Below are 55,914 nucleotides of genomic sequence, written 5' to 3' on the forward strand. Positions count from 1 at the left end.
TCATGAAAGATTCATGAGCTTTGATAAGCTCGTTATTGCTGACTTTTTATAGTTGTTTGCTCAACTATTTATTGTTTGAATTGTTGGTTCATCAACTCGAAGTTGATGCCCTACACAATTGGTTCGTCTTCTTTGTTCAGTTTTCAAAGGTCTATCTCGTCACCTTATCGAAGCGACTCAATTATTATATCATCTTTATCGAAAGCTTGTCAAGAACTTTTTAAAAAAAGTTTTTTATTTCTTTCGATTTGATGATCGCCCGCTTGTTCTTTGCCTCGAAGGCTTGAATCAAGCGACTTAATTAGTATATCGAAGTCATCGAAACTTGTCAACACTTTTTTAACTTATTTTTGTTGGCGATCGATTTCGAGGTGATCTCGATCAGCAACAAAAATTATTATACCTCCTTCTCTTCCCTTCGTCAACTCTTTTTCATAAAAAAAGCCAACTTTTTTATCAGTTGGCTTTAAACCCTTATCAAATCTCTAATTTATAGGCGTTCGTTCAATTCTTGAGCAAGTTCTTCGTAACCTTCTCGACCTAAAAGAGCGAACATATTTCTCTTATAAGCTTCCACACCTGGTTGGTCAAAAGGATTCACCCCGTTAAGATAGCCAGAAATAGCGACGGCGATTTCAAAGAAATAAATCAATTGGCCCAGCGTATGTGCGTTAATCGCTGGCGCATGGAGAACCAGGTTAGGAACGCCCCCATCCATGTGAGCGAGTAGGGTCCCTTGGAAAGCCTTGGTATTGACCTCATCAACGGATTGGCCTTCTAAATAAGCAAGCCCATCACTATCTTCAGCTAGGCTTGGGATTTTAATATCCTTTTCAGTCTCCTCAACTTTAACCACCGTTTCAAAGAGGATACGCCGACCGTCTTGGATATATTGGCCTAGGGAATGAAGATCTGTCGAGAAGTTAGCGCTACTTGGATAAATTCCTTTACCGTCCTTACCTTCTGATTCCCCAAACAGTTGCTTCCACCATTCAGCAAAATATTTTAATTTAGGCTCATAGTTAACGAGAATTTCCGTGTTATAGCCCTTGCGGTATAAAATATTTCGGATTGCGGCATAAAGATAGGCGTCGTTCTTGTTCAATTCAGGATCTTGATAAGCCTGGTGGGCCGCTTGGGCACCAGCCAAGAGCTCATCCGTATTAGCACCACTTGCTGCAATAGGTAGGAGACCCACTGCTGTCAGAACGGTAAAACGACCACCGACACCATCAGGAATAACAAAACTTTCATAGCCCATCTGGTCAGCTTCTGCCTTCAAGGCCCCTTTCGCTTGGTCAGTCGTTGCATAAATCCGGGACTTAGCTTCTTCTTCCCCATATTGGTCGATCAAACGCTTCTTGAAGATACGGAAGGCAATTGAGGTTTCAGTCGTGGTTCCAGACTTGGAGATCACATTAATCGAAAAATCCTTGCCCTCTAAAGCGTCCATAACCTCGCTGAGGTAAGTAGCACTCAGGCTATTACCCGCGAAGATGATTTCCAACTTGCTTTCTTGGACAAATTGGTGGGATAGGAAAGAAATGGCTGCCTTAGCCCCAAGATAAGAACCACCAATCCCTAATACCAGGAGAACATCGGACTCAGCTTGAATCTTTTTAGCCGCTTCCTTAATACGTTGGTATTCTTCCTTGTCATAGTCCAAGGGTAGGTCCAACCAATCCGTAAATTCATGGCCAGGCCCCTCGCCAGAACGTAGCAACTGGTGGGCTTGGCTGACTTCACTTTGCATATAGTCAATTTCATGCTGGGAAATAAAGGGATCGAGTTTTGAGATATCTAATTTTAAATCTGCCATAGTTAGACTCCTTACTTATTAAAATGGTTTTCGTGGTAATCCTTGACTAGTCCCGACTGGATATTGGCAAGACCTTCATCCACCCATTCAGGCAGGTTCTCAGCAATCAAGCCAAAACCGTAATCTTTGGGATGGTGGTGCTTGTGCCAGTTACCGCGGGCTGGTTTTTTATTTTTGAAGAGGGGTTGGAGCGCTCTTAGCGACAGGGAAATCTTTTGGCTGTATTCATCAATATCGATAATCTTGGCTGTGACTTCTTCACCAATCTCATACTGGTTATAAATATCCTTTACAAAGCCGTGGTTGATTTCAGAGATGTGGATGAGGCCCTGGTGGTTAGCGCCGAGACTTACGAAGATGCCATAGCTTTGAATACCTGTCACCTTCCCCTTAACAATATCTCCAATCGCGAATGTCTTGGTCATTAGGCATCACTTTCTGGATCAATAATCTGGATCCCTTCAATAACAACATCTTCTAGTGGTTTATCTTGGCCATCCCGGTCAACATTTTCAATCTGGCTGACCACCTCTTGACCTTCCCTTACTTGGCCAAAAACTGTGTGCCGGTGGTCTAACCAAGGGGTCCCCCCCTTCTCAGCATAGGCTTCAATGATTTCCTCAGGCCACCCGCCAGCCCGCAATTGGCTGACCATACTGGCATCAACTGGTCCAGCTGAGACAATAAAGAATTGTGAGCCATTGGTATTAGGTCCTGCATTGGCCATAGACAGGGCGCCCTTAATATTAAAGAGAGAGAGATTGAATTCATCCTCAAAGGCCTGGCCGTAAATGGACTCTCCGCCGCGGCCCGTTCCAGTTGGGTCCCCGCCCTGGATCATGAAGTTAGGGATGACCCGGTGGAAGATCACACCATCGTAGTAACCCTCTTTAGCATGTTGGATAAAGTTTTCGACAGCTTTTGGTGCTAATTCGGGAAAAAGAGCGACTTCAATTTGACCTTGCTTGGTTTTAATGATTGCTTTAATTTCTTTAGCTTGTTCTTCTAATTGTGGAAATGACATAACATTCCTCCTCTAAAACTATACATATTTTTTATTTCTATTCCTCTCTATTGTACCAATAGTTAAAGAAAATGTATAGTTATCGCTAGTTCTCTAATGGTGAGATTTATGTTATATTTATTAAGTAGCTGTCCAATCGACAGCATACTTTTACATGTAGCCAAAAAATTACCGGAGGCCCTATGGACGTACTAACTAACCTACCGCTTGTGGCAACCCTCAGTGCCATTGTTGTTGCCCAAGCCCTAAAATTTCCCATCGCGCTCTTAATGCGCAAGAGCAATGCCAAACTGGCCTTGCTCCATGCGACAGGGAGTATGCCCAGTTCTCATTCGGCTGCTGTGACAGCCTTGATTACTGCGCTTATCCTTAAATATGGCTACCAATCCGCCTACGTTGCGATTGGGGTGTGTTTTGGCGTGATTATTATGTTCGATGCCATGGGGGTCCGGCGGCAAAGCGGTGAGCAGGGCATGCTTCTTCGCCAATTGCTCTTGATTCTCGAAGAGCGAGCAGCTAAAGAAGACGATCCTATCCTCAATCGCCAATTGAAAGCCATTAAGGAGAGCAAGCTCGTTATCGATGATTATTTAGGCCACAAGCCTTCAGAGGTTATTGGTGGCATTCTGACAGGTATTGTCGTGACCCTACTCCTTAATAGCTTCTTTAATTTTTAAAGCATTTATATAGAAAGGACGTTCTATGGAAACTCTCTCAAGTGATCTGATCATTATTGGTGCTGGACCTAGTGCCCTTTTTGCGGCTTTCTATGCTGGTATGCGCCAGTTGAGCGTAAATATTATTGATAGCCTGCCTGAATTAGGTGGCCAACCCAAGGCTCTCTACCCCGACAAGATCATCTATGACATCCCTGCTTATCCCGAAATTTCGGGGGCGGAACTCATCGACCGCTTATCCCAACAGCTGGCCCGCTTCCATGCGACCACCCAATTCAGCCTCAACCAAGAAGTTTTAAATTTAGAAAACGATAATGAGGAATTTGTCGTCGAAACTAGCCGTGCGACCTATCGCGCTAAGGCAGTCATCATTGCAGCTGGTAATGGCTCTTTCAGCCCCCGCAAGGTTGACCTGGACCAATTAGACCATTATGAAAACCGCGGCGTCGCCTATTTCGTCAGCAATTATACGGCTTATGCGGGTAAGAATGTCGCCATCTGCGGAGGCGGCGACAGTGCCCTCGATACAGCCCTGGCCCTGAGCGATTACGCCAAGGAAATCTATCTGATCCACCGCCGCGACCGCTTCCGGGCCCATGAATACTCCGTTGAAGCCGCCCGGCAAAAGGACAACATTAACTTCATCACCCCCTATGTCCCAACTGGCCTCGAGGGAGACGGCATCAATCTCTCTGCCATCCACCTGCAAAAAGCACGGTCAGACGAAGGCCAACGCATCCCAGTGGACCAAGTCATCATGGCTTATGGCTTTACTTCTTCCCTAGGCGAAATTAAGAATTGGGGACTGGACATCGAAAAGAATAAAGTCCTAGTCGACGGTCACTGCCAAACAAACCGGCCTGGTATCTTTGCCATTGGCGACATTGCAGGCTATCCGGGTAAAAGCGACTTAATTGTTTCTGGCTTTGGCGAAGCCCCTACCGCCATCAACGCTGCCTACCACTACATCTATCCGGAAAAACGCATCAGCCCCTTGCACTCCTCTGACTTACTGAAAGAGGACAAAACAAAATAAAAATAAATAGCGCTTAGCTGAAAAATAAATTCAGCTAAGCGCTATTTTTATATTCTTTGCAATTTCTTTTTCAAACAAGCATAAAGTCCTTGAATCCCTAACTGAAAGAGAACAAAGAAGAGGATAAAGCAGAGCATAAAATAACTTTCTGGTAGGACTTCAATAATTGGATCTGTTGCGGGATCAAAGAGCCAGGCCTGGTTATCAAACAAAACTTGATGGAAGAGAACAAAGACGCGGTTGAAGTTCAACGTTAAGCCGATAATAGCTATAAGGGGCAGATAACGCAGGTAAGCAAAAATCCGATAAAGAAGGTAAAGGGTGCCTGCTTTTAAAGGCTTCCTAGTGAGGAGCCAGCTGAAGCCGAGGCCAGCTAGGAAAGTCGGATAGACCATCAAAAAGAGCTGCTTGACCTCGTAAAAATGGAAACGGGCTGAGGCGGAAGAAGGAAAATAAGCAAAGTCTAGTCCTGTCCGCCATGGAAAATTCAAATAAGTGAGCATCTGCCAGTAGTCATGGAGGACTTCTTGATTGGTCAAGCCCACTCGCTCAGCTAGATTGCCGGCATACAAGACCAAGAGATAGAGGGGCAAGCACCAAATCGTCAATAGCAAGCCGCCTGCTACTAGCCCAATTAAGAGGCTTAAGGTCACTAGGCCGGCTTTTAGATACTTGGCCATAAGTCCATCAACTCTTGATAGTCCTTCACCAGCCAGGTAGGTTCAATATTTAATTGCTCAATGTCGGCTCTCTGGTGAACTCCGGTCTCAATTAAGATCGTTGAAAGACCAGCCCGGTTAGCAGCCAAAATATCCGTGGTCAGGTTATCCCCTAGCATCACGACTTCATCCGCTTCGAGGCCCAAGAGCTCCAAGGCACCGAGGATAATATTGGGGCTAGGCTTGCCGCAGACAATCGGCTCGGTTCGGGACACATGGGCCACCAATTCACCCAAGGCCCCTGCCCCAGGAACAAAGCCATGGCTGGAAGGAAATTGGATATCCGGATTGCTTAAATAAAACTTGGCGCCTGACTGGGCAGCATAGGCGCACTGGGCGAGTTCTTGGTAGGTCACACTTTGGTCTAAGCCCATGACTAAGAGCTCAACTGGCTCGGCCAAGGTATCAGAAACGATCTTATAGCCTTCTTCTGCTACCGTAGCCTTCAAATAATCGCTCCCCATGACATAAGCCTTCTGTCCAGCTTGGCTGGCTTCCTGCCCCAATAAATGGGACAAGGCGTCCACGCTAGTATAAACTTGATCAGGCTCCGCCTCAATCTGGTGGTAGTCCGCCAAGAACTGGACAGCTTCCTGGTGGGACCGCATGGAATTATTAGTCACAAAGAGGAAAGGCTCCTGGGCAGCACGCATCTGCTCGATCCATTCCCGAGCACCAGGAATGGCGGACTTGCCCTTGTAGACCGTTCCATCCAAGTCTAAAAACATGGCACGTTTCTTTTTCATGCTTATTTTTTTCCTTTCGTTGAACGAATTTTAAAGCCCTCTTTTTTCTTATTGCCCTGGGTAATCGTCTTACGCTTAACGCCTTTATTTGAGGACTTGGTCGAGCTTTTATCCGTTTTAATACTGAAATTAGCCTTCTTATCCCGATGGCGCTTGTGTGACTTGTTCTTGCCCTTATCCTTGCGCTGGCTTTTCTTCTTATAGTTTTTATTGTTTCGGTTCTTTTTGGGCCGTTTTTTCAATTGACGGTTGCGCTCTTGGCGTTCTTCCTCGTCGCGCTGGTGTTCCAAGACAAAATATTCGCAGGCAAAATTACAGTACTCCAAGAGATAATCCGTTAGGTGTGAGATCTTACGCTCCAGGGGTACATGGGGTACATCATCTTTATAAAAGCCCTTTAGACGAACTTGTTCATAGGCCCAGTCGCCGACGATATAGTCATAAGTATCCAGAATCGGCATATAGCGGTCAGCTAAAGCTTCCAAATCGATAGCCTCTTCCTGGCTCCATTCCTTAATAATAAAAGGCTGGCCGTTGATCAATAGTTCCTGGTTATCCGTTCGTTGGATCTCAGCTTTGGGGAAGGCTTCTTGTTCAGGGCTCTTTTCCGGGCTGTTCTTCCTTGGCATGGGCATCCTCCTTTCATTTTTGGTCGCGCTTGTAATACTCTTCGGCCTGGAAGCCTAATTTCTTATGAATCAGTCGCAGGCGCTTCAATTCATCCGCATCAAGGACAGAGAAAAGCTGGTTGACATAGTCCTTATGTTCTTCATAGTCAGCAGCTATCTTACGCTGTCCTTTGGGGGTTAAAGCAATGATAATCCGGCGCATATCCTTTGACGACCGTTCCCGTTTAACTAGCCCCTTGCCTTCCAAACAATCGATCACGTAGGTCACCGAACTGTTGGGGATAAGCAGGTGTTCCTTGATGTCTTGGACGACATGGGGTCCCTTGTTCAAAAGATATTCGAGTATCATAAATTCATTTTCAGTCAATCCATAAGTCCTCATGTCTTGCTTGAGGGCCCGCATCATTAGTTGATGGGACCGTAACAAGACACGTAGGGTATGCAGTTTTTGCTCGGTCATATTATCCAAGTTGCTAGCTCCTTACTCCTGGTCTTTTTTGATAATTTTCTTCATAGGTGCTGGTGGCAAGTCTGAAAGCGAGTGTTGGTCCCTTTGCTTAACGTTCCTTTGCTTGGGATTGCGTCGCCAATTCATTAAAACCTTGTCAATATAGCGCAGGCTATAGGCCTGGGCCAGGACAGCTTCCTTAATGGCTTCAAAGATCATGTCAGTTGGAAACTTATCCTTATGCAGCCAGTCTACCACCTCTTGGTATTCAATAGGTGACAGGGGCCGGCCAAATTCAGTCTCCAAGACTTGGAAGATCTCGGCTTCTTGGTCTTCTGTTTGTTTACTCTCTTCTTCGGCTTGCCGCTGCTTGACTAAGGCGTCAATCCTATTATACAAGAATTCCAGGTTATAGTACTCCGTTTGTTGGTTATTTTCATTTTTCTTACTATCAATCCGCAAGTACTGGCGGTCCACTAAGGAATTAATCAAGCTTAAGATCTCATCCCGGGTCATCCCCATCCGCTTCATCAGCATAGAAAAGCTGGGGAATTCCACATTATCTTGCTGGAAACTAATCAAATGTATGAAAAAAAGCATCTCCTCATTGGTGATGCCTATTTCGTGATACATCTCAAGAAGGAGTGTCCGCAAAACCGTATATTTTTCGATTTTCAATCTTGATCATGCTCACTTTCTAAGTCTTTACGCTTGGACTTGGTGGTCTGTCATAAAGTTGTCAATCCGGTCCATGGCTTCAAGGAACTTGTCCTGGTCAGCTGCATAGGAGAAGCGCAAGAAGTCTGGCATACCAAAAGCACTCCCAACCACACTAGCTACCCCAGCCTCCTCCAAGAGAGCCATAGCAAAGTCATCGACCGTTGCATAGCCGGTTAAGGCTGCAGCTTCACTACAATTAGGGAAGAGATAGAAGGCGCCCCGCGGTTTAGCTGCTAGATTAAAACCAGGTATAGCTTTCATCCGGTCATAGGCAGCGTTTAAACGTTTTTCAAAGGTCTGGCGCATCTCCTCCAGGTCATCTTGGGGGCCTGTCAAAGCACCGATCGTCGCATATTGGGCAATACCGGAAGGGTTCCCGCTTACTTGACTAGCCAACTTATTCATCGCGCGAATAATATCTTCATCACCCATGCAATAACCTAGGCGCCAGCCCGTCATAGCATAGGCCTTGGAAGCGCCGTTCACGACGATGGTTTGTTTGCGGATAGAGGGTGAGATAGAGGCCATGGAAATCGCTTGGGTACCATTGTAGACCAATTGATAGTACATCTCATCGGAAATGATCAGAATGCCCTTGTCCACACAATAGTCACCGATGGCCCGCATTTCTTCTGGACTGAGCACAGCGCCAGAAGGATTGGAAGGGGTATTCAGAACAAGCAGCTTGGTCTTATCGGTACAAACTGCATCCAATTCTTCAACGGTTAAGATAAAATTATTGCTTTCTTTAGTTTCAACAATCACAGGTTTTCCCCCAGCTAGGCGGATCTGCTCATAGTAGCTGACCCAGTAAGGTTGGGGAATAAGAACTTCATCGCCAGGATTGACTAAGACTTGGAAGAGATAATAGAGGACAAGTTTACCCCCGTTCCCGGCAAAAATTTCACTTGGCTCATAGACAACACCGTCATGTTTTTCATGGTAGTGGGCAATAGCTTCGCGTAATTCTAAAGCCCCGCTGGCTGGCGTGTAATGGTGGCCCTTGCCGGCATACATGGCTTCCTTGGCATAGTCCAAGATATATTGGGGTGTGTCGAAGTCTGGTTCACCCACTGTCAGTGAAATAATATCCCGACCCTGGGCCTTGAGTTCTCGGGCCTTGTCATTAGCAGCTAGTGTTTTCGATTCTTGTAAATTCATGATGCGTTCAGAGATCATAGCGTCACCTCATTGTTTCTATAAATTATTGATCGTTTCATACCAAGTGCCGTTAGTTGCATTGATATAATGATACCCTAAATTACCGTCTTTATCGACAAAACTTACCTCCCAAACGAAAAATTTTTCATCAAAACCGAGCCGGGCTTCTTTAACCTCGACTTCAGGCAGTTCGTTTTGGGTCAAGGCGATGGCATTTTCTTCTGTTATCATCTCGTCAACAAAGCCTGTGTGTACCCTTTGACTGTCCGGTTGGTAAGTTAGATAGACCTCCCGCCCCTCTTCATTTTCTGCCCGAACACTGTACCAAGTCTCGTCCTTGGTAAAGAGATAAAAATCTTTGATGTCCGATAGCTTGTGGTCCTGGGCCAGCTGGCTGACCTCGTCTTCCGCATCGATGAGTGGTTTTTGGGAAGAAAAATAAACGTTATTGGTCAGCACAATATAGAGGGTGAGAACGGCAATTAGGATGTAGAGTAATCTTTTTTTCATGCTGTCATCCTTTGTTTTGGCTAAAATTCCTTGAAATGTTTTCTAAGTCCTGGAGGCGAACGGGTCTAAAGTCAGCGCTGCTGGCCAGACTGGCTTGCAAGTGGTCGGCATAAGCACTCTTGAGTATCCGTTGATCTAAAGAAAGGAAGTCCGCTCGGTCCCCCTGACCGTTAGCTGCCCGACCAATGGCTTGCTTGAGCCGGACCAGCATATCTGGAAGGGCTACGCTCTCAAAGTAATCCCTAGCCTCTTCTCGGGCCAGGGCCTGTTTAGCCAATTCATCCGCTGCTTCCGGTGCTGCAAAAGGCAAGCGCGGCTGCACGACAAGATCCAAAGCTTGCTTGAAGTGGACGCCTTCGCTGAAGTTCTGTAAACCGATGAGTAGGCCTTGGTCTTCCTGGTCAAAGAGTTGGAAGAGTTTATGGCTATGTTTGAAGTTGAGCTGGCAATAGAGCTTCTGATAGGCCTGGTAGTCGAGGCGGTCTTTTAAGGCAGCTTCGAGTAAGCGGGCCTGTTTTTTGGCATTGACTAAGACCAAGACCCGCTGGTAATACATGGGCCAGAGCTCAAGCAGGCAGTCCGCCGTCCAAGCTGCTGCCGCTTTGGCATTCATTTTATCAATGGACAAACCATCCATCAAGACCTGAACCTCCTGGCTACCCTTGGAGCTGGCATAAGAATAATGGATGGCTTGGCTATCAAAGCGTTGGTCAGCCAAGGGGCTAGCCGAAATAAAGACGGTCTGACAGGCCAAAGTATCGAGAAAGCCTTCCAGTAGGCGCTGGTCTTCAAAGGGTTTGCCCTGGAGCTGGCAGTGAAGATCCTCCCCGGCTTCAAGCAGGTCCAGAACATAATAGTCCAAGTCCTTTCCTTGAACTAACTGGGTCAATTGGTCATTCATGACTTTCTGGGAACAAACCATGTCCTGCAATTGGTCCAAGCGCTGGCTGCTAAAGCCTGGCTTAACTTGGACAGCCCGGCATAAATGTTGAAGAGAATTCGATAGATCTCTCACCTGGGCCTGGACAGCCTTGAGCTGATTGTAAAGGTCCGAAGCCTGAAAGGCAGCTTTTAGCATAAAGCTATCTTTGTGGTCGCTCTGTTGCTTATAATAGACAATTTTGCGGTAATGCTCTTCCAAATAAGCCATAATCTGGTCAAATGTCTGCCAGACATCCTGGATCAATTGACTAGACTGGTACAAGTCATCAAAAGATTGGCCGGAGAACTGATAGGCCTCAGGAAAATGTATCAGATTAGCCAGTAATTTTTGTAGGTGTTTGTGCTGGTTCTCGAAGGCCTGAGTTGACCAAGAAGCGGTCGCCTGGGCCTGGAGGGTATCCAGCAATTGGTGGCTCTCATCCACTAAGAGCAGGCCGGAAGAGCTGAGCAGACCCCAGTCTTCCAAGTCCGCCTGGTGCTGGCAGAGGAAGGCCTGGTTGGTTAAAACCAGGTCTGCTTCAGGAATGGCCTCCCACTCCCGGGCATAATAGGCGTGGTCGCCCCACTTGGACAGAGCCTGGTCGCAAGCCGCTTGTGTCGCCTGCTTGCAGCTGAAGTCCTTGGTCAAAAGTCCCGGGTTCAATTCCACCAACAGTCCCGTCTGACTTTGGGCCAACCAGATCATGAGGGCTGCCAAGAGCAAGGCATCCCGTTTCTTGACCTGCTTAGAAGTTAAGATCTCTTCATGGAAGGCCGCTAGAGCGGACAAGTCGATATAGTGACGAGAACTCTTGAGCTGGACATAGCGCAAGGGCCGGCCAAGAATATCGGCTGCCTGCTGGAGACTCTCTTGAGCCAGACGGTCCTGGAGCAAGCGGGTCGAGGTCGCTAGGACGAGATTGGGCTGGCCCGCTGGCGCTTGCAAGGCTGCCAGAAGATAGGCCAGGCTCTTGCCCGAACCTGCAGGGGCATCGAGGTAGGCCAGACCCGACTTATCCTGGTCAAAGAATTGAGACAAGTCCCGGCACATAGCCAACTGGAGTGGGCTCAACTGGCAGTCTCCCTGGCCTATGCAGAGGGTCCGGCCCTCTAATTCAACAAAGTCAGCCTGGTCTTGGCCAAATTGTTTAGGAAAGACCAAGCCCTGCCCCTTCTGTTCAGCAAGGTAGAAGGGGCCCTTCTTAACCAAGCCTTCCCTTGTCCGCGGCGCCCAGTCCTCGACCCAAGCATTGAAGTAGAGACCCGTTTGTCGGATCATCGTCGTGGTCAAAGGCTGAATCGTTTGGAGCAAGTCATAAGACAAGGCTTTAATTCTTTCTTGAATCAGTAACAAAAGTTGGGCCGTGGCCCGGGCATCATCGAGGGCAGTATGGGCATGAACCAAGTCAATACCATGTTTTTCCGCAAAGTCTCCTAACTTATAGCTCTGATCACAGGGATAGAGGAGACGGATCAATTCGACCGTGTCAATCCCCTCATTGCTAAGCGGCGGATAGCCCAGCTTTTCCAAGCTCCGACTCAAGAATTTGTAGTCAAAGTTGATATTGTGGGCCACTAAGATCCGGTCGCCCAACTTATCTAGGAAGTCATCGGCAATTTCTCTTAAAGTCGGGGCCTGGGCCAACTGCCTATCCGTAATTCCAGTTAAGTCGACAATGCGCGGAGGAATTTTTTGCCCAGGTTGGACATCCCAGCTGTATTCAGCTTCAATGCCTTGGTCACTTAACTGAACCAGACCGATTTGGATGATTTTGTCCCCTTCTTTAAAGGAAGGACCGGTTGTTTCAATATCTACCACGGCATATCTTCTTATCACAGATGTTCCTCCTCCGTTGCAATTTCTTCTTTTAGCCAGGCCAGCAGACTGGCCTTATCATTGGCGACTTGACCCGCCAAAACAGCAGCCTCTAAAGCCCCTAACCAGCGACCAATCTGTGCCCCTTCTTGGGGATGGAAGGCCTGGATCAAGTCCGAGCCATTCACAGCCAGGTCCTTTAAGGAATGAATGGGAAGGGCTTGCCAATTCGCCTGGCAAGCGGCGAGATTCGCTGGACTAAAGCTCTGGCTCAGCAAGCTTCCCTCAGTTTCTTCCTGGTCTAGGACCTTTTCTACCTGCCAAGCAAGGTCAAAACCGAGGGGATAGAGTGCCTCGGGGTCCCAAACACTTAGCCCCTGGCGGACAGCCAAGGCATAAGCCAGGCCGGCAATGTGCTGGTCTTCACGCTTGGACATCTTCCAGGCTCGGGCCAGCTGGTGACTGGCTTGATTGTAAGCTTGACGGTCTGCCGCAGGGCCTAGGTCTAAATAGAGGTAGAAGGCCCAGGCCATATCCGAATCCGCAAAAGGACTAGCTGCTAAGAGTTTTAGCATGGCCTCCAAGACTTGGCGGTCCAGATAAGGGCAATAGGCCCACAAGTCAGCTTCCAGCATCTGTGCAAGGCCTTTTTGCCAATTTTTACCTTGCCATAACTTGTTCATCTCCACTAAGATGCGCTCAATGGCAATCTTCTCGAGGAGAGGGGCATTGGTCTTGAGAGCTTGGGAGGTTTCTTCGGCAATATCGAAATCTAATTGGCTAGCAAACCGGACAGCCCGCATCATGCGCAGGGCATCTTCATGGAAACGTTCATTGGCCACGCCAACCGCTTCAATCCGCCCCTCTTTAATCGCCTCTTGCCCCTCAAAGTAGTCGATAATCCGACCATCTGAAGCCATTGCCAGGGCGTTCATGGTAAAGTCCCGGCGCAGGAGGTCCTCCTGTAAAGATTGAACAAATTCAACTTTGTCCGGCCGCCGATAGTCCTGGTAGCCAGACTCTGTTCGAAAGGTCGTAATCTCATAGGTCTCCCCTTCATACCAGGCCATTACAGTTCCATGTTCTAAGCCCACATCAAAGTGTTTGGGAAAGACTTCTTGGACCTCTTGGGGGTAGGCCGAAGTCGCAATGTCCACATCATGGATGGGCAGGCCTAGTAAGGCATCCCGAATCGCCCCACCGACAAAATAAGCCTCATAGCCTGCTGCTTCTAAGGCCTTGAGGACAGGCAGGGCCTGTTGAAAGACAGGATCTTGAATCATAGGATATTCTCAAGGCCATAGATCAGTTCTTGACTTGCCATCACATGGTCAACTGCCATAGCCACCCCTTTCATATAAGATTCCCGGGTAAAGGAATCTTGGCGGATGGTCAGCGCTTCACCAGTACCACCGAATTGCACGACTTGGTGGGAGTTGAGGCCAGGCAGGCGGACACTGTGAATGCGGATGCCATGGAAGTCAGCGCCCCGTGCGCCAGCCATTTGTTCTTTTTCATCAGGGTGACCGCTCGCATAATCGCCCCGCTCTTCATAAATGAGTTCAGCAGTTTTTTGGGCGGTCCCACTTGGTGCATCTAATTTTTGATTATGGTGCATTTCAATAATCTCAACATCAGGAAGATACTTGGCCGCTTGCTGGGCAAAGACCTGCATTAATACCGAGCTGATCGCAAAGTTAGGCGCAATCATGCCACCTAGTTTGGCTTCTTGGCTCAGTTCCTTCAGTTCTTCAATCTGGTCAGCGCTAAAGCCAGTGGTCCCAACAACGGGATGGACCCCATGTTCAATATAATAGCGGGTGTTGTAGTAAGCCGCATCAGGTTGGCAGAAATCAATGGCTACATCGATGGCTTCCTTGTCTAAAGCTTCTTCAATACTGCTGTAGACAGGGGCTAGGTCTTGCCAAGCGCTGAGGTCTTCGGCTTGATCAGCCCTGATATCAACCAGGGCAGCCAAGTCGAAACCCTCATGGTCAACCACCATATAAGCAGAAGTCTGCCCCATCCGTCCTAAAAATCCTGTTACTAAAACTTTCATCCTTACGCATCCTTTCGCTTTTCTTTTGTCTCAAAAGATTACCCTTCCATTATAGCATTTATTCCTAGAAATATTCACCCATATCTTGGTCCGATAAGAAGGGATAGAAGGACGGGTCGGACTTGAGTTCAGGCCGGTCAGCTAATAAGTGTGTGATCGCTTCTTGGTCGCCCTCTTCACGCATAAAGCGCAAGTAGTCATATACAAAGCTAGCATCTCCTTTTAAGTCAGGATAAGCTTTTTGATAGTAGTCGTGGGCCTTAGCGAAGTCTTCGTTTAAGTCATAGGTCCGGGCAACGAGCCAGGCCAATTCGCCCGACTGATAGGATTCGACCGGCATAGCTTGGACCTGGTCCAAGGCGGCTTGACCATCCTCCGCTGCTAGATAGCCGTGGAGGATGAGTTCATGCATGGTCGTATAGTCAGGGTCTAAGGCCAGGGCTTGCTGGGCGTCAGCTAGGGCTTGGTCACTTTGACCGAGCTTCTGGTAGAGTCTTGCCCGCTGGCCCCACAAGTCCGCATCAAAGGGTTGGCTGTTAAGGGCAGAGGTCAGCATCCTGAGCGCTTCATCGTCTTCGTGGAAGGCCTCTTTCACTTCCGCATAGAGGGCCAATTCCTTGGCAGTCAATCGGTCTTCGAGATAGAAGGATTCCAGGATCCCCTGGGCCTTCTCATAGTCTTCGTTCAGGGCATAAAGCAGGCCCAATTGCTTCTCTTCAGCCTCCGTCCGCTCTTCCGGGTTCTTGCTTTGGAGCCGGTCCAAGGCTTCATCAAAGTTACCCACAGCGGTCTGGGCAAAAAGATAGTTCTCTTCTACTTTCTCGCGAATTGGGTCCGGCAATTCTTCATCATCCAAGAGTTGACGGTAGTCCAATAAGACGGATTGGAAGTCTCCCTGGTCAAACTTCAATTGGGCAATCCCGTAACGAATGACTGCTTCATCTGGGGCCAGGGCCTGGGCTTCCTGGAGTTTGACCATGCTCACTTCTGGCAGTGACAGCATTTGATAAGCATCTGCCTGCATCAAGAGGGCCTCCACCTGGTAAGGGTGGCCGTCACCTAAGGCCAGCAGGTCATCGATAGCTTCCGCGTAAGCGCCTTGGTCAATCTTGGCCTCTGCCTTCAGGAGCTGCCATTCCAAATTACCTGGCTCTGCCTCCTGGGCCAAGTCATAAATCTTAAGCAAGCTGGTCAAGTCACCTAGGGTCCGGACCGCCTCAATCAGGTCTAAGAGCTGGTCTTGGCTGTAATCCTGGAAGTTAGCTTGCAAGTCTTCCAAGCATGTCTCGATACCCGCTTGGTCCTGCAAGCGAATCGCTTGAAGCAAGCGGCTAATATTTTTTTCAGTCTGCATGCGCATTCCTCCTCCGCTATATTTTAGCATACTGTTCGCCCAACCCAAGGATAAGTCCTTGAAGCGACTAGTAAAAATAAAAAGCCAGGTCCGAAGACCTGACTTTTACTACTCTTTGACGAGATTAATTTCCTTTAACAGCGTCTTTCAAGCCTTTACCTGGTTTGAAGGCAGGTACTTTACTTGCTGCGATTTGGATTTCTTCACCTGTTTGTGGATTACGTCCTTTACGTGCTGCACGTTCACGAACTTCGAAGTTACCGAAGCCGATGATTTGTACTTTTTCACCTTCTTCAAGGTAAGCTTGGATGGATTCAAAAACTGCATCAACTACTGGAGTCACATTTTTCTTTGAATCTCCAACTGCGTTAGCAACACTTTGTACTAAGTCTGCTTTATTTGCCAATTTAGTTCACCTCCTCCGATAAAGATTATCGGAATGTTTATTGAAAAACATTTTTAGGATTTCTCTATCTACTTAGATAATCCATTCTAAGGATACCACAGAAGCCTTGTCACTACAATGTTTTTCTAGGTAAATTAGATAAAGTTTATGTCTCTTTTACTTTCTTTCACGGGTAATTAATTTGATCGGTGTCCCCTCAAAATCGAAGGATTCTCGGATTTGATTCACGAGGAAGCGTTCATAGGAGAAGTGCATCAGATCAACATCATTAACGAAAGCAACAAAGCAAGGAGGAGCTGTAGCCACCTGGGTCAGGTAATAGACTCTCAATTTGCGCCCCTTGTCTGAAGGCGCTGGGTTAATGGTAATGGCCCGGTTTAAGACATCATTGAGAAGTGAGGATTGGATCCGGCGTTGGTGGTTCTCATGAACGTGCTTAATTAGTTCCGGTAATTGGTGGAGGCGTTGCTTGGTCTTAGCTGAAACAAAGACAATCGGTGCATAGTCGATGAATTGGAAGTGGGCACGGATTTCGGCTTCGAATTCTTTCATCGTGTGATTATCCTTCTTAAGAGCATCCCACTTGTTGACAACGATAATCAAGCCACGCCCCGCTTCATGGGCATAGCCCGCAATATTCTTATCCTGGTCGCGGATTCCCTCTTCAGCATTCAAAACGAGGAGGGCCACATCGGCTTCTTCAATGGCGCGCATCGAACGAAGGACCGAATATTTTTCCGTTTTTTCGTAGACCTTCCCCCGCTTGCGCAAGCCAGCTGTATCGATAATCCGATATTTCTGCTTGTCCACTGTGAACTGGGTATGGACGGCATCGCGGGTCGTTCCAGCAATATTAGAGACAATAACCCGCTCTTCCCCGAGCATGGCGTTCACAATCGAGGACTTGCCCACATTTGGCCGTCCAATCACTGCAAAGGAAATGGTATCATCCACAGGGCCCTGGTCTGGTTCCTGGGGGCTGAGCTTCAATGCCGTCTCTAAGAGCTCACCCAAGCCCAAACCGTGGGCACCTGAAATTGGCACAGGATCGCCTAAACCTAGGGAATAGAAGTCATAGATATTCGCCCGTTGTTCCGCATTGTCCACCTTATTGACTGCCAAGATAACGGGCTTATTGGTCCGGTAGAGCAATTGGGCAATCATTTCATCGGTGTCGGTCACGCCATCGCGGACATTGGTCAGCATGACAATCACGTCTGCTTCTTCCATAGCAATCTCTGCTTGGGCGCGAATCTTGTCCTGGAAGGATTCATTGGAAAAGTCAATCCCACCGGTATCAATAATATTCAAGCGTCGGCCTAGCCACTCCGCATGGGCATAGATCCGGTCGCGGGTGACGCCAGGCGTATCTTCCACAATGGAGATCCGGTCCCCCGCCAAGCGGTTAAAGATGGTCGACTTACCAACATTGGGCCGTCCCACAATCGCAATGGTTAAATTAGCCATTTAAAAACCTCCTTTAAACAACTTTCTTTCTGATAAAAAAATAAAGGCTGGCAAAATAAAGTATTTTGCTCAAGCCTCTATTTTCAACTCATTATCTTTAGATTAGTCTTCGTCGCTAAGGTCTAATCCTTTTAATTGGTCGCCTAATAAGTCGCCAAAAGTAAAGCCTGTATCTTCTTCAGCTGCTTGGTTTTGACGTGCAGCTTGGCCACGGTTATTCTTACGTGCTGGACGAGATTTCTTAGCACGTGGTTTGTGGTCACGGTCAGCGCCTTCTTCTTTAGCAGGTGCTTCTTCTAAGGCTTTGATACTTAATGATAAGCGGTTTTCTTCTGGGTCCACATCAAGCACTTTAACTTGTACTTCTTGACCTTCTGATAATTTATCAGCTGGTGTATTCACATGCTCATGCGCAATTTGTGAAATGTGAACTAAACCTTCAACGCCTGGGAATACTTCAACGAAGGCACCAAAGTCAACAAGACGGCGTACAACACCATCTAATACGGCACCCTTAGGCGCTTTTTCTTCGATATCTTCCCATGGTCCAGGAACCAATTCCTTAATTGAAAGTGAAATACGACCGCGGTCTTCATCAACAGATAAGATCTTCACGTCTACTTCTTCGCCAACAGTTAAAACATCTGAAGGATGCTTCACGTGATGGTGAGCAATTTGTGAAATGTGAACTAAACCGTCAATGCCGCCTAAATCGATAAAGGCACCGAAGTTAGCTAAACGAGCAACTGTACCAGTAACAGTTTGACCAGCTTCGAATTGCTCTAATTTTTCAGCACGTTCAGCAGCAGCCTTTTCAGCAGCAATTTCTTTGTGGGATAGGATCAAGCGGTTTTCAGCAGGATCGATTTCCACAATTTTAACTTCTAATTCTTTGTCTTTGTAAGGAGTGAAGTCCTTAACAAAGTGATCTTCTACCATTGAAGCAGGAATGAAACCACGAACGCCAGCGTCAACAACTAAACCACCCTTAACCACTTTCTTAACGGGAACAGTGATTGTTTCGTCGTTTTCAGCTTTTTCTTCAAGTTCTTTCCAGATCTTCTTAGCTTCAACGCGACGGCGTGAGAGTAAGAAAGAACCGTTTTCTTTTTCTTTGATTTGTTTAACAACAACCAATTCAATGACGTCGCCAATTTTAACTACGTCTTCAACATTGTCGATAGGTGTTGGTGAGATTTCGCGGAATGGCACAACGCCTTCAACGCCGGCGCCTTCGATCCCTACGATTAATTGGTTGTTTTCATCGATGGTTAAAACTTCACCATTAACAGTGTCGCCAATTTTAACGTCCAAGGTTTGATCAAGGACATCTTCCATTGATGGCATTGCCTCTGTTTCTTCTACTTCATGATTTTGTGCTTCAAATTCGTTTGACATATATTGTATCCTCTCCTAAAGTACTAGCCACCAGTCAAGAGACCAGTGTTACAACGTTGATTTTACCATGTTTGCCTTAATAAAACAAGCGATCCACTAAATATTTTCAGCTTTCTCACGCTTTTTTTCGTCGATAATGGTAATTAAACGCTCTTGGACCTCTTCGATGGTCAATTCTGAGCTGTCGACATGGACCGCATCAAGGGCTGGGCGCAAAGGGCTTTCCTCCCGGTTCATGTCATAATGGTCCCGCTGGCGGATTTCTTCTTCAATTTCTTCCAGGCTTTGGTCTGAATAGTGGCAGTCCTGGTTCTCGAGATAGCGACGCTTGGCTCGCTCATGAACGGAAGCGATCAAGTAAATCTTGACTTGGGCCTGGGGCAGGACCACTGTCCCAATGTCCCGGCCATCCATGACGATCCCTGCCGCACAGCTAGCAATCTCTTGCTGGCGCTTAACTAATTCCTGGCGAACCAAGGGAATGGCTGCATAATAAGAGACCAGGTTAGATACCTGGTCCTCACGAATCGCCCGAGTCACCTCTTCGCCGTTCAGATAGACCAACTGGCCCTGGTCTGAAGCTTGAAAGGAAATCTCAATTTCCTCCAAGAGTTTTTTTAAGGTCTTTTCCTCTTCTGGTGCAATCCCAGCCCGGCTAGCGGCTAAACTTAGACAGCGGTACATGGCCCCAGTATCCAAGTAAATATAACCATAGTGTTGGGCCAGGCGTTTAGCCAAGGTCGACTTGCCCGAAGAAGCTGGTCCGTCAATCGCAATTTGGAAATTTTGAGTCAATTCAGGCGCTCCTTTCCGCATTACTGTACCCTAAGGACGGTACCTGGGGCAATATTCGAATTTGCACTCAGGCCATTAGCTTGGAGTAATTGGTCCAAGGTCATGCCATGGTTAACAGCAATCCGGTAGAGGTTGTCCCCTGCTTGAACGGTATAGGTGCCAGAAGTCCCAGCAGTATTTTGCCCTTGTTGGTTCTGTTGGGCATTAGCCGAAGACTGGGCCAAGGAAGCACGTTCGGAAGCTTGGGCAGCTTGTTGTTGCTGAGCTGCGATGCTAGCTGAAGCTGCTGCTGACTGACTAGCTTGGTTAGCGCTCTCCGCTTGTTCTGAGGAAGCGATAGAGGCTGACTTCTTATCGGCTTCTTCTTTAGCCTTGGACTCCGAAGCCTTCTTCCGGCTCTCTTCCTCAGCCTTGCTAGCGGAAACATTCTGGGTCTTGGACACCATCACTTGGTCGGTTGATTGGGGTTCAACCGTCTTCTTCTGGTTAGCGGTGTAGACCGTAATGATCAAAGGCACAATCACCATCACTAAGAGGATGAAGGTCAAGACTTTAGCAAAGGGTGAGATCTTCTCATCATGGCCCTTGGGATTGCGGGCTGAACGGGAATATTGGCGTTTCTTCAGGTTCTCGTATTCACCAAAATTCTGGTCGGCCTCATCAGTAAATTCACTCGTTTCAGGGTCATCTCCTAGGTCTTCGTAGTCATAGTCATCGACTTCATCATAAGCGTCGTAGTCGAAGTCCTCCTGGTCCAAATCATCTGAAGGGCGCTTTCTAAACTGATTAAACTTATCGCGTAAGCTCATAACGGGTCAATCCTTTCCAATTCATTTAAAAAAATTGTATCACTTTATAGCTGAAAAGTCATTTAAATTCCTCGCTCACTTGCGGTTAAATAGTTGGTCCAAACGTTCTTGCCAGTTCGGACGCCCCGCCTTTTTGGCCGCCTGTCCAGATGCCAAGTAAGCCTGCCAGGGGGCCAAAGATTCAAAGTTAGGCTGGCAGCGGCTGCAACAAAAAGCAGGTTTTTCTCCCTCTTCCCCACTTTGGAAATAGGCCAGAAGCCCTTGTCTCAAACAGGTCTCCCCTTCAACTAGAGCCAGTAGATGGTCTAGGGCTAGCTGGTTCTTCTTGATATAAGCCTGATAGTGAGCCTTAGCCTGGTCAAAATCATTAAAATGAAAACGGTAAAAGTCAAGCCGGGCGCTGACTCCCTGGTCAAGCCCGTGGGAAAGTTGGGAAAGTTGGCGGTCAGTCATCTTAAAACTATGAGCTAACAAAGCTAAGAAGTTGTCGGCCTCTTCTTCTGGATGTTGCCTAAAGTAAAGCATGCGCCGCTTCTCTTCCTGGTCCACTAAGATCAAGTGGTAAGCCTGCTTGCGGTCGCGACCGGCGCGGCCGCTCTCCTGACTCAATTCATTCAAAGAAAAAGGCAGGTGGTAGTGGATAACAAAGCGCAAGTCTGCCTGGTTAATCCCCATTCCGAAGGCTGACGTGGCAAAAATCACATCCAAGCTATGGTTCAGAAATTGTTCCTGGATAGCAAAACGTTGGCTATCCGGAAGGTCAGCATGGTAGGCTGCCACATTCAGACCCTGGGACCGAAAAGTCTGACTCAGTGCTTCGAGTTCGGCTTTTTGGTGGACGTAGACGATACCAGGTTTAGGTAAGTGGCTCAATTTTTGACCGAGAAATTCAAACTTGTCCGCCGCATCCAAGAGCTCACAATCGTAGAAGATATTGGGGCGGTCCAGAGGGAGTTTCACCGTCTTGACTTTCTCTTCAGGGTCAAAGAGGTAGGTCTGAATGGTCCCAAGTTCAGCCGGGCTGGCCGTTGCGGTCAGAGCTAGGGTTAGGGGACGGCCCAAGTCTTGGCGGAGGGCTTTGAGCTGGGAATATTCGGGCCGAAAGTCTACCCCCCATTGGAGGATACAATGGGCCTCATCCACCACAAAGAGGTCAATCGCTAGTTGCCGGAGCCGGTCTTTGACTCGTCCTTGTTGGATCATCTCTGGCGATAAGAAAAGAAAACGATAGTCCCCTAGCTGGGTCAAGGCCTGGTTGAAGGCTTGGGGCCTAAGCGCACTATTTAAGGCCATGGCTCCTTTAAAACCGCCGAGCTGAAGCTGGGCCAATTGGTCTTGCATCAAGGCAATCAAAGGAGATACAATGACCGTTAGTCCAGACTTGCCCTGGGCAAAGAGTTGGTAGATCAAGGATTTTCCGCCCCCAGTTGGCATCAAGGCCATGACCTGCTTGCCGGCTTCCAAAGCCTCCAAGGCTTCTAGTTGACCGGGTCTAAAGGTGTCCAAGCCAAAATAAGTCCGTAATTCCTGCTTAAAATCACGCACGAGCGAAGTCCCCCCCTTCTGCTTCAAGATTAGCAATCTGCCAGACCCGGTAGAGCCAAAATGCCTGGTCCCCATATTGATCCTGGAAAGAGGCAAAGTCTTCTGGAGCTTTTTCCTCATAGAAGCTTTCAGGGGCTTTCCCCAGAGCTCGGCTCAGGTCGGGCAAGAAACGGTCACAGTCAAAGATAGCCACTTCAATCAAATGATCGGCCAGTGTCGAGGCTTTGAGTCCCCTCCTGGCCTGGACTTCCGCTAGGCTAGCTCCCTGGTCCAAGCCTTTCAAGGTCAGATCAGCAGAAGACTTCCAGGCAGGGAAGCGCCGGTTGAGTCCTTTTTTGAAATAAATAAGATAAGGACAAGCCTCTGCTGTTTCAAGGGCCTGGTCCAAGCGCCCTAAAACAAAATGTCGGGCCAAGGTAAATTCCTGGCCCTGCAATACATCTAACCAATCCTCAGCCGCCAAAGCGGGGAGGTCGTGTCCTGAAAATTGACTGAGCAAGAAATCAGCCTTGTCCTGAGGCCAGTCTTCTAAAAGCCGTGCCCATTCCTGGTAAAATGAAGCAGTAAAGGCCTCCCGTCCCTGAATCCTTAGCTGGCTAAAATAGGCTTTCACAAATTGCTGGACTTCCCAGTCTTGGGTCACCGTCACATAGCGCTTCTGGCCATAAGCCAGCTGGGAGGCAGCTTGGACGAGAAGCAAGTAGGCCTCATAGCGTTTCTGCCGGTTTTGGGGGAAGACCATGCCCTGGCGGTAATCAAGCAGGTCTGCCAAGAAAGAAGGCTTTGTGTTAGAATAATCCTGACGACTCGCTTGCTGGGCTAAAACCTGGCCCCAGTCAGACTTCTTGAGCTGGGGGAAAAGACCAAAATAAGCCTCCAATTGATGCTTTTTCGCAAAGTAGAGGGTTGATGGCGTCCGCTTGCCAACCAACACTTGGTAGGTCGAATTCGGCGCCAGGCCCTGACAGCTAGTGATAACTTTGACAAGAATTTCGTTCACGCGACTCCCTCCAGAAAGGTGATTGATGATGCAAGGGCAAATTATTCCCGAAGCCTGCATTGCCTGCGGGATTTGCCAGCTCAAAGCCGAGCAAATCTTCGACTATGACGATGAAGGCATCGCTTACTTCAAAAACGCAGACCAGGCTTACCGAGCCCAGATTCCAGACGATCAAGTCGAGGCCTTCCGCCAGGCCCTCACCCACTGTCCGACAGGCGCTATCCAGCGGGTCAAAAATTAAAAAAGCTTTCCGTTATGGGACCTTTCAGTTCCATTATAACGGAAAGCTTTTTCTTTGTCTGCCCTCTTCCTCTACAAGCTCTACAACCAACGATCCAAGATCGGTAGGAGGCGTCTGAGGAAGAAGTGAGCGACGATAGATACCAAGATCCCCTTGACGAGGTTAAAGGGCACAATGCCCATGAGTAGGTATTGGACCATGTCATTAATTGGAAAATTCATCACTGCCGAATAGAAAGGCGCTAGCACAAAATAGTTCAAAGCGACCATCACTAGGGTCAACGATAGGGTCGCCGAGCCATAAGTTAAGAGGAGTCTCGACCAAGCTAGTTGGCGATCTTTAGCCTTGATGGTTCCTAAGTGACCCCGCAGGAAATAGTAAATCGGTAAGATATAGGCCAGGCTAGCTAAGAAGCTGGCCAAGTCGCCAATTGGGTAACCCGCATCCCCACCAGTTTGGATATAGTGGAGCAGGGTCCGGATCAAGGCTGCTAGAGCACCGGACAGGGGACCATAGAGGAAGGTCGTTAATAAGAGCGGGATATCTGAGAAGTCAATCTTTAAGAACGGCAAGGCGAAAAGAATGGGAAAGGCAAAGAACATTAAGAGATAAGCCAGTGCTCCCATAATCGCTATAAACATTAATCTTTTAGCCTTCACAACTACTTCTCCTTTCCATCTTCTGCCAAGTCTTTGAGCTGTTGGACCTCAAAGGGCAGGAGGACACGGGATTGACCGGGCCGCAGATCATCCAGGTAGATATTCCCATAGAATTCACGGCGCAATTTTTGTACGGAATGACCGATGGCGTCGAACATTTTACGGACTTGGCGGTTGCGGCCTTCGTGGATGACTAATTCAACCACAGCATAGTCCTTGGCTTCTTCCGTCTTAATCATCCGTGCCTTGGCTGGGGCCGTCTTCTTGCGGTCAATAATGACCCCCTTCTCCAAGCGGCGGAGGTCGTCGCGGGTTGGAATGCCGTTGACCTTGGCGATATAACCCTTAGCCACCTCGTGACTGGGGTGCATGAGGAGGTTAGCAAATTCCCCATCATTGGTTAAGAGCAAGAGGCCACTCGTGTTATAGTCCAAGCGGCCAATCGGATAAATCCGCTCTTCCACATCTGGGAAATAGTCGGTCACACAAGGGCGCCCACGGTCATCTTCCACTGCTGAAATGACGCCCGTCGGCTTGTTGAGGACAAAGTACTTGGGTTCTTCCTTGTAGATTGGAACCTCATCCACTTCCACCCGGTCGTGGCGACTCACCTTGGTCCCCAATTCCACCACCGTCTCGCCATTGACCTTCACCCGGCCAGCTGTAATTAACTTTTCCGCTTGTCGGCGTGAAGCCACGCCTGCATGTGCAATGACTTTCTGTAATCTTTCCATAGCTCAATCTCCTTTAAGCAAATTATATCTCCACACTGTTGTCAGCGAGCTCTCCTGCATCAAATAAAGCCGTCTGTTCAGCCTCCTCTGTCTCATCCGTCTTGAGCCTAGTGAGGTCCGGTAGTTCATCTAAGGAAGACAGACCAAAATATTGGTAGAAGTAATCGCTCACTCCATAGATGATGGGCCGGCCAGGACCTTCTTTACGGCCTTGTTCTTCAATCAGGTCATGCTGGAGGAGTTTCTGAATCATGGCTGAGGACTGGACTCCCCGGATATCATCGATCTCCATCCGCGTGATAGGGGCCTGGTAGGCAATGATGGCCAAAGTTTCCAGGGCCGCTTGCGATAGCTTAACCGAGAAAGGCGACAGAGCATAAGACTTGACCACATCCGCTAGCTCTGATTTAGTAACGAGCTGGATGCGCTGGTTGACCCAAGATAGCTTCAAAGCAGACTGCTGGTCCGCCTGGTATTTCTCAGCCAATTTCAAAAGGGCATAGCGGGTCTGGTCGATGGACAAGTCGAGCAATTGAGCCAATTCTTCTAGGTCCAAGCCTTGGTCACCGGCAACAAACAATAAACTTTCAATGGCCTGCATGGCTCTCATTCCCCCACCTCATTTCGTTTGATCTCAATATCGGCCTGGCCCAAAGTCTGGGCAAAGGACAAGTTCGCAGCTTTGACCAGTTGTAGAAGGGCCAAGAAGAGTGTCACGATCCGTTCGCGGGTCAACGGGCCATCCACGATCAAGTCATAAAAAGAAATTACCCGACCATGAGGACAAGCTTGGAGCAGGTCATCCATGGCTTCCTGGACAGAGTAAGTCTCTGCTTGCACTTGGCGTTCCAAAGGGGCCTGGCTCTTCAAGCGGCGCATCATTTTACGTAAGGCCGCCAGTAAGTCATCTTGGTCGAAAGCCCCTTTTGCTAAGGGGAGCTTGGTCTGATAGGCGGATAAGTCGCTAGCTGCCTTGGGATACTCCAGTTGCCGGGCCTCCTGCTTCTCTTCCAAGAGCTTGCTCACATTCTGGTATTGCTGGTAGGTCAATAATTGCTGGACCAGGTCTTCGCGGGGATCTTCTTCCTCTTCTGTCGCTTCTTTCTTGGGCTTTGGCAGCATCATCTTCGACTTAATTTCAATCAGGCTCGCCGCCATAACCAAGTACTCACTGGCCAGGTCCAGTTCCAATTCCTTCATTGCCTCCAAGTAGGCCAAATACTGCTCCGTAACCAAGACAATGGGAATATCAAAGATATCCACTTCAAGGGTCTTAATCAAGTGCAAAAGCAGGTCCAAGGGCCCTTCAAAACTAGCTAAATCCAGCCTCAAAGCAGAGGCTGGATAGTCTTCAAGCTGCTTATTTTCTTCCATTAAAGGTCTGACACTTCCTCTGCTGAATGCTTGCCTTTAGCCTGGCGCATCTCAAGATTCCATTTCTTGAAAAAATCCGACATCTCAATTGAAGCTGAGAAATTACGCTGGGGAAAAAGCTCACTGAGTTCCGTTATCATCTGCGAAACCAAGCCCTCACCCCTAAAAGAAGGCGTCACCGCCACATAGCGCAAAATAATGCTTTGGCTATCCAAGTCTTCATCAAAAGCAATCAAGGCATGGTAGTTATCGGATGCCTGGTCCCTGTAGAGGTATAAGGACCGGTAGCCGGATTCGATTTTGGTAATTTCATTACTCATCTCCTCATAGTCCTTAAAACGCGGAATATAAGAGAGTAAACCCATTGCTACTTTTTTATACTTTGGAATATATGGTGTTAGCATATGTTATCTCCCAATCTAAAAGTCAAAATTTAATTAACGAAACTCTAACATATTATCACAGATCTTGCAATTCTTACAAGCTTTCTTGGCTTAAGTGGCGGTGCATCCGCTGCCAATAGTGCTGGTAGAGAAGAGCAAATTTATCGCTTGCATGGGCCTCCCAGGGCTTGCGCTTGCCACAGAAATGCAAGAGAGCCGTATGGGCAATCACCCACTGGTCATCCCATGCCCCCGCTGAAATCAGTTCATAGGTCTTCTGGTAACGCATGTCGTAATTATAAATTTGGTCGGGCAAGGCATAGACCTGGTGGCCATAGAGGGCATTGAGAACATCCTGGTCCGGTAAGAAGAGCTGGAAGTAATGGGAAGCAATGTAGCGGTAAATGTCATCCGCACGCACCTGGGCTCGAAGGACCGGCAGATTCATCAAGAGCACTCCTGAATTATAGTAGGAGCCCCCGTCCTCTCGCTGTAAACGAAGCCGATTAAAGTCATCCGAAAGCCTGGTGAGACGGGAATGGCTAGCCGCCGCATATAGGTGGTCAGCCAGGTCTAAGTGGTAGAGCTCTGACAAGTCATTGATGCAGAGGATATCTGCATCCAGGTAGAGGATCCGATCTAAATGGTCCGGTAAGAAGTCTTGGGCCAAAAGCCGGTAGTAAATGGTTTCCGGATAGCGTTTAGAAACAGGGGCCTGGCTAAAGTCGGCCTCCTCCATATTGATCAAGTGGAGGTCGATGGCAAACTTAGCCGTCAGACTTTGGATCGCTTCTTTCCCCGCTAAGTCTCCCTTAGTCAAAATATAGACGGCCTCAACCGCTTCCTTGCTGTTCTCTATCACCGAAGTAAGGGTCGTCAACATTTGATCGACAAAGTGATGGTCAATAGCAAATAATAAATTCATCATTACCTTTCTAGTTCTGCTAATTGTCAGAACTCAAAATTTTATCTATAATTAAGTAAAATGCAGTAAATCATAAGGAGTGAAAGCATGTCCCTAGACCAAGAAAGAAAGAAAATTAACCAGATTGACCAGCAAATTGTTGCCCTCTATGAAGACCGGCTCAAAGTCAGTGAAGAAATTGCCCGACTCAAAGCCGCTCAGGGGGCGGATATCTTCGTAGCTGACCGGGAACAGGCCGTGATCGAGAATGTTCAAAAAGGCTTAAAGAATCCAGCCAATGCTGACAGTGTCCAAAAGCTCTACCAGAAAATCATGCGCCTATCCCGCGAACGCCAGCAAGAAGTTCTAGCCAACGACCAAGCTAATCCAGAGCGCTAAAGACCCGGCCTACCCGGTCTTGGAAGACAGTGAGTGATTGCTTCTGAGCCACTTGGAGGGGGCTTTTATTAATTAAGACCAGGTCTTTGCCGCCGTAATAATTAATCAAGCCCGCTGCCGGATAAACGACCAGGGAAGTCCCAGCAATAATCGGCAAATCCGCCTCTTGCAAGGCCTGGACAGCAGCTTGGAGGACAGAGGAATCTAAACCCTCTTCATAGAGCACGATATCTGGCCGCACGATGCCCTGATCTTTTTCGCAGCGAGGAATCCCGTCTCGGTCCTTATGCAAGTCTTCATAGGCATAAGCCTGGCCACAGTCCATACAGTAATTGCGCCAAACGGACCCATGTAATTCAAACACCCGCTGGCTACCAGCCTTCTGGTGGAGGCCATCAATGTTTTGAGTAATGACCGTTACATCCTTTCCTCTATCCTCCAAGTCCGCCAGGTAGCGATGGGCAGGATTGGGCTTCGCCTCAGGGAAGACCAGGTGTTCGAAATAAAAAGCAAAGAATTCTTCTGGATGGGCCATAAAGTAATGGTGGGAAATCACCTCTTCGGCCGGAATCTGTACCCCTTGGTCCCTGCTATAGAGCCCCTCAGAGGAGCGAAAATCGGGGATACTACTCTCAGTTGACACCCCTGCCCCACCGAAAAAGACCAGATGTTGACTCTTATCAATTAATGCTTGCAATTGTTCTATTTTTTCCATGATACCACCCTTTCTCAGTTCATCGATTCAAGCTCTGCTTCTATTTTAACAGAGCTTAGGAAAAAGCAGAAATTTAAAGGAAAATATTAACCCTTTATTGCATTTTCTGTTAATATAATACATAAAGAAGTGGAGGTTATTCCTAATGCGTAAATTCTTATCCATCATCGGCTTGGCCTTGTTTATTTTCTTAGGCGGCTGTTCCCAAGTCCAAAAGACGGACGACGCCTTCTTCGCCGACCTGGCCTCAACCTGGCAGGATCGGACGGAAACTATGAAGAAAGTGGAAAAGGAAAATGATATCACCAAGTCCTTCAAGGCAATCTTTGAAACGGAATTAAAGGGCCTAGAAAAGTATGAAAATGCTGATTTCGAAGATCCTGAACTCGGTCAAACGGTTCAAAATTATCTCAAAGAAGTTAGAGCCTGTCTTGAAGCCCTAGACACGGACCAATTGGGCTATGACGACCTTGAAAACTATCTTAACCACTATGACAAGCGGGTGGGCTATCTCAAGGAGCTCTCCAAAGACAAGCGTTATGTCCTACCTGAGGGCTCGGAAGATGACCTAGCCTTAGACCGTGAACAGATTAAGAAAGACAAGGCCAAGGCTGAGGAGCGAACCGATATCCTGAAGAAATTCCAAGAAGACCTCAATAAACTGAGCTTCCAAGGGAGCAAGGATGCAAATGGCCAAACCAATATCAGCGGTCAATTATCCAATACTACAGGGGCGGACTTAGCCAACTTCACCATCACCATCAAATTCCTCGATAAGGATGGCAATGAAGTGGATAAGCAAAGCGAAAAAATTGACGTCCTGAAGAATGGCGAAACGAAAGAACTGAAATATTCCACTGACAAAGACTTTGCCAGTGTTGCTCCAGACCTTAACTTAGATAATCTGGAAATTAATAAGCCCTAGGGCAAATAAAGAAGCCTTAAAGTGAAACAGGCAAGCTGTTTACTTTAAGGCTTTTTTAGTGCATTTAAGACCGTGGGAAGGACTTAGCATAAATTTCTTTGAGATGGGGAGCATGGATGTGGGTATAAATTTGAGTCGTGGAAATATCGCTATGGCCAAGTAATTCTTGGACGACCCGCAAATCCGCCCCATTCTCAAGAATATGGGTCGCAAAGGAGTGGCGGAGGGTGTGGGGGCTCACATTTTTTTGGATACCGACTTCTTGGACATAGGCCTTGATGCGCTTCCACACCCCTTGACGGCTGATCCCCTTTCCGTGGTGGTTTAGGAATAAGATCTCCGAATCCTTATCCTTGAGCAGTTGGTCGCGGGCATAGTCCTGGTAGCGGCCAATCCAATCAGCAGCCACTTCCCCCAGGGGCACAATCCGCTCCTTGTCCCCCTTGCCCAGACTCTGGAGGAAGCCTAATTCTGGATGGATATCCGTCACTTTGAGATGGACGAGCTCACTCACACGAAGGCCCGAAGCATAGAGGAGCTCCAGCATGGCCCGGTCTCTAAGTCCTAGGGGTGTCCCGATATCTGGGGCCTGGAGCAAGCGGTCCACTTCATCCATGCTTAAGACAGTGGGCAGGGTCTGCCGTTTCTTGGGCATGGCAATCTGGTCGACGGGATTCTGGTCAATCTGTCCGTTCAACAATAAGTGAGAAAAGAAACGCCGCAAGCTTGACAGTAAGTGGCTGAGGGTAGTCGTCTTCTGTCCTTGGTCGCTCTTGAACTTGAGAAAGGCTCGGATATCTGTGCGATCTAGGTCCTTGTAATGGCTAAAGCCTTGGTCCTCCATCCAAGTATCCAAGCCCCGGATATCATTGGCATAGCTCTTGATAGTGTTATTCGATAAACCTGCTTCTACCTTGAGTGTCATCAGAAAATCTTCCAAAAGTTCCTTATTCGTCATAGGGCAAGTCTCCTTCTTGGCAGTCCTGGCAGAGACCGTGGATGACCAAGTGGTGGTTAGTCACCTTGAAGTGGAAGTTTTTTTCGACTTCTTTTTCTACAGCGTCCAGGAGGTCCTCGTTGATTTCAATTATTCGACCACAATGGATGCAGACCAGGTGGTGGGGAGCATGCTGGGATTGCCGGTTGATGAGGCTGTAGTAGGCCAGTCCTTCGCTGCCCATGACCTTGCTGACCACCTGGATGGATGTTAAGATCTCCAAGGTCCGGTAGACAGTGGCCAGACCGATCGATTCATTCTTTTCCCGGGTGTACATATAGATTTGTTCGGCACTCAGCAACTGGTCGCTTTGCTCAATCAATACCTGTAGGGTGCTCTGACGTTGGGGCGTCAGCTTAAATCCAGAAGCTTGAACCGAAGCCTTCAGCTCTTGAAATTGGTCTGTCCCCACTAGTCCTCATCCCCTTTGTTTACTAAATAAATCCCTGCCTGGTCCTGGCGCAGGATCCCCTCTTTCATCAGATGGCCGAGGGCACGTTTAAACTGGGCCTTGGAAAGGTTGAAGAACTTACGAATATCTTCCGGCCGGCTCTTATCATTGTAAGGTAGGAAGTGGTCTGGTTGCCTTTCCAGGATAGCCTGAATCATTTGAGCATCTTCATTGATGACCTGGTAGGCTTGCGGTTTAAGGGACAGGTTTAAGTTGCCGTGCTGGCCCACACCGATCACCCGGGCGGTCACTTCCTCACCCAGAGCGGGCTCTTCATAGCGTTCACTCTCATGGATAAAGGCCTGGTAGTAGTCTTCTGTCAAAAGATAGGTCCCCACAAACTTACAGCGGTAAACCCGAGCTTTCACCGTTTTATTATTCCAAGTCGAAGTATGGGGGGACAAACGCTTGGAGATTTGTTGGAAGACCTGGTCGTCCGCAAGTTTAGCCCAGACCCTGTCCTTCTTGTCCACTTCCAAGCGCACAAAGAGCTTACTGCCTTTTTTAGGCCACAGATGCTTCTCTTGTGGGAGGTCATCCAGGGATAAAACCATGTCCTTATCCGGCAAGCCAATAGCCAAAAAGACCCCTAAATCTTGTTTAACAGAAGTGACTTCTCCCCAACCGTAGCGGTCTTGGCGGACATCAGGCAGGTCCAGGGTCATGCACAATTGCTTGTGGCTGTTCTCATAAACGAAGCCGCGAATGCTGTCACCCATTTTGAGCGATCCAGCTTGGTCTCTGTCTAAGCGGTAGGATAAGCCATCTTTTTGCACAAAAAAGTGTTTGTCGTTCTCATCGGTAACAATGCCTGTCACCAGGCTTCCTAAATATTTATTCATGGTCTACCTCTTTCATTGGTCGAATCGTATCCAATTTCATACGCTTTCTATTCTAGCATACTTTAAGCTCTGAGCGCTCGACCTGATCTTATAAAAAAAGAATTTTGCTCATTGGTTAATCCAACAAGCAAAATTCTCAATCTAGTTTCAGCTTAATTAAGCGTCGCCGCCTTCATAAACGACACCACGACGGGCATCGACGGTGACTAATTGACCTTCAGTCACTTCTGCAACTGCACCTTCAGCCCCTACGATGACTGGGGTATTGGTGTTAATGCCAAGTACTGCAGCATGGCTCGTTACGCCGCCTTCTTCAACGATAACTGCCTTCGCTTTGCTAATGGCATCGTTGTATGATTCATCTGTTGTCTTCACAACAAGGACAGAATTAGCCGTTACTTTTTCGTTAGCTTCTTTCGCGTCCTTAGCTAAGACAACGTGACCGACAGCAGAATTTTCCCCGATACCTTGGCCGCGAACGATTTGACGGCCAACGATTTGGATCTTCATTAAGTTAGTTGTGCCACGTTCACCGACAGGAACACCAGCAGTTACTAAGATCTTGTCGCCGTCTTGGGCATAGCCATTTTCCTTGGCTAAGTTAGCAGCTAAGATCATCATGTCATCAGTTGTTGCTGGACGTTCAGCTACAATTGGTTCTACCCCACTCGAAAGCATGAGCTTATTGGCGCGGCTTTCAGAGAAGGTTAAAGCCAAGATTGTCGCATTTGGACGGTATTTAGAAATCATTTTAGCAGTAAAACCAGAATCTGTGGCAGCAACAATGGTACGGATGCCCAAGTTGCTTGCTGTATAAGCAACGGATTGGCTGATAGCTTCGGCCACGTCTAATTGGGCATGGTCACCACGTTCCACATGGTTAGGTAAAACACCTTCTGAGTGTGCAGCGATTTGAGCTTCAGTTGCTAAAGCAATCCGATTCATAGTTTGAACGGCTTCAACAGGATAGTCCCCTGCAGCTGTTTCACCAGATAACATAATCGCATCGGTACCGTCGTAGATAGCATTGGCAACGTCTGACGCTTCAGCACGCGTTGGACGTGGGTTCCGTTGCATGGAATCTAACATTTGGGTAGCTGTAATGACTGGTTTACCCAAGCTATTGCAGAGTTCAATCATATCTTTTTGAGCGATTGGAACAGTTTCTACAGGAATTTCAACCCCTAAGTCCCCGCGGGCAATCATTAAACCATCGGAAACGTTCATAATTTCTTTAATATTGTCCACGCCTTCTTGGTTTTCGATCTTAGGCAGGATTTGAACATCTTCATTGCCAGTTTCTTCTAAGATTTCGCGGATTTCAAGGATGTCTTCTGGTTTACGAACAAAGGAAGCCGCAATAAAATCAATGCCTTGTTCCAAACCGAAGCGAATATCTGCTTCGTCTTTATCCGTAATCCCAGGTAAATTGATTGAAACGCCTGGTACATTGACGCCCTTCTTGTCTTTGATGATCCCGCTGTTTTCTACAACAGTTACAATTTCACCATCGGCTTTGTTAATGTCAGTAACCAGTAAGTCAACCAGACCATCGTCGACTAAGATATGTGAACCAACGTGAACATCATCAATCAATTCTGGGTAAGTAATTGAGAACTTGCTTGCGTCCCCTTCCACTTCACTTGAAAAGATGGAAACGGTAGTACCTTTTTCAAGTAAAACAGGTTCATGGTTAACCATATTGTGGGTACGGATTTCAGGCCCCTTTGTGTCCAATAAGAGGGCAACCCGCTTGCCGCTTTGTTTGGCAGCTTCACGGATGTTCTTAATCCGGGCTTCATGTTCTTCATGCGAACCGTGTGAGAAGTTCAAACGAGCAACGTTCATGCCCGCTTCCATTAATTGAACTAAGGTTTCAACTGACTCAGAAGCTGGGCCAATAGTACAAACAATTTTAGTGTTCTTTTGCATTTTTGTTCTCCTTTTTTGCTTTAATCCTTTGAACGAATAGACATTATAAGCGACTTAATAGGAAATGTCACCATTAATTTCATACAATTCCATCAATGGGGTGTGGGTTTCTCGGTTCAAGACTTCCGAAATATCGCCATAGACAATATCATTGCCACGGATGCCCAAGCAGATACCTGAGTGACCTTGGTTCAAGAGCTCTACAGCCCTAAAGCCAAACATGGTTGCAAGGACACGGTCGCGTGCGGAAGGGGCGCCCCCTCTCTGCATGTGACCGAGCACCGTTGCCCGGCTGTGGAAGTTTCCGTAAGTCGAGAGCTTATCCATGAATTTATTAGCAGACATCACGCCTTCAGCGAGAATAATAATGATATGCTTCTTACCCCGCTCACGGCCTGCCTTGATATCTTCCACAATTTGGTCCATATCAAAGCCAATTTCAGGAATAATTACCTTCTCAGCCCCTGAAGAAATACCGGTCCAGAGGGCAATATCTCCAGCATTACGCCCCATCACTTCAATAATGAAGGTCCGCTCATGACTGGTAGCTGTATCCCGAATCTTATCGACTGCCTCGATGACGGTATTGCAGGCTGTATCGAAACCAATGGTAAAATCAGTCCCTGCAATATCATTATCAATCGTCCCAGGAATACCAACCGTTGGAAAACCGTGCTCACTAAGGGCTTTGGCTCCCATGAAGGAACCGTCCCCACCGATTACAATTAAAGAATCAATCTTAAATTTCTTTAATTGCGCAATGGCCTTCTCCTGTCCTTCTTTCTCAGCAAATTCAGGATAGCGCGCCGTGTACAGCATGGTCCCCCCGCGCGACAGCAAGTTGCCGACATCATCAATACCCATTTGATAGATATCGCCTTCTGCTAGTCCACGAAAGCCATAGCGGATACCATAAACCTCGTTGCCGTCGTAGATTGCTTTTCTAACGACAGCACGAATGGCGGCATTCATCCCTGGTGCGTCACCACCACTTGTTAAAACGCCAATACGTTTAACCACTTGGACACCTCGTTTCAAAAAATTAATTCATACAATTTTATCTTAACATTTTTTTCAAAGAATGTCGCCCCATTTGTAATTTTTTCACGAACTTGTTAGCTGAGAATGACATGTTTTTCCCCATAAATATCCTTTAGGGCTTGGAGGACCTGGGGCGTATGAGCGAGCGCAAATTGAGAAGCCAACCAGTACTGGCTGCCCTCTTCTTTGAAGATAAAGTGGAGGGGCGTGATGCCAGGTTGGTCTTGGACGAGGGCCAGCAAGTCTGCTTTCTTCTGGGAAGCTGCTGCTTGGTTGGCAACTTCGATGTGGAAGGCCCCCGCCCTGCCCTGCTTAATGGCTTGGTCTTTGAGCTGCTGGTAGTAGGCTTGGTCCAGGGGATAAACTTGATCGACTAGGATTTGGAGTTGGTCGCGCCGCTCTTCAGTCTTCCCGCGCACGGCCAGTTTCTGCTTATCCCGCAAGAAGGCGACATAGCGGATATAGGTCTGGGGAAAGGCGGTTAAGTTAACCGTCCCCGTGGCATCTTGGACTTCCAGGAAGGCCATGGGTTGCCCCTTCTTCGTTTGGATCCGTTTGACATGGACGACTTCACCGATAACCTGAACTCCCTGGCCTGGCTTGAGATCGCTAATGGCCTGGAGCTGGCCTGTCTGGTAGAAGTCCTTCCAGGCTGCATAGGGATCGACACTCAGACAGAGGCCTAGGTAGTCAATTTCTTGTTGGATCAGTTCGGAATCCTTGTACTCTTCGTATTCTTCAATGACCGGAGCGAAGAGGGACTGGTAGTCATTGGCCATGCCCAGGTCTAGCTGGTTCTGTTGGCTCTGCTGACCAAAAAGTTTGCGGTGGTCCAGCAACTTAGGCAGGGCATCTTCAACCAGGGTCCGGCGGTTATAGTTAAAGTCATCCAGGGCGCCGGATAAGGCCAGAGCGGTCAGCACCTTTTCCCTGGCGGCTGCTTGATCCAAGCGACTGACAAAATCCATAAGATCCTTGTAGGCACCTCCGTACTGGCGCTCTGAAATAATGCTCCGACTCACCGGCCGGCTCAGGGTCTTGATATTGGATAGGCCCAGGCGGAGGGTCGACTGGTCGACCAGGTCCAAGGGCATGAAGGACCGGTTGACACTGGGCAGGTCAATTTGAATGCCAGCTGATCGGGCCTCCGTTAAGAGCTGTTTACCCTTGACGTCATGGATGCTGGTGTGGCGAAGGTTGCCGTAGTAAAAGGCAGCCGGGCAATGGACCTTGAACCAGGCCAAGTCATAGGCCAAGTAAGAATAGGCAAAGGCATGGGACCGGTTGAAGCCATAATTGGCGAAGGCATCGATATAGTGGTAGACCTCTTCGGCCAAGCCTGCCTCATAGCCCTGGTCGATAGCTCCCGTGATGAATTGATCATGGAGGCCATCTAAAACTTCCTGCTGCTTCTTGCCCATGGCCCGGCGCAGAATATCGGCCTGACCGAGGCTAAAGCCAGCAATCTTTTGGGCCACCTGCATGACTTGCTCTTGGTAGACCATGACCCCGTATGTCGCTTCCAAGATCGGAGCAAGGTCCTCATGGGGATAACTGATGGCTTCCTGGCCGTGCTTGCGTCGGGCAAAGTGGTTGATCTGCTTCATTGGTCCCGGCCGGAAGAGGGCATTGACGGCTGCCAGGTCTTCCATGGATTCGGGACTCACTTGGCGCAGGACATTGCGAATACCATCCGATTCAAACTGGAAGACGCCCAGGGTCTCAGCCCGCTGGAAGAGCTGGTAAACCTCCGGATCATCCTTTTGAGCCAATTTTTGGTCTAAGTCCTTATAGCCTAATTTCTCAGCGGCTTCCTTGACATCGTGGAGGATGCTCAAGTTGATAAGACCTAAGAAGTCAATCTTCAAGAGGCCAATCCGCTCGACTTCGCCCATGGTGAATTGAGAGAGTAAGATTTCATTGTTGGCGTTCTGCTGGAGGGGAATATCCGCCACCAGGGGCCGGTCGCTAATCAGGACCCCTGCCGCATGGGTTGAGACATGGCGGGGCAAGCCTTCCAGTTTGAGTGCTGCCTGGAGCCAGAGCTTGCCATCTTCCGTTTCCTCTAGCAAACGCTGGAAGTCTTTGGATCCTTGATAAGCCTCACGCAAGCTGATTTGCCCCTCAATTTGATTGGCCCAGGTGCTGATTTCGGCTTGGCTCTTACCTAGGGCTGAGCCCACATCGCGCAAGGCCTTGCGCGCAGCAAAAGTTCCGAAGGTAGCAATCTGGGCCACATGGTCGGCCCCATATTTTTCAAAGACATAGTGGAGGATATCCTGGCGGCGGTTGTCGGGAAAATCCAAGTCGATATCGGGCATGCTGTGGCGCTCCGGATTGAGAAAGCGCTCAAAGAGCAGGTCGTTTTCAATCGGATCGACATGGGTAATGAAGAGGGCATAGGCGACCAAGGAGCCTGCTGCTGACCCCCGGCCTGGCCCTACAGTAATCTTAGAGGCCCGGGCATAGCGCATAATATCCCAAACGATCAAGAAATAATCATCAAAGCCCATCCGGTGAATCACTTGGAGTTCATAGGTCAAACGCTCCTGGTAAGCTTTAAAATTTGCCTGGTCGCCCACGCGCTCGGCCAAACCTTGGGCTGCCTGTTGGGCTAAGTAGGTCTGGGCATCCTCCCCCTCATCCAGGGGAAAGCGCGGCAAGAGTTCCTTGTGGTAGACCATCTCTACATTCAGATCAGCGACTAAGTCAGACAGAAGGTCCACCGCCTCCGCTAATCCGATTTCAGCGTATTCAGCCCGCCAATCTGCCGGCGACCTTAGAAAGTGAGGGCCCCGTCCCTCCCGGCTAGCTTCAATATCGTCTAGCGGCTGGTTCTGATCGATAGCTGCTAGGACTTGCTTGTAGAAAGAGTCCTCCGTCTCTAAGTAGGCAACATAGGGCAAGGCAAGGAGGTCTAAGCCAGTCTTCTGGCTCAGCGCTTTAATGCTATCCAAGTGGTAGCGGTCAAAGGCCTGGGCACTCAGCCCAATATAAAGATTATCTGCCTTAAAATGCGCTTTAAAGCCCTGGCACCAGGCCAGAGCTTCTGCGTCTTGATTCTCTTTAATCCGTGCCATATGGGGGCCATAAACGGCGGATAGGACTACTAGGAGGTCATCATTCTCCTTTTTTAATCGATCCAAGGCTTCTGCGTAACGCCCGGTTTTAACCAGGGTAGACAAGCGCATGAGGACCTGGTAGCCTGCCTGGTTGCGCGCATAGACCACATATTCTTCAAAGTCCTGGCCCATAAATTCAGAAGGGAGCTGGAGGGATAAACCAATCAGGGCCTTAATCCCCGCTTCCTGGCAGAGGTCGTAGAATTCACAGGCGCCGTACAGGACATTGACATCGGCCAAGCCTAGTGCCTGGTAGCCCAATTTTTTGCCAAAAGTCACATAGTCAGCTAGGGATATGGGGCTCTTGAGTAAGGTATAGGCGCTATTGACATGCAAGGGGGCAAACATAAGCTCTCTCCTTTCCCCGTATGGTCACAAGTTAATCGTCTTCACGGTATTGGGGACCTTGGATATACATAGCGTCCCCGAAGCTAAAGAAGCGGTAAGAGGCTTCCACTGCGTGCTTATAGGCTGCCAGGACATGCTGGCGGCCGGCGAAGGCACTAACTAACATCACTAAGGTCGACTTGGGCAGGTGGAAGTTGGTAATAATGGCGTCAACCACTTTGAAATCAAAACCTGGGTAAATAAAAATAGAGGTCCAACCTGAGTCTGCTTGCAGCTGACCTTCAAATTTTTGAGCGATGGTCTCTAGGGTACGGATACAGGTGGTGCCCACCGCAACGACCCGCTTGCCCGCTGCTTTAGCAGTCTTGATCTTCTGGGCATTATTTTCGTCCAAACGGTAGAATTCCGAATGCATCTCATGGTCAGTTAAATCATCGGCACTCACAGGGCGGAAGGTACCTAGGCCCACATGGAGGGTCAGATAGGCCAGGTCAACGCCCTTAGCTTGGACCTGGTCTAGGAAGTCTTCGGTAAAATGCAGACCGGCTGTAGGCGCCGCTGCTGACCCATTCTCCTTGGCGTAGACCGTCTGATAGCGGTCCGGGTCATCCAAGTGCTCCTTGATATAAGGAGGCAGGGGCATCTCTCCCAAAGCTTCCAGAATTTCCATAAAAATGCCCTCATAAAGAAATTCAATTTCTCGTCCCCCGTGGTCTAATTCCTTCACCACCTTAGCCCTTAGCTGGCCGTCTCCAAATTGGATAATGGTCCCTGTCTTCAGGCGGCGGGCTGGTTTGGCGAGAACTTCCCAGCGGTCCCCATTCAAGTTATTTAGCAATAAGAGCTCGGCATGGCCGCCGGTTTCTTCCTTGGTGCCCAAGAGCCGGGCAGGGAGGACCCGGGTGTCATTGAGGACGAGCACATCTCCAGCTTCCAAGATATCGAGCAAGTCAGCAAACATATGGTCTGCATAGTGGCCAGTCTGGGCATCGAGGGTCAAAAGCCGGCAATTTAACCGGTCCTTGCTTGGGGTCTGGGCAATCAGTTCTTCGGGTAGGTCATAGTCATAGTCTGAAGTTTTTAATGTCATTCCATTCGCTTCCTTTTTCACTTGCTTTCTTCTGGGTCGATCCCTAAATGGCTATAGGCTAGGGAGGTGACGATCCGTCCCCGAGGCGTCCGTTGGAGAAAGCCATTCTGGATCAGGTAGGGTTCATACATATCTTCGATGGTGAGGGGGTCTTCGGCAATATTAGCAGCAATTGTCGACAAGCCGACCGGGCCGCCTTGGTAGTAAAAAATCATGGTTTCCAAGATCTTTCGGTCAACAGCGTCCAGTCCCTTGGCATCCACTTCCAAAATGTCCAAGGCCTTCTGGGTAATGGCCAGGTCAATGCGTTGGTCCTCATTGAAGACCTGGGCAAAGTCCCGGACCCGCTTCAACAAACGGTTGGCAATCCGTGGCGTCCCGCGCGAGCGCAAGGCAATCTCATAACTGGCCTGGTCATCGATGGGACTATTGAGCACCTGGCTGGTCCGCTGAACAATGGCATTGAGCTCGTCAGGACTGTAGTAGCGCAACTGTTTGACAATACCGAAACGATCGCGCAGAGGCGCTGATAAGGCCCCTGCCCGTGTGGTGGCCCCCAGTAAGGTGAAGGGGGGCAGGTCGAACTGGATAGCGTGGGCTTCGGTATCCTGACCCACAATAATATCCACCCGGAAGTCTTCCATCGCCGAATAGAGCATCTCTTCCACCACCCGGGGCAGGCGGTGGATCTCATCAATAAAGAGAATATCCCCCGGCGCCATCTCATTGAGTAAGACGAGTAAGTCCCCTGTCTTCTCAATCGCTGGGCCGCTGGTCGTGTGGACCCCTACCCCGAGTTCATTAGCTAAGACATAAGCCAGGGTCGTCTTCCCCAAGCCAGGTGGGCCGTAGAGGAGGACATGGTCTAAGGATTCATCACGGGCCTGGCAAGCTTGGATATAGACAGCTAGCTCCTTTTTGAGAGCAGACTGCCCAATATACTCCCTTAAGTACTGGGGACGGAGCGAGCCTTCAAACTTCTCCTCCCCTAGGCCTTGGTTATTCTCATCTAGTATACGCTCTGCCACTGCAGGCCTCCTTTCAAATTTCTTTGTCCTGAATCAACTAGCGAGCAGTCATCAAGCGCAGGGCTTGACGGATAGCGTCCGAAGTAGTCGCCACTTGGTCAAAGTCCATCTGCTTGACCACACGCTGGATATCGCGTTGGGAATAGCCCAAACTGTCCAGGGCCTCTTCTAGTTCTTGGGTAATAGGATGGGAAGGACTCGCCGAAGCGGCTTGGGATGCCGCTTTATCTTCAACATCACTCGTTAGTTTACCCTGCAAGTCGAGGATAATCTGCTGGGCCGTCTTCTTGCCGACACCAGGAAACTTGGTCAAGAATTGACTATCTGCCTGGTCAATGGCCCGGATCAAGCCTTCGTGGTCGTCCAAGCTGAGGATAGACAAGGCACTCCTAGGTCCAATCCCTGAGACCGAAATCAGATGCAGGAATAAGTCCTTCTCCGCTTCATCGCTAAAACCATAGAGGCGGATGCTATCTTGACTGACTGCTTGGTAGAGCCAGATCCTTGCTTCCTGCCCCACCTGGCTAGAAAAGCGATAGGGATTGGCCATAATCACTTGGTAACCAATCCCATTCACTTCAATGATAATCGCATTCGGTAAGATGCTGGTTATCTTTCCTTTAAAATAAGCATACATGACGGAATGCTCCTATTCTACAAATTTCTTATAGTCGCCGTAACCTTTTTCGTCCATCTCTTCATAAGGGATGAAGTCTAAGGCTGCGGAATTGATGCAGTAGCGCAAACCACCTTGGTCTTTAGGCCCATCATTAAAGACATGGCCGAGGTGAGAATCTGCGGCTTGGCTCCGCACTTCGGTTCGCACCATGCCGTGGCTGGTGTCGGTATTTTCCTTAATTTGGTCGTCAAAGAGCGGCTTAGAGAAGGAAGGCCAACCACACCCCGCATTAAATTTAGTCGTTGAGGCAAAGAGCGGACTCCCATCGACAATATCCACATAGATCCCCTTATCATAATGGTCATCATACTTACCTGAAAAAGGTGCTTCAGTCCCACTTTCTTGGGTCACCCGGTATTGGATATCATCTAATTCTTTCAAACGTGCTTCTTTATTGGCTTGGTCCATTTCAGTCACTCCTTTAAGGTTTTGTCACTCTCATTCTAACATAAAGCTTGCCGAATGCGAACATTTGTGCCCGGGACTAATGGCTATCCTGGATCCGTTTAAACAAACGCTCGATCTCATAAGTCGAATAGTGGATCAGGACTGGTCGACCATGAGCGCAGTTAAAAGGATTCTGGCACTGGCTCAGGTCAGCAATCAGTTGCTTGGCTTGGTCGTCGGACAAGTAGTGGTTGGCCTTAATCGAGAGCTTGCAACTCATCATGATGGCTGTCGCCTGGCGGAACTTACTCACACTGGCTGACTTATCGGTCAGGGCCAGTTGGATCAATTCCTCTACCGTCTCATGGACTTGGTCAGACCGAATCCAAGTGGGATGGGCAGATAATTGCAGGGTTTGGCTGCCAAAGAGTTCAAAGTCAAGCTGCATCTCCTTTAATTTAGGCAGGAGAGGACGGATCTCAAGCATTTCATCCTGGGTGAATTCAAAAAGTTCGGGGATCAGCAATTCCTGCATAGCGGTCCCGTAAGTTCCGATATGGTCCCGGTAGTATTCATACTTAATCCGCTCCTGCATGGCGTGCTGGTCCAGTAGGTACATGCCCGTGTCGTCTGAAGCTAAGAGGTAGGTCCCGTGCAATTGACCGATATAGTCCAGGTCAGGAAAGCGCGGGGACTGGTCGACCTGTTTAGCATCAATGGACGTAACCCGGTCCACGTCCCGCCAGACTTCTTTTTCACTGTGCTTGTGCTGGCGCTCCTCAATTGAAGGTTGGATCGTCTCTGAAGAAACCGGCTGAGCCTGACTTGGGCTAGCTTCTGAATCAAGGCTAGCATTTCCACTTGGCCTTCCCGCTTCTTTCCAAGGGTCATTTGTTGAGGAAACCAGCTCGCTTAGCTGGCTTTCTCTCCTTGATGGCGATTGAGGGCGAGGGCTGGACAAGGGCAAGTGGCCCTGCTCATAGCTTTCTTCTAAGCGGAAGGGCTCTGGCTTGGCTTCTTCGGTATACTGGAGGGGTTGGTTGGCCTCAGGTATCCGCTGGAGGGGTTGGAAGATATGGTCCAGGCTCTCTTTGATCAGATCATAGAGGACGTCTTCCTTAGAGATCCGCACCTCCATCTTAGTGGGGTGGACATTGACATCCAGGAGCTGGGGATCGGCCTCGATATGGAGGACAGCGATTGGATAGCGGCCAATCATTAACTTCTCCCGGTAACCATCGATGACCGCTTGACTTAACTTATAATTGCGGATATAGCGGCCGTTCAGGTAGAGGGAGATATAGTTCTTGCTGGCCCGCGTCAAGGTCGGTGGGGACACATAGCCGGTCAACTTGAAGTCCAAACTCTCGGCTTCGATCGGGTACATCTCCCGGGCCTGCTTAAAGCCATAAACAGCCGCCAAAACTTCCTGGAGCCGGCCCTTGCCATTACTCTCAAAGACCAGCTTGTCCTCATTAAAATAACGAAAACGAATCTGGGGATGGCCCAGTGCCTGGCGGTTAATAATATTGGAAATATGGGAGAGCTCAGTTGGCAGGCTCTTGATATACTTCAAGCGCGCTGGCGTATTGTAGAACAGATTCTCCACTAGAACCGAGGTCCCCTGACGGAGATGGCTGTCGCGCCGGTCCACCAGCTCACCGGCCTGCAAGTAGATCCAGGTCCCCGTCTGGCCATCTGAAGTCTCCAAGGTCATTTCAGAAACGGAGGCAATACTCGGCAGGGCCTCCCCACGAAAGCCGAGCGAATGAATCCGGAACAAGTCCTGACTCTGGTGGATCTTAGAGGTGGCATGGCGCTTAAAAGCTAACTCCACCTCATCAGAAGCGATGCCGATACCATCGTCAATCACCTGGATGCTGCGGAGTCCTCCCTCTTCCACTCGGATTTCAATCTCCTGGGCCTGGCCATCGATGGCATTTTCCAGCAATTCCTTCACAACGGAAGCGGGCCGTTCCACCACCTCGCCCGCTGCAATCTGGTCCGCCACTTGGCTAGGTAAGAGTTGGATCGCCATGCTTAATCCCCTCCTTCCACTTTAGCTACTAGCTTGCGTAAGAGCTCAAAGGCCTGCATAGGAGTGGTATCATTTAAATCCACCTGGTCCAATTGGTCCATGACCCAGGTCGCTGTCGGGTCTTCAGCTTGGGGACTGGTTTCTGCCACACTAAAGAGACTCAACTGTCCCCCTTGATCCTCCCCGTGGCTCGCTTGGAGGTCTTTCAAGATCCGGTCGGCATTGGCTAGGAGACTTTTTGGCATGCCTGCCAGCTTAGCCACATGGATCCCGTAGCTGCGGTCAGCAGGGCCAGGGAAAATCTTGTGGAGGAAGACCAGTTCCCCATCCTTCTCACTCGCTCCCACATGGATATTACGCAGGCCTGGCAGACGCTCTTCTAGGCTGGTTAGCTCATGGTAGTGAGTAGAGAAGAGCAGCTTGGCCTCTAAATGGTCGTGGAGGTATTCCAAAATGGCCTGGGCCAAGGCAATCCCATCATAAGTCGAGGTCCCCCGGCCAATCTCATCAAAGAGCAAAAGGCTGCGGTCGGTCGCATATTGGATGGCCTGGTTGGCTTCCAACATCTCCACCATAAAGGTAGACTGGCCTGAAATCAGGTCATCAGCTGCCCCAATCCGGGTGAAGATTTGGTCAAAAATCGGCATCTTGGCCGATTTGGCGGGAACATAGCAGCCCATCTGTGCCATAATCACAATCAGGGCTAATTGGCGCATATAGGTTGACTTCCCGGACATATTGGGGCCTGTGATCAGTAAGACATTGGTTTTGTCGTCCATTTCAATGGAATTGGGAACGAATTGGTCCTTGCCGATCACCGCTTCCACGACCGGATGGCGGCTGTCAATAATCTCTAAATTCCGGTCGTCTAGAGAAATTTTTGGACGGACAAATTGATGGTCTTCACTGACCTGGGCAAAGCTCTGCAAAACGTCTAGGCTAGCTACTGACTTGGCTAGGGCCTGCAAGTCCTGCTTATAGGCCTTGACCTGGTCCCGAACCTGGATAAATAGTTGGTATTCCAAGTCAATGGACTTATCTTCCGCTTCTAAAAGGGTTCTTTCCATTTCTTTTAATTCAGGGGTGATATAACGCTCCGCATTGGCTAGAGTTTGTTTACGCTCATAGTTATTCTCCTCCAAATCATCAAGAAGGTGGAGGTTGGCCTTAGTAACCTCAATATAGTAGCCAAAAACCTTATTATAACCCAGCTTGAGCGACTTGATCCCTGTCCGCTCACGCTCGTCCGCCTGGAGCTGGGCAATCCAGGCCTTGCCGTGGCGCATGGCCTCCCGGTAGTGGTCGAGCTGGTCATTGAAGCCATCACGAATGATATCACCTTCTGTAACCTGCACATTGGCGTTGGGATCAATGGCTCGGTCAATCAGGTCAACCACTTCCGGTAGGGCCGTCAAAGTCTCTAAGACTGGCTGCCAGTGAGCCTGGCGACTTTCATCCTCTCCTAATAGGATTTGAAGATTATGGACAATAGCTGGCACCTTGGCTAGAGACTGCTTAAGCTGGAGAAGTTCCCGGGCATTGACACTGCCCATGGAAATCTTAGCCACCAGGCGTTCCAAGTCATAGACCCCTTTCAATTGCTCCTGGATCTCTAAACGAACGAAATATTGGTCCATGAGATCAGCCACACAATTCTGCCGGCGCTCAATATCAGCCGCGATAATCAAAGGACGGTCGAGCCACTGACGCAAGAGCCGGCTCCCCATAGCGGTCCGGGTCTGATTAAGGAAGGCCAAGAGACTATTAGCCTGCTGACGGGTCCGAATCGACTCCGTCAGTTCCAAGTTACGCTTGGCATAGTGGTCCAAGTGCAAGTAGTGGTCCACCTCATAGTGCTCCGCCTCCTGCCAGTGGTCCACCATCTGGAACTGCGTAGCTTGCACATAGGCCAAAAGCAGGGTCAGAGCTGCCCGCTCATCTGCTGCTTCTATGTCCGCCAAGAGATGGTCCTGGCCTTCAATGACTGCTGGGTCCGGCTTGTAAACCGAAAGCGTGAAGTCAGCTAGGCGGTTGAGCTTGTCTAAGAAATCCTCTTCAAGCTCTATTTCTACCACTAACTCACTAGGCTGAAGCTGGGCAAACTCCGTTAAGAGGGATTCCAAGCTCCCAAGCTGGGTCACCTGCAACTCCCCAGTCCCTAGGTCACTATGGGCCAAAGCATAGCCTGATTTTGCTTTGACCAAGGCACAGATGTAATTATTGGTCTGCTGGCTGCCCTCTTCCAGGTAGGTCCCAGGCGTAATCAAGCGGATCACTTCCCGACGCACCATCCCCTTGGCTTGCTTAGGGTCTTCCATCTGCTCAGCAATGGCCACCTTATAGCCTAAGCGAATCAGCTGGCGAATATAGTCCCCCGCCGCATGGTAGGGCACCCCACACATAGGAATGGGGTTCTCTGCATTCTTATTGCGGCTCGTCAAGGTAATCTCTAACAACTGGGCCGCTTTCAAGGCATCCTCATTAAATAATTCATAAAAGTCCCCCAGCCTAAAAAAGAGAAAAGCATCTGGATACTTAGCCTTCATGGCCTCATACTGTTCCATCATGGGGGTTTTCTTTGTCTTTTGAACCATCATGCACTCCTTTGCTTGTATCTTTATCTATACCTAGGCCTTCCAAGCGAGAATGAGCTTGGCCAAACGATTCATCTCCCCATTTTAACACAAATCTCTCGAGACCGCCTAGGCAAGCAAGGAAGATTTTCTGGACGCTGCCTGATTTTCCAGGCGCATGCCGATTTCCACTTGAATTTTTAGCCGATTAGCGTTAAGATAATTCTTGTACTTATTCTATGGAGACGTAGCGAAGAGGTCATAACGCGGTTGACTCGAAATCAACTTGTCGGTGACTACCGGCACGAGGGTTCGAATCCCTTCGTCTCCTTTTAAGCATATCTACAGCCAATTAAAAACTACTAAAACCATTGATTTAACAAGGTTTCATCACTTTGTAATAAACGCCTGAAACCCGTTAATCAGTTAGCTGATGGGGTCACATTTGGGGTCACTTTTTAAATTACAATACCATCGTCCCCCAAGACTAAACTAGATAAGAGAATAGAAATCAAAAAAACGTTCACTTGCATGAACGCTTTTTATTTTGTCTCCTAAGGCGTTTTAGATGATAAATGTATAAAACCATTACCCTATCATTCAAGGCGCTTAGAATCGACGCTGATATATGAATTTGGGGTATAAAACGTAAACTATTCCTGGAAGTTAAATCGATACATCTTTAAATTTTAAAGTGAGTTCATTCATTGCCCCCAGGAAGCTATCAGCACTATCAAATTTCTTAACTCTTTCGGTTTTCTCTTCGCCTTCCATCTCTTCAGCCTCTCTAGGCGGTAAACTTCTAATATTGTCTATACCAGAACCAAGCTTTCTATATACCGTCCGTATACAATAACCATTTAGCTCAGCCACTTCATCAACTGGGAGACCACACAAGTAATAATCAGTCAAGCAGGCACGTTCTTTCATGTCTGAAAACTGGTCAAAAATATCTAAAGCTTTAAATTGTAAATCTAAATATTCCTCAGTCGCTTGGTTTAACTGCTCTTTCATTATCATCAAGTTTACTAACTTATCATCATATGATTTTGGCGAACTTGTCACTTTGACGCCGTCTAAATAGCTTTTACCAGAAAGCCCCGCTTCATACAGCTTAATTTTCCCCGTAAGCGTCGTAACGTGATTTTTTGCTCTCCTACACCCTTTAATAATTTTAACGTCTCTAACGGTCATAATGGCCCCCTCACCATGAAATTACTTATGCTATTGATATTCTATTATATCAAAAAAGCCCCATTTCTGGGACTTTCTACAACTATTCAGAAATTACTTATGATCTAAATGTTACATAAGTATCAAAACTATCTTTTTCAATATCCATGTGAGATAGAAGCTCCCAAGTTTTATCAGATTTTCTTCCTAGAAAACTATCTAACTTCTTTTTATCTAGTATGAATAAATTTTCGTCAGTCTCTGGAAGACTCCTAATGAACTCTTGAATATCTTCTTCACTTGCTGGCACATCTAAGCCTTGGACGCTCTCGATAGCTTCTAAGATATTTGTTATAGAAGTAATAATCATTCTGAACCTCTCTTCCCCTTCAACTCGGCCAACTCTGGAAACTCCTCATCAAATAGCTGTTTTTCTTCTAGCGATAGTTTATCAGGGTAATCAGGCCAAAAATTATAGATGGTCTTCTGGTCAAAGCTAAATAGAATTGGACCTATCATCATAGGAATATAATCAATCTGCCATATCTTTGATTCAGGGCTTTCTTTGTACCAATCGCTATAACCTTCTAAATGGCTTTCCATAAAGATGGTTTGATCATCATCTATCATAGCTCTCCCTCTTTTTCTTGTTCATATATTTTGGCGCATGAAAATATGTGCAATAGACGGCTGAAAGCCAGCCCAAGCCAGAGGGGGGGAGGTACCCCCCCATACTTGGATAAGGCTCATAGGGCACTGACGGAAATCCGCAAAGAAAGCAAAATTATCCACTTTAACTATTAATTTATTTATTTTTTCATTAGTCACTTGAATCAGCTTCCTTCTTTGCTCATCCTCAGTCAGTGCCTAGCCAGCTACACCAGCACAACCATTCTAGTATCACTAATCATTATACAAGCATTCATCAGTTCGTTAAGAACATTTGAATTTAATTTAATCTCCAAGCCTTCAAAGTTTAAACTCACCAGCCTAAGCCTTCATACTCTCTTACCACCTTCAATATCAATAACTAATAACTTAATTATCTTTCAGCCAATCAGGGTAGCATGCGCCTTGCTTCCTCTGCCTGGGCCGTGGGTGGTGTCCCTATGCATAGCTGGGCTATTGGGAGTATATCAATTCCTAGCTAATAAGAAGGGGGCGGGCTTCCTTTAGGGGAGGGGCAATTATAAAGCGGGCCAGCCTCTCTAACTTAGCTGGGGATGGATTAGCCCATTTGTTTAATCATCCGTGTATAAGGGTCATCACCAAGACTATTAGGCTCTACAGACTTCATAGGGCCTGGCTCTTGTGGCTTATTATCAAACATCTCCCGCAAATACCTAACATCAGCTTCTATTTCTTCTGCTGTCCCTCCTTTAACATACTGGGCTATGCTGGGATCTAGCCCATACTCTACTAAAACATTGATCTTAGCATTATTAATCTTCTCTTGGCTTAACTGACTTTGCATGTCAGTTAAATCATTGGTGTAAGTATCAAGTTTCCCCCCCCTGCTCGGCAATAGTATCTTTCAGGGCGTTCATCTCTTCCAAATAACCCGCCTCTAAATCTTCTTTAGCCTGGCTAAGGGAATTGTGATATTCCCCTAGTATCTGGCCAATAGCTTTATCATTTAGCCCAAATTGTTTTAAGAACTTTCTGTCCATGATTGCAATCCCTCTCTAGGCCTTACTCTTTGATTAAACCTTTTGCGATAGCATTCCCTTTAATTCGATCATAAAAATAATAAGGATTAGATGATGGTCTATATTCCTTAGTTGGAACAACCAAGGCACCATTATCATCTTTATAAAAATTACTCATTACATCCCAAGGATCTTTTTTAATTAAATCTTTATACACGGCTTGAATCAGTTCGTCCGCTTTAATTTGAACGTTTCGGGACTCTAGGGCAATCTTTTTAATCTCATTTACTGGCTTTTTAAGTTTTGCCAGCAATGCATCCATTTCGGTGTCTGCCTGCGTCTCAATCTGGGACAAAATATCCCTAAATTCTGTTTTAGTCAATAAAGGTTCATCTTTAATCTTAGCAATTTTTTCTTGTACAAATCCAATAGCCCGATCCGTCACTTCTAGCGTTTCATTCAACTCGATTGTTTTCTTAACAGATTGCTCCACATTTTCAAGGGTTTCCGCCTTCACAATGTCCGCTTCTGTCTTTGCTTTCTTTGCTGTCAACGCTTCTAGCTGGGCGTTTAATTGGTTAATCCGTTCATCGTTACGTTTTGCATACTCTTTGAATTGGTCATCAAATTTAGTTAGTTTAGTTGTCATTTTCATATCTCCTTTAGAATAAGCCTTCAGATAATTCGGTATATCCATCATGTAACCGTTGCTCTTTTGAGTTCATTAAGCGGTCAGCTTCTCCGTGCTTCCCGATACTGTGCAAATAAACCTTTTCTGCCTCGGTATCGTTAGCACTTTGACGGTCTCCCACTTCCTGGGCCATCGCACTAGCGAAAGTTTCGGCAAGCTCTTTATTGGCTTCTTCTCTAGCCTTCGCTTCTTCAAAATACTTGGCCATATTTTCTTCTGCCTGCTTATGTCGCTCAGCTCTTTCTTTCTCTGCTTCTACTTTTGTTGCGTGATACAACTCATTTAAATCTACTTTTGTCATAGTTTCATACCTCTTTCATTTTAGAATCCATTCTGTCCCTATAATATTTGATTCTACCGTCCTAAAATTCTATGGTGGTCTAATCATACCTCAACCCCCTTTCTCGCCGTGTGGGCCATTATTTAAGCCCTAAAAGCTCATCCGTTGAAATACTAAAGTACCTACTTAAACTTATAAGCGACTCACCGCTTAAATCAGGTTGTTTATTTTCCCAATCAGCAATGGTCTGCTGGGATTGCCCCAATGCTTCGGCTAACTCTGCTTGGGTTAGCTTTTTTTCTTTTCTCAAGCTAGTAATTGTTTTCAAAACATGTTCCTCCTAGTAATTATTTCTTCTGTTTTTCCCATAAGCTTGAACCTCAACGGCCAGGGCATTGATTCGGTCAATTGTCCGCTTCGCCCTTGCTTCGCTTGCCTGCTCATCTAAATTATTATTATTGGGATAAATTAAACGGCTGGCATAATCCATAATTGTTAGGTTAGATGTGAAGCAAGTTAACTTATTCTTCTTGTAACGTTCGTTAAGAATGGGATATAAGATTTTATCGATATCATAGGCCCTTAAACTTTCCGCCCCAATATCATCAAGAATCAATAAATCAACATACTTGTAATGATTCATAAGTTTTTCTAAACGGTCGCTATCTTTTCGCATTTGGTCAAAATATTTGTTAAACAGCTCAGCAACTTCAATCATGGTTACACTAGCACCCTTGATATTAATTTCTTTTGCTGTAGCTGATAACAAGTAAGATTTCCCAATACCAACACCACCAACTAACCAAATTCCTTTTTGCTTGTGGCCACGCTTAAAATCTTTGATTAGGTCGAGGCAAGCGCTATAAGCTTCCTGTCTTCCCATGTCGTCTAAATCATAATGGGAAATATTGGCCATCTGATTATCAAGGCTCATATTACTAATATCTAGCTTCTTACGCCATTTTTGAAGGTCAGTTTTAGCCTTGTAATCAGGGTCAATTGAATACCTTACAATAACTTGACCGTTCTCAATTTTTAGATGTGGAACATAGGCCTCCATGTGGTCACGGTACTTAATAAACTCTCTGAAATTTGGTAGAGCTCTTTTAATCATGTCATAGTCTAGAACCTCTTGATAAGTTGCAATAAATTGCTTAATGTCAGGGTCTTTCAGCGTCTCGCTCTTGACCTCATCATGATAGCTATCTAAATCTTTTCCTAACAAACTTTTCTTTAGCTTTGCTGGCACGTCTAGGGCCTTAATCATCTCTTTAATTCCGCTCATTAGATTTCACCTCTCATAAATGCATTAAACTCTTCTTTATTTTCAAAATATCTTTTCTCTTCAGGTTGATTATTCGATTGATATTTCTTGCGTTGCCGTTCCCTCTCAACCTGTTCAGCCTCTGCTTGGTCAACCGTCCTAATATTATTAGTAGTCCAATTCGTTAGAATTTTCATCGCATATTGAAAAGGTGACTTAGTGCCAATTGACCGCTTGAATGCTAAGATAACTAGTTCTTCATTCATTTCATTAGTCCAGTGTTGAATCTCTTGAACCATATTCGGGGTAACTATCCCATAATTCCGTTGATAGTAATCAATCGCATTTTGGCCAACAACTTTTGGCATTTCATCATGATCATCATCAGAATTATTTTTTTTAGATTCCTCTACTAAAGTAACTACTTCCTGTTGTTGATGATGATCATGATATATATCTAAATTAACTCTATCTCTATCTCTATCTCTGGTGGAGTTTTGTCGGATATTTGTCTGGTCATCTGTCGGGACATTTGTCTGGCCGTCTGTCTGGTCAGTTGTCCTATCACTTTTCAATGCTTCTTTTTCTGAATCAATTCTGGCTCGGTATTCTCTTTTTCTATCCGCTTCAGTTGATGATTTTCCAATAAAATTTTGAATATCTGAAACAAAGATTGCACCATTGTCCAAAACCTCTATTAACTCTAATTCTTCAAAAATTTCTATGGCCCGCTCAACGTCCTGCTGTCTATGTCGTGTGATCTTAGCTAACAAAGATGGGCTATATGGAATTTTTGATTTAAATGTTAACTTGCCTTCTCCTTTTAAACTTCTCAAATATAGCTTAAGCAGAATGTTGCAATATTTATATCCGTCTTGCATGTCTTCAAGAATAATGATTGCTGGGTCTTCGAAAAAGTTTTCTTTTAACTTCAGATAGTAATATTTTCTATTATCTGCCATACCGCACCTCTTTTATGGCCATTAAACGACAACTGTCATGCTCCTCTGACTCAATAAATCCGATCTTGCTTAACAATTGAACGGCTTCCGTTACTGTCTCCATAGGCATATTAGTTAATTCTGATAGTGCCTGAAAATCAAACCCCTCTGAATCATCGTTAAGAAATCCAGTTAAATTTCCTCCATCTTTTAAAGTCTTCAAGCAAAGTTTCAAGTAAAAAATAATATAGGGTGCTCCCTGCTCTTCAATGAATTTAATTCTGTCACTTTCAAAAAAATCATCTTTTAGTAATAGGTAAGGCCATGCTGTATCAGTCATTTAATTTCTCTCCTTATAAGCTTGTATCTTCCGATATAAAATTCTTTTCTTCTTGTATAGCAAGTAATCCTTTTCTTTCTAAGATACTTACTACAACCTCAACATTCTCCACTTCTTCATCAATGAGCTTTGCCAATGCTTCGATTATATTATCGCTAGTACATCTTAAAAATATTGGAATTTGGCATCTTACTTGCCATGACATCATTTTGTGATAGATCAGGAAATAAGTGTCGCCCCCTGCTATCTTCCGCAACGCTTTAATTCTTTCGTCTTTAGGATCCTTAATTGTTATAATTGACCAATATGTTTCAACAGTCATTTTATTTTCTCTCCCCTAGTTCTTTTTCTTATAAAATAGGTGTTGTCGAACGCTTCCCCAAGTCTGATTAGACGAGGCGCTAGCATTCGTTTCAGTTCATCATTCGCACGGTGAAAGCCAACTTGTAGCATTGCCACGTCTAATACATGACTTCTCCCTTTACTCATCTGAAAACCCGCTCTTTTTAGCTTCCTTACATTCGGCAACTTGAATAAGGAAGTAGTCAATCTCTTTCGTTTCTGGCCATAGCCAATCAGATATTTTGACAAGCCCCCTCGCTAGGTCTACCCTAACCGTATAGGTAAGCATTTTAGCGACAAAATAAGCCATTCTTAACCTGTATTCGTTTTTCGTCATGGTTCATTCTCCCTATTGAATCTAAATTTGTGTTATGGTCTATTTTTTGATAATATATTTTATATGGCTACAAGCCAGTTAATTTCTAAAGTCATAAACTTCCTTTAGTGCTCTGCTGAAAAGCAGAGTGTTTTTTTATTTAATACCTAAGTCGCTTAGATTTTCTTTAGTGACTTCTTCGTCTCCGCTACCAATCAGCGAACTATATACATTCACAAGCACATCCGAAAAGTCATAAACAATCGCTTCTAGTGCAACGGCATTAGCTTCTTTCTCTAGTGATAACATTTCAGAAGTATGATCAGGAGAAGCCCCAGCAACAAGAATAGACTTGTTGGTTAACTTCCACATCTCAATTACCCTAATCAGAGGGCTAAGCTTAGACGCCAGCTGTCTATTGTGGTCAACGGTCAAATAATTTTGTTTTTCCATGGTTCAGTTCCTCCTAAATTAAAGCGTATATTTTTACCATTAAGAAGAATTGCTTACCAGCTGTTAAATTGTTATACTATAAGCATGTCGGGACGCTATGGCGGTAGCTCCCCCTGCTTATCTAGCGGTAAGCGATATTCTTCTTTATCTTGACTTATGGGGTCTGCCTCATAAGTCTTTTTTTATTGGTATGGATGTGCTCTGATAAAGTCATCTAATACAGTCCGTTCGATATAAATCTTATTGCCCAGCTTGCTAAGCGGTAAGCCTAGTTGCTTGTGCCAGTTCTCTATAATGGTGCTTCGGCTAGTCTTGTAAAAGTCGCTCACCTCTTCAATGGTCAGCATGGTTCGGGTGATGGCAAAATTCCGTTTCAGCTCCTCCCCTGCTTCGTTTAGATAAGGGATGACCTGCTTAATCAACTCTTTAGATGATTCAGCGTCTAATTTGATCTCTATAGCATTATTACTCATGGTTTATACCTTCCTTTCGATTACGTTTTCAAAGTTTTGTACTGCCAGGGAAACACTGCCAGCGAATTCCCCTTCAATGGCTATGAGTTGCCCGCTGTCCTCATGGTAGACCTTTCGACTGGGTACTATATCACTAGGGATAATTTTGTTCTCCCACTTCAAAGCATGAGGCGCATAGTCGGTATAAATAAACCACTTCATTAATTCAGGGTCATAAGTAATCACTGTTTCCGCTAGATCAATGGGGGCTGGGCGCCCCTGGCTGATATTAAATTCCATCTTCTTCCACCTCTTCGGGGGTTTCTTCGATTTCCTCAACATTATCTGATTTCTCAAATACTAGTTCATCTAATTGGCCAATTGCATAGCCTGTTTCGACAATTACATCATCTAAAATATTCGCAAGACTCTCCAACTTGGTTAGCTCTTCCGCACAACTAAACGCATATTCAATCAGTTCGTTTTCTTCCCATTCAGTCAGATCTTCGCAATTAAATGCATGGGTTGCTAATCTCTTGCTAAAAATATTAATAAGCGTCTTTGCTTCATCATTTCTTAACTGAGCCGTTGCAAGTGTTGCATCGATTTTTACATTTTTGATTTCTTTAAAGTTCATAATTAAATCCTCCTATTTTGAATAAAGTTCATTGTTCCGTGCAATCTTTTCGCCCGTCACTTTCTCATAGTGCTGGGCCTGTAAGTAATAATTATCATTCCCCTCCTTATAGCGTTCCAGGTAAACATGGTTGCTGTAGGCCAGCAATCCATATAAGAATAGGAATACTGCTAGAGTCGTTGAAATAAAGAGTGTCACTACCTTTATAGTCTTTAATACGATTCGTTTCATGATCTCACCTCCTTTCAGTGATTTATTAATTAGTTACTGATATTGTGTGTTTTTGTGTGCGTTGCCCTCTGCTGATCGTTTGGTCGGTGAAGGGCTTTTTCTTAATTGAATTTTTTCATGCTATCAATATCTAACAATATCGACTTAGAACGGTCTGTATAGGAACTTGGCAAGTAGTTTCTGGCCACCGCTAAGACATAATGCAAGTTATATTTCTTGCGCTGGGCGCAATACATAATAATCTCCTCGAACTTCAGCAAGTGAAGCTTTCTTGCAATGTCTCTTAGCTCCTTCAGTCCGTCCACCGTGTAATAATTGCTTAGGTTGAAGCCATGAGCCAGCATAATGTTAATCACCGCAAATACATATCTATCCTTGTAGGGCGGTTGTTCATCATTAAAGGGGTCTTCTAGGATAGGCAATTCTCTAAACTCTTCAAAGAACGTTTTTTCTTCCTCTGCTTGACTGCTGGGCGCCTCAAGCTCGGCTTTCATTCGGTTAAATTCGTTAATATAGGCTAGCTTGAAGCGTAAGGCGGTTAATCCTGTATAGCCCATCACCAAGAGAACAAAGCCGTCTTTAGTCATGTAGTAAAAAGAGCGTTTTTCTCCTTTTGCGTCTTGGTAGCTATCTTTATAAAATAGATTTTCGAATTTCAACAAATCCATATTTGGATTGGTTGAATTTAACGAATCCAAATTTGAGCCGTCCTCAGATTCCATTGAATGGATACGTTCAAAATTTAATTTGAGCGTTTTAATATCTCGCATGACATGAAAATGCTTTTTATTAAATACTTCGGCAATCTGTAGACTGCTAACGACTAGTTCATTGCCTAGCTCTAAAATGTTGTAATTCATGGCGGTAACTCCTTCTTCTTTCTAATTTTTGGGTACAAAAAAATACCCTCATCAAAGTAGACAAGGGCATTCACTCCCTTATCTTTGGTTGCTCAATAAGGGTACGTATGATATAGTATTTACGTACTCTTTATGAGTGCTGGGCCGTCCTGGTTGTTGAGTCGCCAAACTTCAATACAACCTGGGCGGTTTTTTGTGCTATTCTGGTAGGTCATTAAGTGCTTTGCGAACAGTTTCAGCTTTAGTTAAATTATGCTTCTCACTATAACGGTTTATTTTTTCGTTCAGTGGTTCGCTAATTCTAACGGTTAGTTTGACACTGTTAGCGTGGCTTCCTTTTGGTGGCCTACCTATTTTCTTTTTG

The 55,914-nt window shown here is 46.9% G+C and carries 65 protein-coding genes and 1 tRNA gene (1 of these 66 only partly in view); 6 read left to right on the forward strand and 60 right to left on the reverse strand.

What is annotated here, in order from left to right:
- Positions 1-490: 490 nt before the first annotated feature.
- Genes QP860_RS03205 through QP860_RS03215 form a run of 3 tightly spaced genes read right to left on the reverse strand, consistent with a single transcriptional unit; the run spans position 491 to position 2,843 of the window.
- Entirely contained in the window at positions 491-1,819 is a 1,329-nt protein-coding gene (locus QP860_RS03205; protein WP_070617918.1) for a glucose-6-phosphate isomerase, read from the reverse strand.
- Between the two features lie 11 nt (positions 1,820-1,830).
- Entirely contained in the window at positions 1,831-2,244 is a 414-nt protein-coding gene (locus tag QP860_RS03210; RefSeq protein WP_070617915.1) for a CvfD/Ygs/GSP13 family RNA-binding post-transcriptional regulator, read from the reverse strand.
- A complete protein-coding gene (locus QP860_RS03215; RefSeq protein WP_070617914.1) occupies positions 2,244-2,843 on the reverse strand; it encodes a peptidylprolyl isomerase in 600 nt (199 codons plus the stop codon). The genes QP860_RS03210 and QP860_RS03215 overlap by 1 nt, the downstream gene beginning before the upstream one ends.
- A gap of 182 nt (positions 2,844-3,025) precedes the next feature.
- On the opposite strand from QP860_RS03215, the gene QP860_RS03220 reads away from it, so the two are divergent.
- Both QP860_RS03220 and QP860_RS03225 read left to right on the forward strand, forming a co-directional pair.
- Positions 3,026-3,520 (forward strand): divergent PAP2 family protein, encoded by a 495-nt coding sequence (locus tag QP860_RS03220; RefSeq protein WP_070617911.1) that lies wholly within the window; start codon positions 3,026-3,028, stop codon positions 3,518-3,520.
- A gap of 25 nt (positions 3,521-3,545) precedes the next feature.
- Entirely contained in the window at positions 3,546-4,556 is a 1,011-nt protein-coding gene (locus QP860_RS03225) for an NAD(P)/FAD-dependent oxidoreductase (protein WP_070617908.1), read from the forward strand.
- A 47-nt stretch (positions 4,557-4,603) separates the two neighbouring features.
- On the opposite strand, the gene QP860_RS03230 is transcribed toward QP860_RS03225, so the two are convergent.
- From QP860_RS03230 to QP860_RS03315, 18 genes are all read right to left on the reverse strand, one after another.
- Complete coding sequence (locus QP860_RS03230; RefSeq protein ID WP_070617904.1) at positions 4,604-5,236, reverse strand: TIGR01906 family membrane protein; 633 nt, start codon at positions 5,234-5,236, stop codon at positions 4,604-4,606.
- On the reverse strand, positions 5,221-6,021 hold the full coding sequence (locus tag QP860_RS03235; protein WP_284912169.1) for an HAD-IIA family hydrolase: 801 nt from the start codon (positions 6,019-6,021) through the stop codon (positions 5,221-5,223). Before QP860_RS03235 ends, QP860_RS03230 begins: the two co-directional genes overlap by 16 nt.
- Positions 6,022-6,023: 2 nt before the next feature.
- The gene (locus QP860_RS03240) at positions 6,024-6,650 is read right to left on the reverse strand and encodes a YutD family protein (RefSeq protein WP_284912170.1); all 627 of its coding nucleotides are present in this window, start codon (positions 6,648-6,650) and stop codon (positions 6,024-6,026) included.
- 13 nt (positions 6,651-6,663) lie between these two features.
- Complete coding sequence (locus QP860_RS03245) at positions 6,664-7,110, reverse strand: MarR family winged helix-turn-helix transcriptional regulator (RefSeq protein WP_070617934.1); 447 nt, start codon at positions 7,108-7,110, stop codon at positions 6,664-6,666.
- A 21-nt stretch (positions 7,111-7,131) separates the two neighbouring features.
- Positions 7,132-7,776 carry a DnaD domain protein gene (locus QP860_RS03250; RefSeq protein WP_070617896.1) on the reverse strand — a complete coding sequence of 215 codons (645 nt, stop codon included), beginning with the start codon at positions 7,774-7,776 and terminating at the stop codon, positions 7,132-7,134.
- A gap of 27 nt (positions 7,777-7,803) precedes the next feature.
- Positions 7,804-8,997 (reverse strand): pyridoxal phosphate-dependent aminotransferase, encoded by a 1,194-nt coding sequence (locus QP860_RS03255; RefSeq protein WP_070617893.1) that lies wholly within the window; start codon positions 8,995-8,997, stop codon positions 7,804-7,806.
- Between the two features lie 18 nt (positions 8,998-9,015).
- On the reverse strand, positions 9,016-9,489 hold the full coding sequence (locus QP860_RS03260; RefSeq protein WP_070617890.1) for a cell wall elongation regulator TseB-like domain-containing protein: 474 nt from the start codon (positions 9,487-9,489) through the stop codon (positions 9,016-9,018).
- A gap of 4 nt (positions 9,490-9,493) precedes the next feature.
- Positions 9,494-12,247, reverse strand: a complete 2,754-nt coding sequence (locus tag QP860_RS03265; protein ID WP_284912171.1) for an exonuclease domain-containing protein — start codon at positions 12,245-12,247, stop codon at positions 9,494-9,496.
- Positions 12,244-13,509 (reverse strand): CCA tRNA nucleotidyltransferase, encoded by a 1,266-nt coding sequence (locus tag QP860_RS03270; protein ID WP_070617882.1) that lies wholly within the window; start codon positions 13,507-13,509, stop codon positions 12,244-12,246. Before QP860_RS03270 ends, QP860_RS03265 begins: the two co-directional genes overlap by 4 nt.
- Complete coding sequence (gene dapB / locus QP860_RS03275) at positions 13,506-14,285, reverse strand: 4-hydroxy-tetrahydrodipicolinate reductase (protein WP_070617878.1); 780 nt, start codon at positions 14,283-14,285, stop codon at positions 13,506-13,508. The genes QP860_RS03270 and dapB overlap by 4 nt, the downstream gene beginning before the upstream one ends.
- A 64-nt stretch (positions 14,286-14,349) precedes the next feature.
- Positions 14,350-15,639: a tetratricopeptide repeat protein gene (locus QP860_RS03280; protein WP_070617871.1), complete on the reverse strand. Its 1,290-nt coding sequence runs from the start codon at positions 15,637-15,639 to the stop codon at positions 14,350-14,352.
- Positions 15,640-15,763: 124 nt separating this feature from the next.
- Complete coding sequence (gene hbs, locus QP860_RS03285; protein WP_067971897.1) at positions 15,764-16,045, reverse strand: non-specific DNA-binding protein Hbs; 282 nt, start codon at positions 16,043-16,045, stop codon at positions 15,764-15,766.
- 156 nt (positions 16,046-16,201) lie between these two features.
- Positions 16,202-17,512, reverse strand: coding sequence for a ribosome biogenesis GTPase Der (gene der, locus QP860_RS03290; RefSeq protein ID WP_070617868.1), 1,311 nt, complete (start codon positions 17,510-17,512; stop codon positions 16,202-16,204).
- Between the two features lie 102 nt (positions 17,513-17,614).
- Positions 17,615-18,910 carry a 30S ribosomal protein S1 gene (rpsA, locus tag QP860_RS03295; RefSeq protein ID WP_502869808.1) on the reverse strand — a complete coding sequence of 432 codons (1,296 nt, stop codon included), beginning with the start codon at positions 18,908-18,910 and terminating at the stop codon, positions 17,615-17,617.
- A gap of 96 nt (positions 18,911-19,006) precedes the next feature.
- Entirely contained in the window at positions 19,007-19,705 is a 699-nt protein-coding gene (gene cmk / locus QP860_RS03300; RefSeq protein WP_070617931.1) for a (d)CMP kinase, read from the reverse strand.
- A gap of 20 nt (positions 19,706-19,725) precedes the next feature.
- Positions 19,726-20,514 (reverse strand): LysM peptidoglycan-binding domain-containing protein, encoded by a 789-nt coding sequence (locus QP860_RS03305; RefSeq protein ID WP_067971907.1) that lies wholly within the window; start codon positions 20,512-20,514, stop codon positions 19,726-19,728.
- Between the two features lie 75 nt (positions 20,515-20,589).
- The gene (locus tag QP860_RS03310) at positions 20,590-22,059 is read right to left on the reverse strand and encodes a RecQ family ATP-dependent DNA helicase (RefSeq protein ID WP_070617862.1); all 1,470 of its coding nucleotides are present in this window, start codon (positions 22,057-22,059) and stop codon (positions 20,590-20,592) included.
- Positions 22,052-23,059: a YpbB family protein gene (locus QP860_RS03315; protein ID WP_070617859.1), complete on the reverse strand. Its 1,008-nt coding sequence runs from the start codon at positions 23,057-23,059 to the stop codon at positions 22,052-22,054. The genes QP860_RS03310 and QP860_RS03315 overlap by 8 nt, the downstream gene beginning before the upstream one ends.
- A gap of 25 nt (positions 23,060-23,084) precedes the next feature.
- Between QP860_RS03315 and QP860_RS03320 the strand changes: the two genes are divergently transcribed.
- Complete coding sequence (locus tag QP860_RS03320; protein ID WP_230080846.1) at positions 23,085-23,300, forward strand: ferredoxin; 216 nt, start codon at positions 23,085-23,087, stop codon at positions 23,298-23,300.
- An 80-nt stretch (positions 23,301-23,380) separates the two neighbouring features.
- On the opposite strand, the gene QP860_RS03325 is transcribed toward QP860_RS03320, so the two are convergent.
- The 6 genes from QP860_RS03325 to QP860_RS03350 all read right to left on the reverse strand — a co-directional run bounded on the left by QP860_RS03325 (position 23,381) and on the right by QP860_RS03350 (position 27,375).
- The gene (locus QP860_RS03325) at positions 23,381-23,959 is read right to left on the reverse strand and encodes an ECF transporter S component (protein WP_230080880.1); all 579 of its coding nucleotides are present in this window, start codon (positions 23,957-23,959) and stop codon (positions 23,381-23,383) included.
- 2 nt (positions 23,960-23,961) lie between these two features.
- A complete protein-coding gene (locus tag QP860_RS03330; protein WP_284910299.1) occupies positions 23,962-24,693 on the reverse strand; it encodes a pseudouridine synthase in 732 nt (243 codons plus the stop codon).
- Between the two features lie 22 nt (positions 24,694-24,715).
- Positions 24,716-25,303: an SMC-Scp complex subunit ScpB gene (scpB, locus tag QP860_RS03335; RefSeq protein ID WP_070617854.1), complete on the reverse strand. Its 588-nt coding sequence runs from the start codon at positions 25,301-25,303 to the stop codon at positions 24,716-24,718.
- Entirely contained in the window at positions 25,300-26,067 is a 768-nt protein-coding gene (locus QP860_RS03340) for a segregation and condensation protein A (RefSeq protein WP_070617850.1), read from the reverse strand. The genes scpB and QP860_RS03340 overlap by 4 nt, the downstream gene beginning before the upstream one ends.
- A complete protein-coding gene (locus QP860_RS03345; RefSeq protein ID WP_070617847.1) occupies positions 26,067-26,471 on the reverse strand; it encodes a hypothetical protein in 405 nt (134 codons plus the stop codon). The genes QP860_RS03340 and QP860_RS03345 overlap by 1 nt, the downstream gene beginning before the upstream one ends.
- 73 nt (positions 26,472-26,544) lie before the next feature.
- Positions 26,545-27,375, reverse strand: coding sequence for a glycosyltransferase family 8 protein (locus tag QP860_RS03350; RefSeq protein ID WP_070617845.1), 831 nt, complete (start codon positions 27,373-27,375; stop codon positions 26,545-26,547).
- Positions 27,376-27,462: 87 nt separating this feature from the next.
- Between QP860_RS03350 and QP860_RS03355 the strand changes: the two genes are divergently transcribed.
- A complete protein-coding gene (locus QP860_RS03355; protein WP_070617842.1) occupies positions 27,463-27,753 on the forward strand; it encodes a chorismate mutase in 291 nt (96 codons plus the stop codon).
- Here QP860_RS03355 and QP860_RS03360 read toward each other — a convergent pair.
- On the reverse strand, positions 27,737-28,468 hold the full coding sequence (locus QP860_RS03360; protein WP_284912172.1) for an NAD-dependent protein deacylase: 732 nt from the start codon (positions 28,466-28,468) through the stop codon (positions 27,737-27,739). The two genes, QP860_RS03355 and QP860_RS03360, sit on opposite strands and share 17 nt — an antisense overlap.
- 145 nt (positions 28,469-28,613) lie before the next feature.
- Between QP860_RS03360 and QP860_RS03365 the strand changes: the two genes are divergently transcribed.
- Positions 28,614-29,393 (forward strand): FxLYD domain-containing protein, encoded by a 780-nt coding sequence (locus QP860_RS03365; RefSeq protein ID WP_070617836.1) that lies wholly within the window; start codon positions 28,614-28,616, stop codon positions 29,391-29,393.
- Positions 29,394-29,457: 64 nt separating this feature from the next.
- On the opposite strand, the gene xerD is transcribed toward QP860_RS03365, so the two are convergent.
- From xerD to mutS, 12 genes are all read right to left on the reverse strand, one after another.
- Entirely contained in the window at positions 29,458-30,351 is an 894-nt protein-coding gene (xerD, locus tag QP860_RS03370) for a site-specific tyrosine recombinase XerD (RefSeq protein ID WP_070617833.1), read from the reverse strand.
- The gene (locus QP860_RS03375; RefSeq protein WP_067971942.1) at positions 30,341-30,802 is read right to left on the reverse strand and encodes a Fur family transcriptional regulator; all 462 of its coding nucleotides are present in this window, start codon (positions 30,800-30,802) and stop codon (positions 30,341-30,343) included. Before QP860_RS03375 ends, xerD begins: the two co-directional genes overlap by 11 nt.
- Positions 30,802-31,683, reverse strand: a complete 882-nt coding sequence (locus QP860_RS03380; protein WP_070617830.1) for a CvfB family protein — start codon at positions 31,681-31,683, stop codon at positions 30,802-30,804. Before QP860_RS03380 ends, QP860_RS03375 begins: the two co-directional genes overlap by 1 nt.
- 156 nt (positions 31,684-31,839) lie before the next feature.
- Complete coding sequence (pyk, locus tag QP860_RS03385; RefSeq protein ID WP_070617828.1) at positions 31,840-33,615, reverse strand: pyruvate kinase; 1,776 nt, start codon at positions 33,613-33,615, stop codon at positions 31,840-31,842.
- Between the two features lie 54 nt (positions 33,616-33,669).
- Positions 33,670-34,587, reverse strand: a complete 918-nt coding sequence (gene pfkA / locus QP860_RS03390) for a 6-phosphofructokinase (RefSeq protein ID WP_067976491.1) — start codon at positions 34,585-34,587, stop codon at positions 33,670-33,672.
- Positions 34,588-34,730: 143 nt separating this feature from the next.
- Positions 34,731-38,126: a DNA polymerase III subunit alpha gene (locus tag QP860_RS03395; RefSeq protein WP_284912173.1), complete on the reverse strand. Its 3,396-nt coding sequence runs from the start codon at positions 38,124-38,126 to the stop codon at positions 34,731-34,733.
- A gap of 31 nt (positions 38,127-38,157) precedes the next feature.
- Complete coding sequence (gene queA, locus QP860_RS03400; RefSeq protein WP_070617822.1) at positions 38,158-39,216, reverse strand: tRNA preQ1(34) S-adenosylmethionine ribosyltransferase-isomerase QueA; 1,059 nt, start codon at positions 39,214-39,216, stop codon at positions 38,158-38,160.
- Between the two features lie 17 nt (positions 39,217-39,233).
- Positions 39,234-40,244, reverse strand: a complete 1,011-nt coding sequence (ruvB, locus tag QP860_RS03405; protein WP_070617819.1) for a Holliday junction branch migration DNA helicase RuvB — start codon at positions 40,242-40,244, stop codon at positions 39,234-39,236.
- Positions 40,245-40,281: 37 nt separating this feature from the next.
- Positions 40,282-40,881: a Holliday junction branch migration protein RuvA gene (ruvA, locus tag QP860_RS03410; RefSeq protein WP_070617815.1), complete on the reverse strand. Its 600-nt coding sequence runs from the start codon at positions 40,879-40,881 to the stop codon at positions 40,282-40,284.
- A 12-nt stretch (positions 40,882-40,893) separates the two neighbouring features.
- Positions 40,894-41,331, reverse strand: a complete 438-nt coding sequence (gene msrB / locus QP860_RS03415) for a peptide-methionine (R)-S-oxide reductase MsrB (RefSeq protein WP_070617813.1) — start codon at positions 41,329-41,331, stop codon at positions 40,894-40,896.
- Positions 41,332-41,407: 76 nt separating this feature from the next.
- Positions 41,408-43,348, reverse strand: coding sequence for a DNA mismatch repair endonuclease MutL (gene mutL, locus QP860_RS03420; protein ID WP_070617810.1), 1,941 nt, complete (start codon positions 43,346-43,348; stop codon positions 41,408-41,410).
- A 2-nt stretch (positions 43,349-43,350) separates the two neighbouring features.
- The gene (gene mutS / locus QP860_RS03425; RefSeq protein ID WP_284912174.1) at positions 43,351-45,942 is read right to left on the reverse strand and encodes a DNA mismatch repair protein MutS; all 2,592 of its coding nucleotides are present in this window, start codon (positions 45,940-45,942) and stop codon (positions 43,351-43,353) included.
- Between the two features lie 220 nt (positions 45,943-46,162).
- Here mutS and QP860_RS03430 point away from each other — a divergent pair.
- Positions 46,163-46,252 (forward strand) — tRNA-Ser (locus QP860_RS03430).
- Positions 46,253-46,587: 335 nt separating this feature from the next.
- Here QP860_RS03430 and QP860_RS03435 read toward each other — a convergent pair.
- From QP860_RS03435 to QP860_RS03530, 20 genes are all read right to left on the reverse strand, one after another.
- Positions 46,588-47,115, reverse strand: coding sequence for a DUF1492 domain-containing protein (locus tag QP860_RS03435; RefSeq protein WP_284912175.1), 528 nt, complete (start codon positions 47,113-47,115; stop codon positions 46,588-46,590).
- Between the two features lie 97 nt (positions 47,116-47,212).
- Positions 47,213-47,464, reverse strand: a complete 252-nt coding sequence (locus QP860_RS03440; RefSeq protein WP_284912176.1) for a hypothetical protein — start codon at positions 47,462-47,464, stop codon at positions 47,213-47,215.
- A complete protein-coding gene (locus QP860_RS03445) occupies positions 47,461-47,724 on the reverse strand; it encodes a DUF7675 family protein (RefSeq protein WP_284912177.1) in 264 nt (87 codons plus the stop codon). Before QP860_RS03445 ends, QP860_RS03440 begins: the two co-directional genes overlap by 4 nt.
- 598 nt (positions 47,725-48,322) lie before the next feature.
- Positions 48,323-48,568 carry a hypothetical protein gene (locus QP860_RS03450; RefSeq protein WP_284912178.1) on the reverse strand — a complete coding sequence of 82 codons (246 nt, stop codon included), beginning with the start codon at positions 48,566-48,568 and terminating at the stop codon, positions 48,323-48,325.
- A 25-nt stretch (positions 48,569-48,593) separates the two neighbouring features.
- Entirely contained in the window at positions 48,594-48,764 is a 171-nt protein-coding gene (locus QP860_RS03455; protein ID WP_284912179.1) for a hypothetical protein, read from the reverse strand.
- Positions 48,765-48,786: 22 nt separating this feature from the next.
- Complete coding sequence (locus QP860_RS03460) at positions 48,787-49,392, reverse strand: hypothetical protein (RefSeq protein ID WP_284912180.1); 606 nt, start codon at positions 49,390-49,392, stop codon at positions 48,787-48,789.
- Positions 49,393-49,405: 13 nt separating this feature from the next.
- Positions 49,406-49,735, reverse strand: a complete 330-nt coding sequence (locus QP860_RS03465) for a hypothetical protein (RefSeq protein ID WP_284912181.1) — start codon at positions 49,733-49,735, stop codon at positions 49,406-49,408.
- 118 nt (positions 49,736-49,853) lie between these two features.
- Positions 49,854-50,042, reverse strand: a complete 189-nt coding sequence (locus QP860_RS03470) for a helix-turn-helix domain-containing protein (protein ID WP_284912182.1) — start codon at positions 50,040-50,042, stop codon at positions 49,854-49,856.
- Between the two features lie 12 nt (positions 50,043-50,054).
- Positions 50,055-50,999: an ATP-binding protein gene (locus QP860_RS03475; protein ID WP_284912183.1), complete on the reverse strand. Its 945-nt coding sequence runs from the start codon at positions 50,997-50,999 to the stop codon at positions 50,055-50,057.
- A complete protein-coding gene (locus QP860_RS03480; protein ID WP_284912184.1) occupies positions 50,999-51,940 on the reverse strand; it encodes a phage replisome organizer N-terminal domain-containing protein in 942 nt (313 codons plus the stop codon). The genes QP860_RS03475 and QP860_RS03480 overlap by 1 nt, the downstream gene beginning before the upstream one ends.
- Positions 51,930-52,259, reverse strand: a complete 330-nt coding sequence (locus QP860_RS03485) for a phage replisome organizer N-terminal domain-containing protein (RefSeq protein WP_284912185.1) — start codon at positions 52,257-52,259, stop codon at positions 51,930-51,932. Before QP860_RS03485 ends, QP860_RS03480 begins: the two co-directional genes overlap by 11 nt.
- A gap of 13 nt (positions 52,260-52,272) precedes the next feature.
- The gene (locus tag QP860_RS03490; protein ID WP_284912186.1) at positions 52,273-52,581 is read right to left on the reverse strand and encodes a phage replisome organizer N-terminal domain-containing protein; all 309 of its coding nucleotides are present in this window, start codon (positions 52,579-52,581) and stop codon (positions 52,273-52,275) included.
- A gap of 159 nt (positions 52,582-52,740) precedes the next feature.
- On the reverse strand, positions 52,741-52,938 hold the full coding sequence (locus QP860_RS03495; protein ID WP_284912187.1) for a hypothetical protein: 198 nt from the start codon (positions 52,936-52,938) through the stop codon (positions 52,741-52,743).
- 135 nt (positions 52,939-53,073) lie between these two features.
- Positions 53,074-53,370: a hypothetical protein gene (locus tag QP860_RS03500; RefSeq protein WP_284912188.1), complete on the reverse strand. Its 297-nt coding sequence runs from the start codon at positions 53,368-53,370 to the stop codon at positions 53,074-53,076.
- 182 nt (positions 53,371-53,552) lie between these two features.
- Positions 53,553-53,843: a helix-turn-helix domain-containing protein gene (locus QP860_RS03505; protein ID WP_284912189.1), complete on the reverse strand. Its 291-nt coding sequence runs from the start codon at positions 53,841-53,843 to the stop codon at positions 53,553-53,555.
- 3 nt (positions 53,844-53,846) lie between these two features.
- Positions 53,847-54,122, reverse strand: coding sequence for a hypothetical protein (locus QP860_RS03510; protein WP_284912190.1), 276 nt, complete (start codon positions 54,120-54,122; stop codon positions 53,847-53,849).
- Positions 54,112-54,459: a hypothetical protein gene (locus QP860_RS03515; protein ID WP_284912191.1), complete on the reverse strand. Its 348-nt coding sequence runs from the start codon at positions 54,457-54,459 to the stop codon at positions 54,112-54,114. Before QP860_RS03515 ends, QP860_RS03510 begins: the two co-directional genes overlap by 11 nt.
- 12 nt (positions 54,460-54,471) lie before the next feature.
- On the reverse strand, positions 54,472-54,690 hold the full coding sequence (locus QP860_RS03520) for a hypothetical protein (protein WP_284912192.1): 219 nt from the start codon (positions 54,688-54,690) through the stop codon (positions 54,472-54,474).
- 101 nt (positions 54,691-54,791) lie between these two features.
- Positions 54,792-55,550 carry a Rha family transcriptional regulator gene (locus QP860_RS03525; RefSeq protein WP_284912193.1) on the reverse strand — a complete coding sequence of 253 codons (759 nt, stop codon included), beginning with the start codon at positions 55,548-55,550 and terminating at the stop codon, positions 54,792-54,794.
- Between the two features lie 198 nt (positions 55,551-55,748).
- Positions 55,749-55,914, reverse strand: the 3' portion of a protein-coding gene (locus tag QP860_RS03530; RefSeq protein WP_284912194.1) for a CopG family transcriptional regulator. The gene runs 8 nt beyond the window's last position; only the last 166 of its 174 coding nucleotides appear in the window; the start codon falls outside the window, past its right edge; it ends in the stop codon at positions 55,749-55,751.

The sequence above is a fragment of the Aerococcus sp. UMB1112A genome (assembly GCF_030230715.1).
Lineage (GTDB): Bacteria > Bacillota > Bacilli > Lactobacillales > Aerococcaceae > Aerococcus.

Bases quoted from the DNA above. Each gene is read 5' to 3' on its own strand.
- QP860_RS03205 (WP_070617918.1), bottom strand. From the start codon at position 1,819: ATGGCAGATTTAAAATTAGATATCTCAAAACTCGATCCCTTTATTTCC.
- QP860_RS03210 (WP_070617915.1), bottom strand. From the start codon at position 2,244: ATGACCAAGACATTCGCGATTGGAGATATTGTTAAGGGGAAGGTGACA.
- QP860_RS03215 (WP_070617914.1), bottom strand. From the start codon at position 2,843: ATGTCATTTCCACAATTAGAAGAACAAGCTAAAGAAATTAAAGCAATC.
- QP860_RS03220 (WP_070617911.1), top strand. From the start codon at position 3,026: ATGGACGTACTAACTAACCTACCGCTTGTGGCAACCCTCAGTGCCATT.
- QP860_RS03225 (WP_070617908.1), top strand. From the start codon at position 3,546: ATGGAAACTCTCTCAAGTGATCTGATCATTATTGGTGCTGGACCTAGT.
- QP860_RS03230 (WP_070617904.1), bottom strand. From the start codon at position 5,236: ATGGCCAAGTATCTAAAAGCCGGCCTAGTGACCTTAAGCCTCTTAATT.
- QP860_RS03235 (WP_284912169.1), bottom strand. From the start codon at position 6,021: ATGAAAAAGAAACGTGCCATGTTTTTAGACTTGGATGGAACGGTCTAC.
- QP860_RS03240 (WP_284912170.1), bottom strand. From the start codon at position 6,650: ATGCCAAGGAAGAACAGCCCGGAAAAGAGCCCTGAACAAGAAGCCTTC.
- QP860_RS03245 (WP_070617934.1), bottom strand. From the start codon at position 7,110: ATGACCGAGCAAAAACTGCATACCCTACGTGTCTTGTTACGGTCCCAT.
- QP860_RS03255 (WP_070617893.1), bottom strand. From the start codon at position 8,997: ATGATCTCTGAACGCATCATGAATTTACAAGAATCGAAAACACTAGCT.
- QP860_RS03260 (WP_070617890.1), bottom strand. From the start codon at position 9,489: ATGAAAAAAAGATTACTCTACATCCTAATTGCCGTTCTCACCCTCTAT.
- QP860_RS03270 (WP_070617882.1), bottom strand. From the start codon at position 13,509: ATGATTCAAGATCCTGTCTTTCAACAGGCCCTGCCTGTCCTCAAGGCC.
- dapB (WP_070617878.1), bottom strand. From the start codon at position 14,285: ATGAAAGTTTTAGTAACAGGATTTTTAGGACGGATGGGGCAGACTTCT.
- QP860_RS03280 (WP_070617871.1), bottom strand. From the start codon at position 15,639: ATGCAGACTGAAAAAAATATTAGCCGCTTGCTTCAAGCGATTCGCTTG.
- der (WP_070617868.1), bottom strand. From the start codon at position 17,512: ATGGCTAATTTAACCATTGCGATTGTGGGACGGCCCAATGTTGGTAAG.
- rpsA (WP_502869808.1), bottom strand. From the start codon at position 18,910: ATGTCAAACGAATTTGAAGCACAAAATCATGAAGTAGAAGAAACAGAG.
- QP860_RS03305 (WP_067971907.1), bottom strand. From the start codon at position 20,514: ATGAGCTTACGCGATAAGTTTAATCAGTTTAGAAAGCGCCCTTCAGAT.
- QP860_RS03320 (WP_230080846.1), top strand. From the start codon at position 23,085: ATGATGCAAGGGCAAATTATTCCCGAAGCCTGCATTGCCTGCGGGATT.
- QP860_RS03330 (WP_284910299.1), bottom strand. From the start codon at position 24,693: ATGGAAAGATTACAGAAAGTCATTGCACATGCAGGCGTGGCTTCACGC.
- scpB (WP_070617854.1), bottom strand. From the start codon at position 25,303: ATGAGAGCCATGCAGGCCATTGAAAGTTTATTGTTTGTTGCCGGTGAC.
- QP860_RS03340 (WP_070617850.1), bottom strand. From the start codon at position 26,067: ATGGAAGAAAATAAGCAGCTTGAAGACTATCCAGCCTCTGCTTTGAGG.
- QP860_RS03345 (WP_070617847.1), bottom strand. From the start codon at position 26,471: ATGCTAACACCATATATTCCAAAGTATAAAAAAGTAGCAATGGGTTTA.
- QP860_RS03350 (WP_070617845.1), bottom strand. From the start codon at position 27,375: ATGAATTTATTATTTGCTATTGACCATCACTTTGTCGATCAAATGTTG.
- QP860_RS03355 (WP_070617842.1), top strand. From the start codon at position 27,463: ATGTCCCTAGACCAAGAAAGAAAGAAAATTAACCAGATTGACCAGCAA.
- QP860_RS03360 (WP_284912172.1), bottom strand. From the start codon at position 28,468: ATGGAAAAAATAGAACAATTGCAAGCATTAATTGATAAGAGTCAACAT.
- QP860_RS03365 (WP_070617836.1), top strand. From the start codon at position 28,614: ATGCGTAAATTCTTATCCATCATCGGCTTGGCCTTGTTTATTTTCTTA.
- xerD (WP_070617833.1), bottom strand. From the start codon at position 30,351: ATGACGAATAAGGAACTTTTGGAAGATTTTCTGATGACACTCAAGGTA.
- QP860_RS03380 (WP_070617830.1), bottom strand. From the start codon at position 31,683: ATGAATAAATATTTAGGAAGCCTGGTGACAGGCATTGTTACCGATGAG.
- pyk (WP_070617828.1), bottom strand. From the start codon at position 33,615: ATGCAAAAGAACACTAAAATTGTTTGTACTATTGGCCCAGCTTCTGAG.
- pfkA (WP_067976491.1), bottom strand. From the start codon at position 34,587: ATGAATGCCGCCATTCGTGCTGTCGTTAGAAAAGCAATCTACGACGGC.
- QP860_RS03395 (WP_284912173.1), bottom strand. From the start codon at position 38,126: ATGTTTGCCCCCTTGCATGTCAATAGCGCCTATACCTTACTCAAGAGC.
- queA (WP_070617822.1), bottom strand. From the start codon at position 39,216: ATGACATTAAAAACTTCAGACTATGACTATGACCTACCCGAAGAACTG.
- ruvA (WP_070617815.1), bottom strand. From the start codon at position 40,881: ATGTATGCTTATTTTAAAGGAAAGATAACCAGCATCTTACCGAATGCG.
- msrB (WP_070617813.1), bottom strand. From the start codon at position 41,331: ATGGACCAAGCCAATAAAGAAGCACGTTTGAAAGAATTAGATGATATC.
- mutL (WP_070617810.1), bottom strand. From the start codon at position 43,348: ATGGCGATCCAACTCTTACCTAGCCAAGTGGCGGACCAGATTGCAGCG.
- mutS (WP_284912174.1), bottom strand. From the start codon at position 45,942: ATGGTTCAAAAGACAAAGAAAACCCCCATGATGGAACAGTATGAGGCC.
- QP860_RS03435 (WP_284912175.1), bottom strand. From the start codon at position 47,115: ATGACCGTTAGAGACGTTAAAATTATTAAAGGGTGTAGGAGAGCAAAA.
- QP860_RS03440 (WP_284912176.1), bottom strand. From the start codon at position 47,464: ATGATTATTACTTCTATAACAAATATCTTAGAAGCTATCGAGAGCGTC.
- QP860_RS03445 (WP_284912177.1), bottom strand. From the start codon at position 47,724: ATGATAGATGATGATCAAACCATCTTTATGGAAAGCCATTTAGAAGGT.
- QP860_RS03450 (WP_284912178.1), bottom strand. From the start codon at position 48,568: ATGCAAAGTCAGTTAAGCCAAGAGAAGATTAATAATGCTAAGATCAAT.
- QP860_RS03455 (WP_284912179.1), bottom strand. From the start codon at position 48,764: ATGGACAGAAAGTTCTTAAAACAATTTGGGCTAAATGATAAAGCTATT.
- QP860_RS03460 (WP_284912180.1), bottom strand. From the start codon at position 49,392: ATGACAACTAAACTAACTAAATTTGATGACCAATTCAAAGAGTATGCA.
- QP860_RS03465 (WP_284912181.1), bottom strand. From the start codon at position 49,735: ATGACAAAAGTAGATTTAAATGAGTTGTATCACGCAACAAAAGTAGAA.
- QP860_RS03475 (WP_284912183.1), bottom strand. From the start codon at position 50,999: ATGAGCGGAATTAAAGAGATGATTAAGGCCCTAGACGTGCCAGCAAAG.
- QP860_RS03480 (WP_284912184.1), bottom strand. From the start codon at position 51,940: ATGGCAGATAATAGAAAATATTACTATCTGAAGTTAAAAGAAAACTTT.
- QP860_RS03485 (WP_284912185.1), bottom strand. From the start codon at position 52,259: ATGACTGATACAGCATGGCCTTACCTATTACTAAAAGATGATTTTTTT.
- QP860_RS03490 (WP_284912186.1), bottom strand. From the start codon at position 52,581: ATGACTGTTGAAACATATTGGTCAATTATAACAATTAAGGATCCTAAA.
- QP860_RS03495 (WP_284912187.1), bottom strand. From the start codon at position 52,938: ATGACGAAAAACGAATACAGGTTAAGAATGGCTTATTTTGTCGCTAAA.
- QP860_RS03500 (WP_284912188.1), bottom strand. From the start codon at position 53,370: ATGGAAAAACAAAATTATTTGACCGTTGACCACAATAGACAGCTGGCG.
- QP860_RS03505 (WP_284912189.1), bottom strand. From the start codon at position 53,843: ATGAGTAATAATGCTATAGAGATCAAATTAGACGCTGAATCATCTAAA.
- QP860_RS03510 (WP_284912190.1), bottom strand. From the start codon at position 54,122: ATGGAATTTAATATCAGCCAGGGGCGCCCAGCCCCCATTGATCTAGCG.
- QP860_RS03515 (WP_284912191.1), bottom strand. From the start codon at position 54,459: ATGAACTTTAAAGAAATCAAAAATGTAAAAATCGATGCAACACTTGCA.
- QP860_RS03520 (WP_284912192.1), bottom strand. From the start codon at position 54,690: ATGAAACGAATCGTATTAAAGACTATAAAGGTAGTGACACTCTTTATT.
- QP860_RS03525 (WP_284912193.1), bottom strand. From the start codon at position 55,550: ATGAATTACAACATTTTAGAGCTAGGCAATGAACTAGTCGTTAGCAGT.